The following is a 56,626-nucleotide window of genomic DNA, read 5'->3' as shown; positions in this document are numbered from 1 at the left end:
AGCTTAGCATACTGCTCATGAGCCAGTTTTTTTACTTTCGCATCATAATCCATCTGGTAAGAAGAACGGAATGCAGAAAGGGCCTCCTGCTTTTTATCTACTGCCAGGTATGCATTTCCTAACTGATAATAAGCGTTCTGTGCCAAAGCTGAACTACTGTTAAGAAGCTGGTTGTAATAAGAAACCGCTTCGTCATATTTTTTTAACTGTGCCGCTACAAATCCCATCTCATATAAATCGTTTTCAGATGGATTTTGCTGTACACTCAGATAATCTTTCAAATGTGGATAGGCAGAAGTATAGTCATTTTTCATAAAATAACTCTCTCCGATGATCTTGTGAACTTCCGCTTTATAAGAATCAGAAATATTTTCTTTCAATAAAGCTGTTCCTTCCGTAATCGCCTGATCGTAGTTCTTATCATTATAATACATCTGTACATAATAAGGACGTACAAGCTTAGAGAACTTATCCTGATCCTTTATAGAATCAAAATACTGGAAAGCTTTATCATTTTGTCTGTTGCTGTAATATAAATGCCCCAGCATATAAGCGATATCTCCCTTTTGGGACTGATCTGCTGTTTTATAGGCTTCTTCCAGGGCATCTGTTGCTCCCTTAGAATCACCCATCATGAATTTTGCATATCCAAGCTTCAGTATATACTGTGTATTTTCCTCTTTCGAAAGTTGGTATTGGTTTACTTTTTTCAAAGTCTCCAACGCTTTTTCAAAATCTTTTTTCGCTAAGTAGTAATCTGCCAACGGAAGATTAGCCTGTGCAAAATAAGCAGAATTCGGGTATTCTTTCATGAAAGCTGTTAACCCTTCTTCAGCATGATTTTTCTGAAGAATCACACCAATCACATTATCAAAAAACTGCGCAGCTTCCTTTTTCGAACGGGACAAATTCTGATTGTAGAAGTATTGTCTTGCATATTCGTATTGAGAAGCATTGTATATTTTGGTCTGATAAAGATTTTCGGCTAGATTGAACCTGTAGTTTTCTTTCTGGGTAAAATATTGGGACTGTTGAGCATCGGAGATTCCGAAATAAATTACTGCAGCCGCTAAGAGTATTTTTTTTGATTTCATTCTTCTTGATATAAGAATATTAGTCTAAATAAGTTAACGAAAATATTAAAAACTTATTGTTTAAGCAAGTTTTAGCAAACTTAATGGGTATAAATAGTGATTTTACAACAATGAAAATTTTCTCACTGTTCAATGATAAAATTTACTACTTTCGTCTGATAAAATGTAAACAATTTTAATAAATAGTTATCAAAAACATATTTAAGTTTGATACTTTCTGAACAACAGCTAAAAACATACCATAAACACACCATCACATGAAATTTAAGATACTTTTAGCATTAATTTTTGTAAACCTGATACAGGCACAAAAGTTTTACTTTCCAAAGACCGCTGTAACAGACTCTGTTACATTGGAGAAACAGATTCCGGGACTCGCTCAGCAAGTGATTCCGCTCCTTCAATCTGCAAAGTACAAACCGGAAAATAATATTGACCTTATGGACAACCTTTTCCGTTTGCAGATGGCCACGCAGGATTATAAAAAATCGATTATCTCTCTTTCCGAAAACCGAAATCTGTTTGCCGATCACAATATGGCTGGCTATAGATTGGTGGGATTTGAATTGTACAGTATGGCTAAAATGGCACAAAAAGAAAACAATATTTCCTTTTCCAATGCTCTTCAGAAAGTCTTTACTCAAAAATATGAAAGCCTTCCGGAAAAGCTGACTCCCAGACTTAAACTTGTTCTTGATGGAGACGTGGCAGAATTCAGAAAACAGTTGAGAAAAGTACTGGATAAGCAAAAAGACAAAGACAGTATTGATTACAAAACAGCCCTTGCGCTATGCAAATCTTATATCAATTATAAGACCTATACCAGCATCAAACCTCAGGTTTTACAATTACTGGAATCAAAAGACAAAGAGAGATTCATCATTGAAACCAAAGATCTTAAGATAAAAAACGGAAATACCTTAACGATTACCATTGTTAGAAAAAAGGGGAATACTTCCCCACTTCCCGTTATTCTTACCAATAATATCTATGCAGGTTCGTTTGATGAACTCTTTGGAAAAAGAGCTGCTATTTATAATTATGTAGGAGCAGTTGTGAATACCCGTGGCAAAAGGAACAGTAATAATGTGAACAATCCTTTTGAACATGAGTCGGAAGATATCTATGAAGTGATAGACTGGGTAAGCAAACAGCCATGGTCTGACGGAAAGGTGGGAATGATCGGCGGAAGTTACCTGGGCTTCAGCCAGTGGGCAGCAGTAAAAAAAGTGCATCCGGCATTAAAAACTATCGTACCACAGGTTGCAGTAGGAATCGGGATTGATTATCCTGCTCAGAACAACATCTTCATGAGCTATATGCTGCAGTGGATACAATATGTAACCAATAACAAATTTACTGATGAAAAAGATTTTGCCAACGCCGTAAAATGGGATTCTATCAATACAAAATGGTATAAGAGCGGTAGATCGTTCAGATCTTTAGATACAATAAGCGGAAAACCCAGCAAAATATTCCAACGATGGCTCGATCATCCGGGATATGATCAGTATTGGCAAAAAATGGTTCCTTACAAGGAGGATTTTTCCAAAATTAATATTCCTATCCTGACCACGACAGGATATTACGATGATGATCAGATTGGGGCACTGTATTATTTCAAACAGCATCACCAATACAACAAAAATGCAAATCATTATCTGGTCATAGGTCCTTACAATCATGGAGGGGCACAAAGTTTCGGATTTACTTATGTGAATGGCAATCCTATTGATCCGGCAGCCAGAATAAGCATCGATGATCTTGCTTTTTCATGGTTTGACTATATTCTTAAAGGAGGTAAAAAACCGGAAATTTTAAAAGACAAAATCAATTTTCAGGTGATGAATACCAATACCTGGAAGCATGTTTCCAATCTTGACAAAATGCATACTTCTTCCGTGAAATTCTATCTTCAGGACAAAAAAAATACATCATCGGTATTTAATAAGCCTGAGACTAAAAGCTTCACAACTCAAATTGTTGATTTTAAAAACAGAGACCAGAAAGACACGTACTACAAAGTCAGCAAAAAAGACAGTATAAAAACAACCAATTCTGTTGCTTTTGAAAGTGAAGTCCTTGATAAAGACATGATCATCAGTGGAAATCTGTCCGGAACCTTTCATGTTTCCATCAACAAAAAAGATTTTGATACGGATACTTATCTGTACCAAATTCAGCCGGATGGTAAATCATTTTTATTATCTACCCATATTGTAAGAGCTAGCTATGCGAAGAATAATGAAAAACGCCAGCTTCTTGAACCTAATAAAATGGAACAAATCCCAATCAATAACTCCTATTTCATGAGTAAAAAGATAGAAAAAGGAAGTAAGCTGCTATTATTGGTGGGCGTTAATAAAAGTCCTAACTGGCAGATCAATTATGGGACGGGTAAGGATGTAAGTGATGAAACCATAAAGGATTCCGGGGAACCTTTAGAGATAAAATGGTACAATGACAGCTATGTAGAACTCCCTGTTTATAATGACTAAAGACCTTTGTTTAAGCATTTTTAACTAAATGTTCTTAACGACTGTTAACATCAAAATAAAAAATCATTACATTTGCTTTTTTTCAAATCAAATATAGTTATTGAATGAGTCAACTTTTTAGAAGAAAAATCTATTCAGATACAGATACTTCAACGGGACTTTTAAGAGTCTTAGGCGTATGGGACATCGTATTTTTTGGTATTGCGGCTATTATTGGAGCTGGGAGTTTCAGCAGTCTGGGAGAAGCCGTTTTCAGAGGTGGCCCGGGTGTTATCCTTCTATATTTGATTTGTGGTTTTGCCTGTGGATTTACGGCTTTATGCTATGCTGAATTTGCCAGCAGAATTCCAACCGCAGGTTCTGCCTATACCTATGCTTATGCCAGTTTTGGAGAACTGATCGCCTGGATAATTGGCTGGGCCCTGATTATGGAGTATTCTTTCGGGAATATTTATGTAGCCTTTTCCTGGTCAGATTATTTCACCAGTTTCCTGGGACGTATCGGAATGCATATTCCTGATTACCTGACCTGCAGCTATACAGAAGCAAGAAAAGCTTTTCAATATGGCTCAGAAAATAAAGAATTATTAAATGCATGGAACACGGCTCCATTGATTGGAAGCTTGAAATTCATCGTAGATATCCCGGCTTTAGTGATTAATGGTTTGATAACATGGCTTTGTTATGTAGGGGTAAAAGAAAGTAAAAACTTCAACAACTCTCTGGTTATTTTAAAGCTGGCGGTGATCATACTGGTAATTCTTGTAGGTTGTGCTTATGTCAACACTGAAAACTGGACGCCCATCAGCCCTACCACCGGAACACCTTCCTTCATGCCGAATGGCTTTGCCGGAGTAATGAGTGCTGTATCCGGAGTATTCTTCGCCTACATTGGGTTTGATGCCTTAAGTGTGCTTTCTGAAGAGACCAAAGATCCGCAAAAAACCTTACCAAAAGGAATGATTATCTCTCTTGTACTGTGTACTGTGATCTATATTGCATTGACACTTGTATTAACAGGAATGGTAGATTACAAGAAATTTGATGGTGTGGGAGATCCGCTTTCATTTATATTTGAGAAAACAAATGCCAATGTAGCCTGGATGGAGCTTGTAGTTTCCTTTGTTGCGATTGTTGCTATCACTACCGTATTATTGGTTTTCCAGATGGGACAGCCAAGAATCTGGTACGCAATGAGCCGTGACGGATTGATGCCTGCAAGGTTTCAAAAGGTACACCCTAAATATAAAACACCGTCGTATGCAACTGTCGTTACCGGAATTGTAGTGGGTATTCCTATCCTGTTTACCGATAAAACGTTTATCCTTGACTTTACGAGTATCGGAACTATTTTCGCATTCGTATTGGTATGTGCAGGGGTACTTCTTCTTCCTGCTAAAGAAAAAATAAAGGGCAGATTTCACCTTCCTTATGTGAACGGTAAAATCATTTTCCCTATTGTTTTCATTGGTGGATTGCTTGCATTTTATAAATGGCAGCCAGAATTTTTTGACAATCTGATGAATTGGTCAGATCCTAAAGAAGGAGAATTCAGAGCTTCTATTTTCTTCTTTATCATCATCAACCTGGTCTTATGTGTTGTTGCTTTTATCAAGAACTTATCATTGATTCCATTGGTTGGATTAAGCTCATGTCTGTATCTTCTTACCGGAATGAGCCATGAAAACTGGTTCTGGTTCGGAATGTGGTTCCTCATTGGTATGGTCATTTACTTCTGTTATGGCTACAAAAACAGTAAACTTGGAAAAGAATTAAGGAATAGCTAAGGAATAATTAGCACAACTGCGAAAGGCAAAATGGCAAAAAAGTCAAACCCAATGGAGAGACTGATTTGCGATTTTGCCTTTTTCTTTTTTATCTCTTAGTACAAAATCGGCAGAATTATTGCTTTAACTACAATATAATCAATAAACTAGACTACCATGGCTGAAAGAATCAAAACCTACAGAGAGTTTTATCAGTTTTATCTTACGGAACACAGTAAAACAGGAACCCGGATTTTTCATTTTATCGGAACTTTTCTCGTATTTTTCGTTATATGGTATGTCATCAGTTCCGGAAAGGAAAGGTTTCTATGGTATATTCCGATTGTAGGCTACGGCTTTGCCTGGTTCAGCCATGCTGTGATTGAAAGAAACAATCCGGCTACTTTTAAATATCCTATATGGTCTTTAATTTCAGATTTCAGATTGTTTTTTGAATTGCTTATTGGTAAACAGAAATTCTTTGGGTCTGGTAATCGACCTCAGAAGCAGGAACAGCCTTAATTTTTTCTTCTCTCCTTTATACAAAAAGTATTGGGTGCTGGGAAACGTAAAGGCGTAGGAACTTCATACTTTGAGTATATTTTAAGCACAAGAAAATCTAAGATTTTCAGCAAATGATACGTTATTATTTTTCTCGCAGATTGTGGAGATTTCACAGATTTTTTCACAAGCATCTGCTTAATTTGCTCAATCTGCGAGAGATCAGAAAACAGGCAGTTTTCAATTTTATTGGTGATAAAATCTTTGCCCCTAAAACAGTATATTTTTAAATATCACTTTACGTCTTAGTGTTTTCTAACTTCCAGTCTTTAAATGATGTTAAGATTGCTTCACCTTCAGTTCGCAATGACAGAGGTATTGTTAAAATTTTATCAGAGATAAAATCCTTGCGCCTTAAAGATCTTTAGCTTGTAAAAAACTTAGCGCCCTTGCGTTTTCCAACCTCCACTTTTCTATTGAGATTGTCTCACCTTCGATTCGCAATGGCTACAACTCAGTGAGATTTTGCTTGCCTGGATAAAGCTTCTTCCCTATCAGATATCCCAATGAAGGCAAAATAAAGGACAACACTACCGGGAATACCAATGATAGACCAGAGCCCTCAAGAATGACTGTTAAAGGAAACAAATAACCATTATAAACAATAAGTGCCAGGGTAAAAAGAAAACTGTCACTATTCCCCGTAGACAGAATATTGAAATCACTTCCAAACTTATCAAACAAACCTGAGCAGATAAACAGGAAAACATTTACAAAAAACATCCACAGAACGGTTCTGTAGGTCATTCCTTTCTTTGCATTCAGATATCCGGCAAAGACTAAAAAAAGAGATAAAATCCCTGAAACAGCATAATCTAAGCCGGACATAGCAACCTCACTTCCTGTTCTTACAAAGAAATAAACTGCATACAGTATAAGATTCAGAAGATATATTATCGTTACATAGTTCATAGGTCTAAAAGTGTATTGTTTATAATCAGTATTTTTTTTCAAGAATATCGTAGTGAACAGTGTTTACTATTTTTTCAGCAAGAGCATCACCATCTACTTTGATCCGTGTGGGATTATAGGTTGAAAAAGTCATGGTTTTATCTTTATTCAAGGTCACTTCTACCTCTTCGAGGATATTTTGGTCATCTGCATAAAACTGAATTCTGTTTTCGACAATTCTCCAAAAAGAAAGCCTGGGTTCAGATGGGCTGCAATCACCAGTACTTCCTTCTACATAATTATAAACAGCAAAACCATCTTCTCTAATCGCATAATTCCGCATCAAACGGCAGTTATCGAATTGTTTTATCACTTTCTTTTTATTTTCATAAAATCCAGCTTCTTTCAGTTTCCAGAATCCGGTAACATTTTCTTTGGTTAATTTCTGTGCATTGATGCAAGGAGAAAATAGAGCAAAAGATGCAAGAAAAAATATCTTGTCCATAAATGATTTTGGGTCTTTGGGGAGGTAAACGAATATAATAATGAGAATAAAGTTTTTCAGCGGGCGGCTTCGCCGCCCGCTGAAAAACTGAACCTTAAGTTGAATTTTATTTAAATTTCTTCTTAAAACTGAATTTAAGCCTATTCATCAACCCTGGTTCTATAATGTCAATTCCCAGTCCGAAATTACTGTCTGCAACGGTATGATGGTCGGTTCTGAATTTTTCAAACTCACTTTTCGGAATTTCAGTATTGATCAGAGGATGGTGTTCAATAGATACGCTTGCTCCATTCTTGCTCACCTTTTTACGGCTTTTATAATCAAAGTACGGATTCGCAATGGTACTTTCCTGAATAGTATATTTTTCTTCTGTATCAATTTTCTGATCCGTATGCAGGTTAATCTCATATCTCTCACTGTCGAAATTATGCCAGAACGGTAAATCTTCATGCATAAAATCCCTTGCACTTGCCTTCACGACATTCCGGTCAAAGTACATCAGGAAACGGTTTTTCTGTGGATCGACATAGTAAGGGTTATCAACGATGGCGTTATATTGAATCTTAACCTCATTCAGCCTTTTGTCATCAATTACCACGTCAATAGCGGCATCTTTGAATACGTTTCGTACATCTGTACCGTTTCTGTCACTGGAATAATTAAGTGCATAGAAAAGGAAGCTGTTCCAGCTGTCTATAATCTCTCTTTTATTGGTACTTTTAAAATACCTTCTCATAGCATTGGCCCTGTTTCCTTTATAAGTAGTTGACAGCATAAATTTTCCTACAGTCCCCTGTACATTGAAATCTATTTTTTCATTAATACAGAAATAGGGAAATTTATAGGGTTTTCTCATCTGCAGCTCCTGGTCTTTTTTCACTTCCAGATAATGCATAAAAAACATGAACCCTCTGTTTTCTATCAATCCGAATTCATCACGAATCGTCGCATCAATGAAATATTCCTGCCCTTTGTAATTTACTTTTACCACAACATGATTGAAGTTTAAAAGGGAAGGCAGATAATATTTGATATAATAATCTGTATTGAAATTCACCAGTACTACAGACGCTTCTACTCCTATATAATCAAGGATTACTTTTAACAAAACGGATTTTGCTTTACAGTCTCCCTGCTTGTTTTCATAGGTTACTGAAGGCTCCTGTGGCTTATGCCCATTCATTTCATCAGCATTGAAAATATAGTAAACATGGTTCTGAACATATTCTATTGCAAACTGAAGTTTCTCATCCTGATCAGCAATAGCATCTAATTTTTCAATCAGGTTCGGAGCAAAATCCTTTAAAGAAGATACATTAAAAATCTCATCATAAATAGGAACAATATAATTAGACAGGTCTTTCCAGTTGCTGTCTGTAGCAAAATCTATATAAGGAAAAATCTCACGCCCGGAATCTACAGGATTAATATAATTCTGCTCTTCAATCACAAACCTCTCTCCTTTTTTCAAAAGATTAATTTCCGGTTCCAGAACATTGCCCTGCTCATCTCTGAAAAATGTTTTTTTGTATGCAATAGCCTGCTCACGTTCATTGATAAAAGTAAACTTAAAACTGCCATATGCCCAGTAATTATCGGGACTTACCCATACATATTTTGAGAATTCTTTTCTGAGAAAATCGCGGTCCGTAAATTCTTTAATCCTTGAATCTTCTAAGATCAATACATCATACAGCCTGAGATCCTTAATCGTAATATTGATCTTTTTATTACTGCTCAGAACCCCTCCGCTGCTTTGATTTTCGCTGTCAAGAACTTTAATATTTGTATCCGGAATTTTGTCTATCAGTACCCCTTCTCTTAAAACACTGATCCTATGAATCTGATAGACTTCATTTTCTTCAACAATCACATCAGAAGCAGAAGCTCTCTCCAGATTCCCCGGTTCGTTCAGGGTATATGCCATGCAGACATACTCACTGTTTTCCGTATTGCTTGTATAGTATTTTTTATCTAAAAAGTAGCAGTAATCCCGGCCTTCATCAATCTGTCTTTTGGCAAATTCGGAGTCTTTGATCAGATCTATTATTTCCTGATCTCCAATATTTCCTGCCCACATTTCAGGTTTTTGAATCCTGTAATTTTCAACTTGCATTTGATTATTCATATGTATTTTAGTATTTGTTTTCTGGCTAGCGTATTAATAAATTCAAATTAAATGATTAAAAAAGTAAAAAGCAATAGCAGAAGTACTACAAATTCGGGAAAGTCAATTTCGGCATAGTAATTGCGAGGTATGGGGAAAATCAAGTTTATGAAAAGTATAGCAACAATTCTAAAAGGGGCAGCACCCGCATTAGCATTATTTGCAATGACGCAATGTACAACAACTGCCGGTGTATCCGCTGGCGATGAAAAAACGTTCATCGTAGGACCACAAACAGCAGATTGTACAGGAGTAGCTCCTATGAAATGTATGCAGGTAAAGGAAAATGCATCTGGAAACTGGACCAATTTTTACAGCAATATTGAAGGATTTACGTATGAGCCGGGTTATGAATATGTTTTAAAAGTAAAAACAGAAAAGATTGCCAATCCTCCAGCTGACGGATCTTCTATAAAATACACCTTGGTAAAGCAGGTTTCTAAAACGAAAAAAGCAGCAATGGCGGCCAACGAAAAAACACTTATTGTAGGACCACAGACGGTAGATTGTTCCGCAGGAGCAGGACGTATGAAATGTATGCAGGTAAAGGAAAATGCTTCTGAAAGCTGGACTAATTTCTACAGCAATATCGAAGGATTTACGTATGAGCCGGGTTACGAATATGTTTTAAAAGTAAAAACAGAAAAAATCGCTAATCCTCCGGCAGATGCTTCTTCCATCAAATATACATTGATAGAACAGGTTTCTAAAACGAAGAAATAATAAAAAATCTCCCGAAAATTTCGGGAGATTTTTTTATTACAATTGGTTTCAATTTCTATTTTCTAAAATCCTGATTCTTTTTGAGGTGGATCCGGATATTTGCCTTTACTAGCCTCTCCTACCGTATTTGCAGTCGTCATTGCCACGACAAGATCATTCAGCATACTGCTTGCAGCCGTAGGTGAATTGGGAAGAAGAACCAGATTGCTTCTGTTGCTTGCTCCTATAGAATGTAATGTATCATAATGCTGTGTGACAACGATAAGCGCTGACGCTTCGTGCGAATTGATTTCTACATTATTCAGCATTCTTACAGACTCTTCAAGTCCTTTTGCAATTTCTCTTCTTTGATCAGCAATCCCCTGCCCCTGCAATTTTTTAGATTCTGCTTCTGCTTTTGCCACGGCTACAATTCGGATTCTTTGTGCTTCAGATTCATATTCTGCAGCTGTTTTTTCTCTTTCTGCCGCGTTGATTCTGTTCATCGCATGTTTTACCTGCTCATCCGGATCAATATCTGTGACCAAAGCTTTGATAATATCATACCCATAGCTATTCATAGCTTCCTGAAGTTCACTTTTCACGGCAATTGCCACATCGTCTTTTCTTACAAAAACATCATCCAGTTTCAATTTCGGAACCTCAGCACGTACCACATCGAATACAAAAGAGGTAATTTGATTTTCAGGATTTTCCAAACGATAGAATGCATCTCCCACCTGCTCTCTGATGACCTGATACTGAACGGAAATTTTCATTTTGATGAAAACGTTGTCTAATGTTTTTGTATCAATCATTACATCCAGCTGCTGAATTCTCAGATTCAGTCTTTTGGCGATCTGATCTATGATTGGCAGTTTAAGATGAAGCCCTGAATGTTTCACCCCCTGAAACTTTCCGAAACGTTCTATAATAGCAGCCGTTTCCTGCTTAACAACAAAAAACGAAGCGAATAAAATAATAAGCCCGAAGAGAATAACGGGCGCTAAATATATACTCATAGTTCTAATTTTTATTAATATGTCGCAGTAAATCCTGTTTCGTTAAAAACATTTTTTATTACCGCTTGCTTAAATATAAGAAAAATAAATGTAAGACCCGGAACACGACTCATTGAAAATCAAGCATGAACATTCTTCCTCATTTTTAAATTAAAATTATTCCGAAAAAGACTTATTTTTGAATATTCATTACACATCATGATCAATTCTAAAGAAATATTAAAAGATCATATTTCAAAATTCACATCTCTCACGGAAGAGCAGCTGGATTATGTTCTTGGACATTTTAACCTGATTACTTTAAAAAAAGGACAAAGCTTAATATCGGAGGGCGATTTCGTCAATCACGAATATTTCGTTCTGGAAGGCTGCCTGAAAGCATTTTACGTTAATGACAGCATGAAAATGTTTATCCTCCAGTTTGCCATGCCGACCTGGTGGGTAACGGATTTTGATGCACTTTACAATACAACAAGGGCTACCATTAATGTAGACTGTATCACCAATGCAAGCATTCTCTCTATTTCTAACGAAGACAGGGAAAAGATATGCAATGAAATTCATGAGGTGGAGCATTTTTTCAGATGGAGAACCAACAAAGGATATGTGGCTGCACAGAAACGTCTGCTTTCTTTCATGAATAATGATGCTAAATTCCGATATCAGGAGCTTTTATCCATGTACCCTCAACTGTACAATCTCGTTCCGAAACATCTGATTGCGTCTTATTTGGGAGTAACCAGAGAAACCCTAAGCAGACTTCATCAATAAAAAACCTTTTTATTCTTGTTCCTATTTTGTGAGGTACATCACGTAACTATTTCTTTCGATCGGCTGAACTTTGTGTCATTATTTAAACCCCATAAAAAATGGACACAAAAAATTTTAAAATCAATCATGAAATCAGCACAATCCACTGGATCGGAAGAAAGGTAACCGGAGCTCATAATGGAACAATCGGTGTAAAAGAAGGAAACTTCACGTTCGAAGACGGAAAACTTACATCAGGAAAGTTTGTCATTGATACCCGCGCCATTAAAATCCTTGATATTGAGGATTCTGAAACCAACACACAGTTTGCCCAACATCTGGCATCTGACGATTTCTTTAATTCTGATCAGTTTCCTGAAGCTTTTTTTGAAATCACTCATGCTGAACCGGGTGATCAGAATCTCTATTATGTAAAAGGAGATCTTACGATAAAAGGGATTACACATCCTATCGACACAAGCCTGCACATTGTAGCAACAGACAATACGGCTGTTCTGGATACTAAAATTGTGGTCGACAGAACGAAATTCAACATCAAATTCAGATCCTCCAATTTCTTCACCAACCTTGGTGACACCTTGATCTACAACAATTTTGATTTAAACATTCATCTTGTTGCGGCCACTCATTAATGCCATTCAAATATCAATTAATCTTAAAAATTCACCATCATGCCATTCATAAAAGTAGAAGTACTTCGCGAAGACATTACCCGCGAAATAAAACAACAATTAATCAGAAAAATAAGTGAAGCTGTGACTTCAGTTTTGAACAAGGATCCCCATTTGACCCACATTGTCATCAATGAAATTGAAGATGATAACTGGGGCTATGCCGGAGAACAGGTTTCAGTATTAAAAGAACAAGGATTTTCAACAGAAAAAAAATAAATCAGAAATGAAAAAGCAAACCGTAATCGTAACAGGAGCATCATCAGGAATAGGATTGGAAACAGCCCGTTATTTCTTAGACAGAGGTGATCATGTAATCATCAATTCACAAACAGCTTCAAAATTAGAGGAAGTTTATCATAAATTGGGAGCCGGAGACAACCTTGCCATGGTCGCCGGAAGTGTTTCAGAGCTATCAACAGGGGAAGCATTGGTAAAAACTGCGCTTGAGAGATTTGGATCAATTGATGTCCTGATCAATAATGCAGGAATTTATGAGAACAAACCATTCCTGGAAGTTACTGAAGACTATCTGGATCGATTTTTAACAACCAATTTAAAAGGAACCTTCTTCACAACACAGGCTGTTATTCCTCAAATGATCAAGCAAAAAGACGGAGTGGTTATCAATGTGGGAACGCCTTTAGTGTATCACGCTATTGCACAGTCTCCTTCCACGGCACCTATTTCGAGTAAAGGAGCTATTCATGCTCTGACCTTGCAACTGGCTGCAGAATTTGGAAAAGATAATATCAGGGTCAATACAGTGGCTCCCGGACTGATCAGAACTCCGATGCATGGTGCAGATCTGGATAATAATGCCGGACTTCACCTGATCAACCGTATCGGGGAACCGGAAGAAGTTGCTCAGATGATTCATGCTATTGCTAAAAACAAATTAATTTCCGGAGCGATCATCAACGTTGACGGAGGAATGGGTGCCGGGCATCATGTATCATGAAACTAGTATTAATAATTGCATGGCTGTTCAGTTTTCCATTGAACAGTCATGCACAAAATATAAAGGATATGAAAACCAACCCAACATCAGAAGCTGAAATAAGAAATGTGATTGAAAATTATTATTTCAAAGGAATTTATGAAGGAAATACTGAGCTTCTTACAAAAGCTTTCTATAAAGGAGCACTGCTTTTCGGAGATGTAGATGGCACTGCGTATTTCAAAACTGCAGAACAATATATTGAAGGAGTTGGAAGCCGGGTAAGCCCGGAAAAATCCGGGAAAGATTTTAAAGCTGTTATCATTTCAATGGATGTCATTAATTCGATTGCCACCGTAAAATTGCATGTAAAGATGTATGATTTTAATTATTATAATTTCATAACTTTCAATAAGATAGACAAAGAGTGGCTCATCGTTAATAAGACATTGACTAACGTACAACCTTAAATCAACAAAATCATGTGGAATAAAAATAGAGTTACGGAGTTATTAGGAATTGAATACCCTATTCTGCAAGGTCCTTTTGGTGGAGGGCTGTCCACTGTTGAACTGACAACAACGGTGAGCAATCTTGGCGGCTTGGGAGGATTTGGAGCTTATACTTTGTCGCCACAGGAAATTTATGATACTCACAGAGAAATACAATCGAAAACGGATAAGCCTTACAACCTTAATCTCTGGGTAAATGATCATGATATTATTGATGAAGAGCATACAAAAAAGCAATACCAAAAGGCTGTTGAGAGTTTCAAACCTTACTTTGATCTTTTAAATACGGATATTCCGGCACCTCCACCCTCTTTTGAATCGAAATTTCAGAATCAGCTGGAAGTCATTTTTGATATTAAGCCTAAAGTGTTCAGCTTTATGTTTGGATTGCTGAACGAAAGCATCATCGAAGACCTTCACCGCCAGGGAACTGTTGTATTCGGAAATGCTACAACGCTGGATGAAGCTGTTGCTCTGGAAAAAACCGGAGTAGATGTGATTATAGCTTCCGGTTTTGAAAGTGGCGGACACCGCCCTTCGTTTCTGGATCAGTCTGAACTTTCTACAACGGGAACTTTTGTTCTGATTCAATTGATTAAAGATAAAGTAAAAATACCTGTCGTGGCTGCCGGAGGTATTGCCAATGGGCGCGGAATTGCCGGAGCTTTTCAACTGGGAGCGGAAGCGGTACAAATTGGAACTGCTTTTCTAGCCACTGAGGAATCCGGAGCTTTACCGATTCATAAAGAGTTTTTATTTTCTGACGCTGCAAAATCTACATCCCTTACCAGAGCTTATACCGGAAGATTAGGACGTGGAATTACCTCAAAAATTACAAGAGATGTATTGGCAGCAACAGACAAAACACTGCCCTTTCCTTTGCAGACTCACTTTATGGGAGCTTTGAGAAAAGCAGCTTTGGAACAGCAAAAGAATGATTTCGTTTTCTTTTGGGCGGGTCAGATTGCCCCTGTTTTAAAGCATAAAAAAGCCTCCACTTTAATGCAGTCATTAATTGAAGAGGCTTCTGAATTATTACAATAAATAGAATTTACATGGTCATCCCGATGTCTATTCCTTTAATTTTTCTATACAAATCGGTAGCGTAGTTATCTGTCATTCCGGAAACAAAATCTATGATTCCAAGGACTTTCTGATAGTCTGTTCCGTTTTCGTAGACGAATTGTTTTGGAAGCAGCTTCAAGGCTTTCTTATCATACGATTTTCTTTCATCTTCCGGTTTCAGGATGGATGGGATGAAATGATCCAGCAATTCATACATTACATTATACCCAGCATTTTCAATTTCCACAACCGCTTTATGATTGTAAATTTTTTCCACCGAGAAACTGGCAATATCTTGTAATGCTTTATTTTCGTTTTTATAGATATCAAGCAGACCGTTGTCAAGATTTCCTTCAAGAATCGTTTCAAAGTTATGTTTATACATCTCAATAGATTTATTGATTAATGCATTGATCACTTTTGCTCTTAAATAAGAAATCTGTTCATTTTCGTTAGAGATAGAACTTAGCTTTGTTTCGATTCTTTTAACATCATCTGTTTCAGATTTTACCAGTTCGAAAAATAGATTTTTACAATCTGCTGTTGAAACAATACCCAATCGGTGGGCATCTTCCATATCGATGATATTATAACAGATGTCATCCGCAGCTTCTACTAACCACACAAACGGATGTCTCTTGAAAATATGAGGTTCTTCACTTTCAGAAATAAGCTGGGTTCCTTTGGCAATTTCCAGGAAGATATCTTTTTCATTCTGGAAAAACCCGAATTTCTTTCTGTGAATGATTCCTTTTTTCTTGGCTACTGCCTCACATGGATATTTTGCAATACTTGCCAGCGTTGAAAAAGTAAGCTGAATACCTCCCGCATCTTTTCCTTGCTGCTGCTGTGCCAGTACTCTGATCGCATTGGCATTTCCTTCAAAATTGACCAGATCTGCCCACTCCTTTTCATTGAACTTTGATTTCAAATCTTTTTCATTTCTTTCAAAATAGCTTGCAATAGCATCTTCTCCGGAATGCCCGAAAGCAGGATTTCCCACATCATGACATAAGCACCCAGCCGCAATTACATTTCCTAAATTATAGAGATAAAAATTCTTTGAATCTTCAGTAAGTTCACTTTTAAAATCTTCAGCAATAAATTCACCAATAATACTTCCTAAACTTCTTCCTACAGATGAAACTTCCAGGGAATGAGTAAGTCTGTTGTGTACAAAAACACTTCCGGGAAGAGGAAAAACCTGGGTTTTGTTCTGTAGTCTTCTGAAAGCAGAAGAGAAAATAATTCGGTCAAAATCTCTTTGAAAATCAGTTCTTGAAGCCCTAGTCTGTGGATTGTTTCCTGTACGTTGATTGGTGAAAATCTGGTTTAAATTCATCATTTTTCAAAATTACTCCAAATTTTAATTGTACGGAATAGTATTTAGATTTTTATTAGAGAGATCTGCCATTCAAAAAATCTATTATAGTAAACGTTTTTTAGGGGTCGGAAAGCTTCAGGAAATATTCTACATTTGATACAACTAATAAGCGGAAGAATATTCACAATTCTTCTTTTAAATTTTAAATTCTTTTTATCATGACAGACAACACATGGCTCAACAGATGGGATGATAGATACAGCAACGAAGAGTTTGCGTACGGAACAGATCCGAATAATTATCTGAAAGAGCAACTGGCTCCATTAAAACCCGGCAAAATACTATTCCCGGCAGAAGGTGAAGGCCGAAACGCTGTTTTTGCAGCAACACAGGGATGGCAGGTTTCAGCTTTTGATATCAGTTCCAATGGACGGAATAAAGCATTACAGCTTGCCGAACAATTGCAAACTACCATTGATTACAAAGTTGGAGAGCTTTCTACCCTCAATTATCAGCCAGAGCAATTTGATGCTATTGCTCTGATCTACGCTCATTTTCCTGCAGACATTAAGTCTTCCATCCATCAAATGCTGAATCAATACTTGCGTAAAGGAGGATTTATCATTTTTGAAGCGTTCAGTAAAAGTCATCTTGAATATATTGCAAGAAATGAAAAGGTAGGCGGCCCCAAGGATATTGAATCATTATTCTCCATTGATGAGATCAAAGCTGATTTTCCTGATTATAAAATTATTGAATTATCAGAAACAGAGATAGAACTCAATGAAGGGCTATTCCATAATGGGACGGGTTCTGTGATCCGGTTTGTGGGACAAAAGCTCATCTGACTCTATTGTAAATAGGTTTATTTTGGGATAAAACTTTAGATTTTAGCCAATTATGGAATATTATTTGAATCTTTATCTCAAAATAAACGTATGCCTGAAGGTCCATCCATCATACTAATGAAAGAAAGCCTGCAGCCATTTGCAGGTCAGCAAGTGACAGAAGTTTCAGGAAATGCCAAATTCGAAAAAGAAGTTTTCATTGGACAATCTCTCCTTGAAATCCGGACTTTTGGAAAACAGACTTATCTTATTTTTGAAAAATCAGCCATTTGTATCCATTTATTAATGTTCGGCTCTTACAGTATTAATGAGCAGACTAAACCGGATAAAAGTCTACGTTTAGCATTGTTTTTCTCTACCGGAAGCATCTATTTCTACACCTGTTCCGTAAAATCCGTACCTCTTGAATATCTTTCCACTATTGATTGGGAAGCTGATATAATGAGTGATCAGTGGAATTCTAAAAAAGCTGGAGAGAAATTAAAATCCAATCCGAAAATGATGGTCTGTGATGCATTGATGAATCAGGATATTTTTTCGGGAGTCGGAAATATTATTAAAAATGAAGTTCTTTTCAGAATCGGAGTTCAGCCAGAAAGTCTGTTGGGTAATCTTCCTGCTAAAAAAAGAAAAGAACTTATTGCCGAAGCCAGAAATTACAGTTTTGATTTTCTGAAATGGAAAAGAGAATCTGTTTTGAAAAAACAGTGGCTGGTTCATACCAAATCCGTCTGTCCGATATGTGGGCAGAAACTTATCAAAAAACAAACGGGGGTCGGAAAAAGAAGAAGTTTCTTTTGTGAAAAGGATCAGAAACTTTATTAAAATAAATGATGATATTTCAAGTTTTGGCTAAAGCCTTTGAAGGATTTGATGTATTTAAACGGGCTGAAGCCCGTTTCTATTGAATACATTTTTCCCTTATTGATTACACAGATTTTCACAGATAATGAGGTCTATTTTTTTGACCTTGGTTATTATATTACTCATATATTAGTCTGAATTCAGCAGTCCTCCCGCAAATTTTGTAAAAAAATCGGCTCTGTATACTTCACCAAGGGGAATTTCGGAATCTTCGATGTAGATATTGTGATTGTCAAATGAATCAATATAATTCATGTTCACAACGTATGATTTGCTGACTCTTATAAAGGTTTCGCCGGAAATTTTCTGATGAATAGTTTTCAGATTCATCGCAGTGATCAGTTTCTGCTGCTGGGTATGAATGACTACATAGTCTTTAAGACCTTCTATAAACTTAATGTCTGAAAAACTGATTTTATAAAATCTTCGCTCTGCTTTGATGAATAAAAAGTCTGCCGTATTAGATTCTACCGTATTCTTTACGGTATCTTTAGACAAAAGCTCAGTGTAAAGCAATGCTTTATCAATCGCTTTTTCCAATCTCTGAGGATCAATAGGTTTCAGAAGATAGTCTACAGCTTCCAGTTCATAACTCTTCAATGCATATTGAGAATAGGCAGTTGTAAAGATGATCAAGGATTTTTTGGGAAGCATTTCTACAAACTCAAGGCCTGTCACCATGGGCATTTCTATATCGAGAAAAATAAGGTCTACCTCATTATCTTTAAGAAACTCAAGAGCAGCCGGTGCATTGGAAAATTCACCAAGGATATCAATACTGGAAATTTCGGCAATCAGCGATCTCATTTCGGATCTTGCCAGAGGTTCATCATCAACTATAATACAGTTCATCACACGGGAATTTTTAAATTTACACTATATTCTTTATCATCTGATTCTATCTGCAGGTTAAAAGTGTCGCCATAAAGAAGTTCCAGTCTTCTTGTGATATTGGCGAGTCCAAGCCCACTATTTTTTTTATCCGAAACAACATAGCCGGCACTCCTTGAATTGACACATCTAAAATAAAGCTGTTTATCCTCGATATTGATGTCTATTTTCACATAAGACTCTTCTCCACTGAGGTCTACACTGTGCTTCACAGCATTTTCAACAAAAGTAGTAAATAGGTTTGGAGGAATGAAGGTACTGTGAACTGCTCTTTTATCAGCGTCTGTCTGAATATCAAAAGAGAAGTTATCACGTCTTATTTTTTCAAGGTTTAAAAAGTTGGACAGAAAATCAATTTCTGAAGTTAGTAATGTTTTTTCTTCACTGTTTTCGTACAGCTGATATCTTAGAAATTCGGACAGTTTTACAATGACCACCGATGCTTTTGCCGGATCTGTTCTGATAAGTGCTTTTACATTATTCAGCATATTAAACAGAAAATGCGGGTTGATCTGATTTCTGAGCTCATTCAGTTCCATATTCAGGGTGAGATTGCTCAGTTCATTGATCCTTTTATTATCACTGATCCATTTCTGTAAAAGCTTTACCGTAGTCGTGGTCATAATAATCGGAATACACATCAGAACACCTTCATAGATTCCCCCTTTTTCATTTTCTTTAAGGATATTTTTTATTCTGAACTCTTCAAAGAATAACCTAAAACTATACCCTATAAAATTGAGTCCCACTACTCCCATCAAAACCAGTAAAACAAGATAGGTGACATATTTTGTTTTAAAGAAAAATCGGGGAACCAATACATATATATTAATGTAAACCATTGTAATCAAAATAGTATATACAAAAAACAGAACATAATACTGGTAGATTCCCGAGTACCAATGCCAGAACCTTGCACTGTACATCAGAAAGAAAAAAAAGATCAGAAACAGCAGGTGTCTTTGAAATCTATACTTCCCTTCCACCAAAAAATCCATTACAAAGGTTTCTTCAAATTTCCACGGGCTGTATTTCATATTCTAGACTCATTTTATCATTAACAAAAATAGAGAATAACGTAATTTACAACTATTTTATTATACAAAACCTGCATTTTATTATACGAATTATCTGCGGTCAGGGTTTTGTATAAAATACCTGCCATTTTGTATAAAAACAAATTCGGGCGCCTCTTTTCTATATTCCTTTGCATTGTTAAATGAATGCATATGGAATTGACCGCTTTTCACGAATTGACCCAGGAAATATCATTAGAATGTTTCTTTATGACAGAATCCCAACAGGAAGAAAAAGTAATACAGCTCATTGATTTACATCATTTTGTAGAATGTTTTGACCCCAAAATAAAAATCCTCAGCTACCTCCACCATCCTATCAATATTGTGGAACATCAGGAGGGTAAAAAAGGAATCCTGTTTTGTGATCTGAAATACTCTGCTGTACCTGACAGTAATGCTTCTGAAGAATTTAAAAGAAGATATGATCTCACAGAACTCTGGTTTGTATTTGTAGAAGAAACCTATATTCAGGATACCTCCGGATATACTGATGCCATCATTGAAAACAGTCTGGATATTTTCTATGACAAAATTTTTTCATTCAATTTTTTCCAATCGATCATTCACCCCTTACAATAAACTGCCCATGAAAACATTGAGAAGAGCGCTTATCCCACTGGCGCTGCTCCCTTTTAAAAGTATGATGTATACTCAAAAAAAAGACAGTATTCCTTTGAAGGTCCGGGCTTTTTATGCTGATAAAATCCCACAGTCGAGGAATTTTAATATTGAGTATACATTGGTTGCCCCCTCTTCATTCTCGTCACAACTTCACGGACAGGATCTGCCGGACAACAAGGTAAAAAGCATCCAACAGATGAAAGCGGATGCTAACATTTACTTTATCAAGAAGAAGAACTGGCTTTTGAGCACTGCCCTGAACTATCGTTACACTTCGATCAGTAATGAAAATCCTGTAATCCCAGGAACTGAAACGGAGGAAAATTTCCATTATCATTCGGAAGCTATTAATCTAGTCTATTTTTCAAGGTTATTCAAAAAGACGGCAATATACTCGGCCAATATTTCTGTAGATGGAAGTGATCAGCATTTTGAACGGATAAGAGGATTGGTAACGGCTTCTTTAATTTTAAAAGCAACTCCAAAAACAAAAATGTCCCTTGGACTGGCTGGTATTATTGATCCCAGCAGCCAAATTCCCGTCCTTCCTATTTTCACTTTAGAAAACAGATTCAATAACGGATGGGTTCTTGACATTCTGCTTCCGAAAAAAGTATTGGTCAGAAAAGATGTTTTCTCCAACGGAAGAATTTCGCTGGGAACAGAAATGGATAATACCTCCTTTTATACGTACCGGAATAATAGTACTTACGAATTCCGGCAGGTTGCTCTCAATTCGGGAGCGATCTATGAGCATAATCTGGGTGGGAATTTCATAGGAACTTTTAAAACAGGACTCAGAGCCAATATCAATTCCAGAGCATTTAATAAGCAGGACTCTTTTAATGATTATATATGGAAAGGGACTTATAAACCTTCATTCTATTTCAATGTCGGAATTTCTTATAATCCTTTTGAAAGACGAAGAGTAAAATAAGATCAATCGGTAGTTCAATGTTAAAGTTTTCTAGCTCATTATCAGGATTTGAAAAAAAATATTAAAAAAAAATTAAAATTTCTATCTATTGGGATTTAACCATTCTTCCAAAATACAATCAAAGCTTCAGAAAACACAAATTAAGAGTATTCTCATTTATGAAAAATCTTATTACCACTTATGCGAATGGTTTATTAAAATGATTTCGGGATTTTCCTTTAAGAATTGAATAAAATTGAATATGGCAGTACCTAAACAGATATTTCAGACTTTTATAACTAAAAAACTTCCTCTGATTACGCGTTATCATATCTGGAATATGAGAAGAAAAAATCCGGAATACAAGTATTACTTTTATGATGATCAGGACATAGAAAAATTTCTCACAGAAGAATTTCCTCCTGAATATATTAAAAGTTATCGTAAACTGAGAATCGGTGCTTCAAAAGCTGATTTTTTCAGATATGCTGTTTTATATAAGAAAGGAGGTGTATATCTGGATATAGACAGCAGCATTATAAAACCGTTCAGAGAATTGGTTAAGGAAAATGATGAAGCTGTGATCAGTGTAGAAAGACACGAAAATCTGTATGTTCAATGGGCACTTATTTTCAATAAAAATCATCCTTTTCTAAAAAAAACATTAGAATTGATGATTGATAATATAAACAGTCACCGCTATCCCCATAATATACATGCTACTACAGGTCCTACTGTATTCAGTAAAGGAATAAAGAAATCATTAGAGGAAAACCCTGCAATTCCCTTTACATTATTTGGCGGCATTGAGTTCCGTGGCTATTTAAAGTTCAAATATAAGCTGGGAAAGTTTTTCTTATACAAAACAAGGTCTCAACATTGGAAACAGAAGCAAAAGCATCAGGAGATTATCTTTTAATGAGTCCCCATTTTTGAAAATACATTAATAATAATCACGCCAAGGACAATCAGAACAATCCCGATAATTGCAGGCAGATCAGGAATCTGTTTGAATGCTATTACCCCAATCATCGTTATAAAGACAATGCCGACTCCGGACCAGATCGCATAGGTAATTCCTACCGGGATCTGGCGAAGGGTAAGGCTCAGAAAATAAAAAGCACACGCATACCCGATTACGGTTATCACAGACGGCCACAACTTGGAAAATTCCTCGGATTTTTTCAGGAAAGAAGTAGCGATTATTTCAAATACAATTGCCAGAGCAAGAAAAATATAACTGCGTCCCATACATTCATTCTTTCTACAAAAGTAGCAAAAGCATTCCGGTAATTCCAACAATAAAGAGGGAGGATTCCCGCTTGAGTCCAAAGATCACAAATGCTGGTCTGCTCTTTCTTATTCTATAAAAATCCAGCGTTCCCAAAAACTTCACCAATCCATCAATACTTTCCACAGGCACTTAAATGATTTAAGTACCTTATTTTTAGTTATATCCATTTTTTGAAAGAGGTGTGTGATCAGAAAAAATAGGCCAATAGGTAAGTTTATTTTTCAGTTATGGCATAAAAAACAATATTTCTCCATGTCATGAAATGTGACAGCTGACAAAAAATTCAAAATAAAAACGAGGGCTAAAAATAAATTTTCTTAACATGAAAATCAATTTCAGGTGAACAATATACATTCAAGAAATGTGATTCATAACGATATTATGCTACGCATTATTTATTATTTGTTTTATCAACTCCAATATAGAAGTCGATAAACGATTATCGTTTTCACATAATTTTACAGATAGGATAATAAAAGTATTAATAAATTCTCAATAATGTATTAATTTAATGTAAACAAAATTTCATCAACAAAGGAGCAACAACCCCCGTAATACACTGATAAACATCATAATGTTTTACTTTGGCACGTGATTTGAAAGTAGTAATATTGCAATTGAAAGATTGATAAAATAAATTCAAATAATTAAAAATAATACAAAATGATAACTTATATCGGAATCGCAACAGGTCTAGTAGTAATCGCTTCATATCTTATGACAGTAAGAAGAGAAAGAAACTAATTCTAAATAAAACAAGCCTATAGAATATCTATACTAATTATATTGTTTTATGTTTTTAGTCTGAGAGATCAGATTGCTCTTTTACTCATTGGATAAAAGGGCCCAAAAACATAAGCAAAAAGATCTTAGTTTCACAACAAATTTTTATATCCAAATGAATAAAGCCGTTCGCAAGTCCGGCTTTATTTTTGTTTTACACCTGAGAACTTTACTTTTTTTAATCACAGATTTCTACCGGTGTTTGGGTCTATTTTCAAGTCATTCTATTTAATATTAAAGTATATATATTTCATTCATAATTCATTATCTTTAATTTATCATCAGCCTCCATCTGGCCTAGCGGTTTATTATTATTCAGGATTTCTTTCAGCATTTAATAAAGTTTTATCTTTGTTTATTCAATAATCATTTAATTGTCATTATGAATCTGTATAACCTTATTATTCAAGATAAAGAAGAGGTAACCCTGAACGAAGTATTTCTCGATAAAAACAACAAGGAGCATCTTGCCCAGCTTATCAAGGAACATACGTATGTTAAAGAACTGCAGGAGTACGGTCTTCCGGTTAATAATAAGATTCTGCTTCAAGGAAGTTCAGGATGCGGAAAAACAATGACGGCAAAGGCGATTGCCAATGCTTTAGGGAAAAATATCGTTATCCTGAATCTGAGTAATATCGTTTCGTCACGTATTGGCGAAACCTCCCAGAATATTAAAATGATCTTTGATAAAGCTGCCAGAGAAAGATCTGTACTTTTTCTTGACGAACTGGATCAGATCGGGAAAGCTAGAGGAAGTGATGATAAGGATGTGGGCGAAATGAGAAGACTGGTTAATACTTTGATTCAATTGATCGATTATTATCCTGAAAATTCGCTTTTAATCTGTGCTACCAATCATCCTGAAATTATTGATACTGCCCTATTAAGACGCTTCCAGCTAAAGATCAATTACGAAATGCCTTCTGCTGAGACTCTGGATACTTTCTATGATCAATTATTACGTCAATTTCCCGAAGATATGAGAGCGGTTGAAAGAAAGTATTCTATTTCTTTTGCCGAAGCAAAAGACCATGCTCTAACAGCGGTTAAAGCAGCTTTAATCAAAAAACTGGAAGCGAAAGAAACAATATCATCATGAAAGAAGATATTCTCCACAATCTCGCCGTCATTAACGACCGGATAAAAAATGCCTGTGAAAGATCCGGAAGGAATATTGACGAAGTGAAGCTATTACTGGCTACCAAAACAGTTTCTGCAGAGCGAATCAAAATCGCTTTGGAGTACTCACAGACCTTAATTGCTGAAAATAAAGTACAGGAATTGAAGGAGAAATATGATGACTTAAAGAATACCCCTCATGAAAACCACTTTATAGGACATCTTCAGACCAATAAAATTAAAGATATTCTGAAATATGATGTTATCTGCGTTCAATCTCTAGATCGGCTGGAATTGGCCGAAAAACTCCACCAAAGACTTTTGGCAGAAAACAAAACGATTGATGTCTTGATTCAGGTGAATACCTCAAATGAAGAAAGCAAGTTCGGAGTTGATCCCAGTGAAGCAATTGAACTGACCCGAAAAGTTGCCTGCTTCTCTACATTAAAAATAAAAGGCTTAATGACGATCGGTCTGTTCAGTGCGGAAACCGAGAAAGTAAGAGCATGTTTTAAAATCCTGAAAAAGATTCAGCAGGACATTATGCAGGAAAATATTCCCAATGTTGAAATGAAAGAGCTTTCCATGGGAATGAGCGGAGACCTGGAAACAGCTATTGAAGAAGGAGCTACGATTGTACGTGTGGGGACTGCTGTTTTTGGAGCGAGAATCCATCCGGACAGCTATTATTGGGATGAAGGAAAAAACTGAAGACAAAGGAATTTAATCGTAAAAAATCATCATGGCATTCCACTATACTTTTGAAAGAGAAATAAATGAAGGAAAAACATTAAAAAATGTTACTGATGCTGTACAGAATTCTTTTGCGGAAAGACAAGTAGATCATATAAACATTGACGGCAACATCATAACTGGAAAAGATAGTCTCGTGAAACTGGATTTTTCAAATAGATCTCCACTTGTGATATCTCCGGGTAAAGAATACTTCATCTATAATGAAAATACAAAAATTTTAACCTACAAGATAGAATCTTTTTATCCTATCCTGTTTAATTTGATATACACCATCATTCTTTTCTTAATTTTACATTTCCTAGTCGGTCATTTGATCATAGAGACTCTAATCCCTACCCTATTTTTTATTCTTATCACATTTGTCAGCTACTTTCAATATCAATCAGTCATTGACAAGGTCTCCAGAAAGTTGAATGAAAGGGCCTAAAATATCCTAAAATTTAGTCTACAAATTCGGTATACTTTTTGCTGTAAAACTTTCATAACCAAACAAATGCATTTATGAACAAAAAATTACTCTCGATCTGTCTACTCATGACAGTATTATTCTTTTTTTCATGTGAAAAAGAAAACACACAGATGAAAAGTGGAATTTCAATTGAAACCATTTCAATTATTACCTGCGTTACTATGGGGGTAGCCATTTTGCTTGCCTATAGCTTTAAAAGAAGATAACAAAGCAGAATTTAAATACTAAGGCACCTCTCAATTTTGGGAGGTGATTTTATTTTAAAGAAGGAACTAGCAAAAAGAACAAAAAATATTCGAACAGGTATCTTATTTTTATTAGAATATAATATAATTTTGATATCGGATGTCTTCAATATGATAAAGACATTCTGATTTATGACCCATACAAATATTCTTAAAAAATGCCTCCCCGATTTTGGAAAAGAGCTTATAGGAGAAATTGAAAAATCCGGAATCATCAAAATCTTCTCTACCCAAGAGTTCATTGTACAACAAGGGCAGCTGATCCGCTATCTGCCTATCGTTTTAGAAGGCAGTGTAAAAGCATATAGTGAAGAAGATGGCATTCAGTTTTTACTGTATTATATTCAGCCAGGATCTTCCTGCATATTCAGTTTTGTGCATCTGTTTAATCAACATCCTATTGATTTTTCAGCCATTCCGGAAGGAAAATCGACTATATTGCTTATCCCTATTGATAAAGCGAAAGAATGGCTGATCCGTTTTCCCTCATTCAACAACCTCATTATTGCTGAATTTCAGAAACATTACAATGACTTACTGCATACCACCAAGCAGATTATTTGTTACAAACTTGAAGACAGACTTTGGGACTATCTGAAAACAAAAGCAAAAATTTCCAATACGAATGAACTGGCCATATCACATCAAAGCATTGCCGATGATCTGGGTACTACAAGAGAGGTCATCTCAAGGTTGATGAAAAAGATTGAACTGGATAAAAAATTAACACAAAATAATAGAAAAATAAAATTATTGATCAGTGACTTTTGATACTTATATTGGAAATGATGACTTCTATATTTGTGTTATAGAATAAAATTATATTTAGATAAAAAAATTAAAAAAAGTAATACAATGAGTGAACCCATCCAATTAGTACCGAACAATTCTCTATTAACAAAAACTCCTGAAGAAGGACGACAATTAGCCGTAAAAATGGCAAGATTAATCATTAAAGTAACACAACCTGATGCTGCAGTTCGTGAAAAACTACGTCCTGTATATGCGGATGATGCCTCCATGCTGATTGCTATCGGGCAAACCGTTGCTACAGAATTTGCGACGATTGCTGCAGCTAATAATTATTGGAGAGAAAATAAATGATTGTTGAGCTTTGAGATTACTTCGCTTCGCTCGCAATGACAAAAACAAAAATCCCTTTCAGTAATGAAAGGGATTTGTTATATCTAAAACTAAGATTACATATAAGCTTCAATGGGCTCACAAGTACAAACTAAGTTTCTGTCTCCGTAAGCTTCATCTACTCTTGCTACAGTAGCAAAGAATTTGTGGTCTCTTACCCACTCTAGCGGATAAGCTGCCTTTTCTCTGCTGTACGGTTTATCCCAAGAATCTGAGATCACCAGTTGTTCTGTGTGAGGAGCATTTTTCAATACGTTGTTGGCTGCATCTGCTTCTCCGTTGGCAATTTCATCAATTTCTTTTTTGATAGAGATCAATGCTTCTGCAAAACGGTCGATTTCAGACTTGCTTTCAGATTCTGTAGGCTCAATCATCAATGTACCTGCAACCGGGAAAGAAACGGTAGGAGCATGGAAACCATAATCCATCAATCTTTTCGCCACATCTGCCACTTCAATTCCTAAAGATTTGAACTGACGGAAATCTACGATACATTCGTGAGCTACTCTTCCATTCTCATTTGAATATAAGATTGGGAAGTGCTCTGCTAAAATTTCTTTCAGGTAGTTCGCATTCATGATAGCATGTCCTGTAGCTTTTTTCAACCCTTCAGTTCCTAGCATCTTGATGTAAGAATAAGAAATGTTAAGGATCAATCCTGAACCGTAAGGTGCAGCAGAAATACCTTCAATCGCTTCTTTAGATCCAATTCTGATATTCGCATTAGAAGGAAGGAAAGGAACCAAGTGTTTAGCAACACAGATAGGACCTACTCCAGGACCTCCACCTCCGTGAGGAATTGCGAAAGTTTTGTGAAGGTTAAGGTGGCAAACGTCAGCTCCGATGTTTCCAGGACTTGTAAATCCTACCTGAGCGTTCATGTTGGCACCATCCATATATACCTGTCCTCCATGCTCGTGGATAAGGTTGGTAATTTCTTTAATGTTAGCATCAAAGAATCCGTAAGTAGACGGATATGTAATCATTACAGCTGATAAGTTTGCTGAATGAAGTTCTGTTTTAGCTTTAAGATCTTCGAAGTCGATTTCACCATTTTCAAGGTTTTTCACAACAACGATTTTCATTCCTGCCATAGCAGCAGAAGCCGGGTTTGTTCCGTGTGCAGACTGAGGGATCAATACTACATTTCTGTGGTGGTCTCCTCTTGAAATGTGATATTCTCTGATAACCATTAATCCTGCATATTCTCCCTGAGCTCCAGAGTTAGGTTGAAGAGAAGTTCCTGCAAAACCTGTAATTTCTGCCAAATCTTTCTCTAGTTCACGAATCATTTCCTGGTACCCTTCAGCCTGGTTAACTGGTACAAATGGGTGAACAGCTCCCCAATTCTCCCATGAAAGCGGTAACATCTGAGTTGCTGCGTTCAATTTCATCGTACAAGATCCCAAAGAAATCATAGAATGTGTCAATGATAAATCTTTTCTCTCAAGACGCTTGATGTAACGCATCAATTCTGTTTCCGTATGGTATTTGTTGAAAACTGATTCTGTAAGAATTTCGTCTTTTCTTAAGTTTTCTTCAGGAATACTGTATCCTTCTTTTATTTCTAATTTGAAAGTCTGCTTGTCTTTAAACTGAGCGAAAGAAGCCATCAGATAGTTTAATTTCTCTAATGTTGTACTTTCGTTAACCGCAATACTTACTACACCTTCTGTAAAATAGTTAAGGTTTAGTCTGTGATCCTGCATCAATCTTACCAATCTTGCTTTCTCATCTTCAGACATCGTCATTTTCACCGTATCGAAAATAGGTTCTTCTACTGTCTGATATCCTAATGCTTTAAGACCATTCTTCAAAGCGTTTGCTTTAAAGTGAATCTGATCTGCGATATAGTTTAATCCTTTTGGACCGTGGTAAACAGCATACATTCCAGCCATTACTGCCAAAAGAACCTGAGCTGTACAAATATTTGAAGTTGCTCTTTCTCTTTTGATGTGCTGCTCTCTAGTCTGTAGCGCCATTCTTAGTGCACGTTTTCCGTACATATCCTGAGAAACCCCGATAATTCTTCCCGGAATATCTCTTTTATAGTCTTCTCTACAAGCGAAAAATGCAGCGTGAGGACCTCCGTATCCTAAAGGAATACCAAATCTCTGTGTAGTTCCTACCGCACAGTCAGCTCCCATTTCTGCCGGAGACTTCAATTTCACTAAAGCCATCGGATCACAAGCAACTGCTACCTGAAGGTCTAGTTTTTTATAGTCTACGATATCTTCTGTATAATCTAAAACGATTCCGTTTTTACCAGGATATTGTAGTAAAACACCGTAATAAGAACCATCAAACTGATGTGTTTTATGATCTCCTACTACGATTTCGATTTCTAATCCTTCAGCTTTTGTTTTTAATACAGAAACTGTTTGAGGAAGAACAAGGTCAGAAATGAAGAACTTATTAGCTCCTGCTTTTTTCTGGTCTTTCGTTCTGTTGTTGAAGAACATGTGCATCGCCTCAGCAGCAGCAGTAGATTCATCCAGCAAAGATGCATTGGCCAATGCAAAACCTGTAAGATCACACACTACAGTCTGGAAATTAAGAAGAGCTTCCAGTCTTCCCTGTGCAATTTCTGCCTGATACGGAGTATAAGCCGTATACCAACTAGGGTTTTCAAAAATATTTCTTTGGATTGCTGAAGGCAAAAGGGTGTTGTGGTATCCAAAACCGATATAACTAGTATAATCTGTATTTTTTGATGCCAATTCTTTTGAGTGGTTCAACATTTCGTATTCAGAAAGCGGTTCCGAGATCTCAAGATCTTTCTCTAAACGGATAGAAGATGGAATGGTCTGAGAAATTAACTCTTCAATACTAGAAACGCCAAGTTTTTCCAACATCGCCTGTTTATCGGCTTCATTAAGGGAAATGTGACGGCTCACAAACTGTTCTGTATTCATTTTTATTTATTAGATTTTGTTTGTAAAAAGATTCGTAAAATTACATTTTTTTGAACGATTGTACAAGAGGATTTCATGAGTGATAATTCACAAAAACAATGAAGCCATTCGACCTACTCTATTTTTAATAAACTTCTGGCAAGGTTAACATTAGTTTAAATAAAGATCACCCCTATTCCATGCATAATATGCAAAAAAAAGATCAATTTAACTCCAATAAAATAGTTGTGTATTAATTTAATAACTCTGCAAACTGTTAGTGATCTTCTCTTTCTATCAAATTCGCTTTTATTTACTTAAAACCTAAGCTTAACTTCAATTTTTGGAGAAATTAAAAGACAATCTGGTAAAGAATCCGGATTTGTTTTTCCCTTGTGAAAGCGGGTTTGCGATGTTATCCATCAGGGCTTATGAATTTTATGAAATTTTATTAATTATATTTATTCTAAATTAATATATTTGCAACATGAATATGATTGTACCATTTAAAGTAGCGCCTTTGGCTCCTTACTCATTCAAAAACGAAGAGATGTTCTGTGAAAAGAAATCTTGCTGCAAAAAGTTCAAAAAAGGGAAAAGATGCAAAAAATGCCCGGGAAGAAAGAAAATGGCTTAGGCTAACCGAAACTTCTGATTAGCATATATATAGCAACTGCTATTATAATAATCCCCCAAATCAGCATCATTATTTTAGGCTGCCCATACCTGTTCATCATCGTTCTGGGTTGTGGTTTCAACATTTCTTCTACAGTGCTTTTGAACTTCTCAGAGTCATTTTCAAAAACCTCTGTAATGGTAATTCCCTGAACAACTGTTTTGTGCAAAAGAGAATTTGTTGCATGAAGCAAAAGCTGGAATTTTCCATCTTTAAATTCTGTGATCTTAAAGATCCTTTCTCCATACGGCTTTTCTAATCCGAAAGGCAATACTTTCACCACATCGGCATTGCTCGTCTGCCAGTTGATGATAATCTCCTCTCCTTTTTTCGCATGAATTTTATTCGCTGTAAAAGTTTTGATTGCAGGCGGAATATTATATCTGAAACTTCGCTGATGACTTTCTAAATTCTGGTCATAGGTACGTCTTCTGGACGGATCACTCAATGTCTCGTAAGCCTCCTGAATTTCACGGAAACGGTCAGCAAAGAAATCATCATTGTCATTCTTATCGGGATGATATTTTAAAGACAACTTTCGATAAGCTTTTTTGACGTCTTCTTCCGAAGCATCCTGGGATATACCGAGAAAATAGTAGTAATCTTTCATTGAGCAATACAAAAATAAGGATTTATTTTTTTTTGCGTTTGATATTTGCTACAAAATTTCAGCTAATAAAAACAGACCAGAAGTCATTGTGAACCGAAGGTGAACCCATCTCAATAATTCATAAGCTGGAGTTGGAAAATAGGGTTGGGAAACGCAAAGGCGGAAAGTAATTTATAAACTATGTTTTAAGGCAAGGATTTTATCTTCGATAAAATTTCACTCTACTAATGAACATTTTAATACGGCTTCTGTCATTCTGAGCAAAGCAAAGAATCTAAACTGTATGTTGAAAATAATTTTCCCACAGATTAAGCTGACATTGCAGATCTATAATGTGCCTCCACCTGTATTATCTGTATAATCCTTAAATAAAAAACTCCGGCGCGGGAAGCAAAGCTTCCCGCGCCGGAGTTCAACAATTTCAATTTAGTTTTTTACTTCTTATGCTTCGCAGGTATTATCCTTTTTGCAGCATCTTGAATGGAATTCTTTTTTGAATTTCCCTTTCAGTTCCTGATAGTCTTCCTCATTCATTTCTCTGATCTTATCTGCCAGTCCGAAAGGCGATTTTTCTTTGATTCCGTATTCATCAAAAATACCTTTGATAAATCTTTTTCTTTGTACTGCTTTTTTAGCAATTAATGCTACACCCACAACGGCTAGTGCTCCTAGAGCTCCTTTTAATGCTGAATTTTTCATTTTTTCAAAATTTTAAATTTTACTACTTCTTGTTTTTTATAAAGACGAATGAATTTTAATTTTACTTTACTACTTCTTTAAAGTTTTTAAATTATTCGTTGTTTCTGTTGAAGAATCCTCCTGAGCACTTATTTCTCCAAACTTCCTTGAATTTTTCTCTTTCCTCAGGGGACCAACTTGCCATTTTTTCTCTCATTTTTCTTTCCTTAAAATCTTTCATTCCTTTACCGAAATGGAAGCCTCCGAAAAGAATTTTACTAAGGATCAGTATCCCCATTGCCTGCCAGAATGTAATCGTTTTTACTCCTAAAATTTCCGGAAGAAGGCAATTCCAAAGCAGCATTACAATCCATGTAACAGCAGCTAAGATTACTGGTGGACATAACAATAAAAAAATCCAACCCTTCTTGTGTCTATAATTCATAATTTTTTTTTCTAACTTTTTAAATCTTCGTATAACTTTCTCAATCGGTTTCTCAAGTGCTTCACAGCATAGTTTTTTCTACTGATGATGGTCTTGATGTTTTCTCCCTGTTCATCGGCGATCTCCTGGAGGGTTTTGTCGTTCAATTCATTTTCTACGTAGACCAGCCTTTGTTTTTCGGGAAGTTCATCAAGTGCTTCGAACAGTTTTTTCCAGATCTCATCCTGAAACATCTTCACTTCAGGGCCGGCGCTCTCATCCATCAAAAGAATATCCTTGATAGAAAAACTGCCGTCTTCATCCTCATATACGAAATCTTCAAGATTTTCTGTTTTCTTTTTGCGGTAACGGTCTGTGATTTTATTTGCCGTTACCCTGTACAGCCAGCCTCCAACGTTTACGATTTCAGAAATATTCGTAAGGCTACTGAACTGATACCACACCTCTTGTAGAATATCTTCCGCATCCTCCGTGTTTTTCACTTTGGGACGAATATAAGACATCAGCTTTCCTCCGTAGTTGGAAACGGTCTGTGAGATGATGCTTTCTTTCTCCTTCTGTGGCATTGTTATTTTTTCGACAACCTCCATATTGTTATGACGGCTATCCTTTTGGTTTTACTTTAATAAATTTAAAATATTTTTCTTACAAATCAATTTTTCTTTTATCCATCGAACTTTATTTCATGAAAATATTTTCCTGTTTTTCAGAAGCTTGTTCCCGCTATCCGCTCATACTCCTCACACAACACTACCCCGCTCAAACCTTCCTGCATCCACTCTTGTTGCGGGGTAACCGCTGCTATCGGGGCTAGGGGTATGAATGATGAATTATAAAATAATATTCTTTTTTTGGTTTGAAAACTCAAAGGCGCTAAAGATTTTATCTCTGATAAAATTGAACACTCATATTTTTAAATCCTCTTGCTAATTTTACAAACGAGGCAGATGGTTATGAAAAAGATCTGCGTAATCTCCATGATCTGCGAGAAAAATAATAATAGATCGCTTGCTGAAAAACCTCATATTGAGCGAAGTCGAAATATTTTTGCGTTTTCCCATCATCAATTGTATAAACAATATTGAGATTGCTTCACCTTCGGTTCGCAATGACTTTTTCCAACACCTGCCATGACAAAAAAAGAAACGGAAGGCTTTTGCCTTCCGTTTCCACATTATAAAATTAATAGTTTATTTGTTAAAGTTTTCTGCAAAGAATCCTAACATCGACTTGTAAAGTTCTATTCTGTTTGGTTCTTTTCCAAATCCGTGTCCTTCATCATATTTTACCATATAAGGAACTTCAAAACCTTTAGCACGCATAGCTTTTACAATCTGATCAGACTCATTGATATTTACCCTTGGATCATTAGCTCCCTGTACTACAAATAATGGTTTCTTGATTTTGTCTATCTGGAACACCGGAGACACTTCTTTAGCAATTTTTGCTTCTTCAGGATTATCAAGATCATACCAGATCTGTTTTACCATTTCTTTATAGGGTTTCCAGTATTCCGGGAAGGAAGCAAAGAAGGTAAATATGTTGGATACTCCTACATAATCTACTCCGCACGCGTACAGATCCGGAGTTTTAATCAGTCCCATTAAGGTTGCATATCCACCATGACTTCCTCCATAGATGGCTACTTTATCTTTATCTACCCATCCCTGGCTGATTGCATATTTTACACCATCTTCTACATCATCCATTGCCTTTCTTCCAATTTGCTTATAACCTGATTTCTGGAATGATTTACCATAGCCTCCGGAAATTCTGAAATTGACCTGAAGGGTAGCATATCCACGACTTGCAAATAATTGCGCTTCCGGGTTGAATCCCCAGCTGTCTCTGATCCCCTGAGGACCACCGTGAGGATTCACAATCATTGGAGCTTTTTTGCCGTCCAATGCTGCTTTAGGCAGTGTGATATATCCGTGAATAGTAACTCCGTCTCTGCTTTTGAATTCAATAGGTCTCATTTCAGCCATATCTTCTTCCTTCAGCTGAGGCATCAGGTTGTAAAGAAGTTTGGTCTGTTTCGTTTTTGTATCATATTCATAATAGGTTCCATAAAGCTTGTCACTTCCCACAACAACTAAGAGCTTATCATTGTTATCATCTGAAGAAGCAATACCGAACTCTTTGCCCCCAAATTGAGATTTTAATTGGGCATCAATTTCCTTATAAAATTTACTTACCGGAACAGTCTCTCCTTTTGTTCCTTCGTAACTGATATAATCCAGTTCATAGTTTCTGTTTTTACCAGCTGTGCTTAATGAGCTTACATCGTACACAGGATTCGAATAGATTTCTTTAATCACTGCATTTTTCTTTAGATCATACAGAACGATTCTCGCTTTATCACTATCCAGATTCGTTACAACATATGCTTCATCTTTATTTTTAGAATTTTCATTAAATTCGATGATTCCAAAGGTATCAGACCAGTCCGCAGATTTAATCAGATTGAATTTCCCTGTCTGCAGATCTTTATAATAGGTTTTTGTTGTCAGTCCGTTTTCCAGAACGCTGTAGCCTCTCAGATTTCCATCTTTATCAAAAATATAATCGTCAATAGGGCTGTTTACATTCTTATTTTCATACAACTGGGTGGTCTCTCCGGTAATATAATTGATTTTAAAAGGTTCAAAAATCTGCTTATTGTTCTTATTCATAGTAACCACAACAAAGTCAGTATCTTTTACAGGAATTATAGAACCTACTTTAACTCCCTCAAAGGGTGTCAAATCCTTTTGGTTTCCTCCATCAATATCTGTAGCATACAAATGAATATTTTCGTTTCCTCCTTTATCCTGAGTATAAAAAAGACGTTTTTTATTCAGCCAGCCGTAGCCTTTGATCAGATCGTCTTTTTCTACGATAGCTTTGGTCGCTTTTCCCGTACTTAAGTCTTTTACATAGACATGATTTTTTTTGTCCTGATCTTTTTCTTTATAGGAAAGATATTTTCCATCAGGAGAGATTTTAAATGCTGAGGCTTTTGGTCTTGCAAAGTAATCTTCCACTTTGTATGTAAAACTTCCTTTATCATAAGAAATAAGTTTTTCAAGATTAGCCTTGGAAGATGGCAAAGTAGGATCTCCCGGCAGCTTGGCTGTAGAGCTTTGTGCGTTGATCATCATAGTAGATAGTACAATAATGGCTGTACCGAAAATTTTGTGATTTAGGTGCATAACTTCTGTTTTTAAGGTTAAAGTTATAGAAAGCACTTATTTTTAAAACAATAAAAAATAAATGCACTTATACAATAAGACACATTACCCCTATAAAACGTTACACTATTTTATCGATTAATTTAAAAAAAATGATTTTATTAAAAAAGACAGCCTTATTAGACTGTCTTTTACTTAGTGTAAATAAATTCCAAAATACCAGGTCCAGACTATTAAAATAATCTGCATGGGTATCCTTTGATAATAAAGATATTTCATCCCGGGACCTGTATGATCTGCTTTAAAAATATTAATCTTTTTTCTGGAAGAATTGATATTGGCAATAAAAACCAATACATAAAAAATGATCAGTAAAATTGCTGTTATTTCACGAATGGCCGGAATCATAAGACCAATTCCTGCTGCCATTTCAAGGACTCCTGTACAATATACCCAAAACATTTTTGCAGGCATAAAATCAGGAATCATCATCGCCATTCCTTTCTGAAATTTAAAATGTGAAAGACCTGTAAACAGAATAAAAACAGCCATTCCCAGGTTACCTGAAAATATAAAATCCGGTTTTCCCTGAAATAAAAAAGTTCCCAGCAAAGCCAGAATAAATGTTACGAAAAGAATTACTAATAGTTTCATATTTTTTAGGTGATAGGGATTAGGGAAGATAGTTAATCTTTTTATACTGAGGTTAAATTGACTCCTTCGGCAAGGCTTTTTACAACCATCAATCCTTTTGTAAAGCCTGTATTCATATGGTCCTCCCATTGTTTTTCAACATGAACTTCGGCATGAAGTTTTGTTTTTCCGTCAAAATCGATGAGAAAATACTTTTCAAGACTGCCATTCCACTCCATGACTTCTTTGCTTTGTGTATCCTCATTACCGTCTTTATCTACCATCCCAAGATGTTTGAATACGATCTGATTGGGTTCATCCAGACTGTCAATAGTAGAGACCATTCCTTCACCGTGAGCATTCAGAAAATAGGTTTTGCCTCCTACTTTCCAGTCGGATTTCATGATGGATCCGGCACCGAAATACAGGGTCCATTCACTATATGTTTCAGGGCTCCAGAGAATGTCCCAGACTTTCTGTAATGGAGCATCAATTATTGTTTCGTATGATAAGGTTTCCATATTTTATATTTTAATGATTTGTTAGAATATTTTATAAACCTCCTTCATGCATGACTACAGCTGGTTTTCCGATAAGTGCTTAACAATAAGCATCGCTTTCGGAAATTTCTCTTCAAAAAATTCTTTAAACTCTGCAGGAGTCTGAATTTCTACTTTCAATAATGTTCCTTCTTCGTTCTCCTCAAGAAAATAGGCTTCTGTTGCCTCACCCCAGTCCTGAGCCACTTCAATGCCTTCATAAATTTCGCCAAGATGCAGAAATTTTATTTCCTCATTAGGGATTACTTTTTCTACCCGGCTGTACATTCCGTTGTTTTTGGGATCCAAAAATTTAATGATACTTTTCTCTTCAAGAGCTCCTTCGTAAAAAGAACCCTCTGTAAAAGCTGTTGTCCATTGCCTGTAAGTGATATCTGACCAAAGCACACTCCATACTTTTTCAGGTTCGGCATTAATTTCTATTTCGTATGATAATTTTTCCATATATTTTTTTAAGGTTTTAGGTTGCAGATGATTAGGCTGGAGCGCGTTTGAGAGAAAGTTGTTATATTACTACTTCTACCTTTTCTGGCGAAATGAACGGCTACAGCCTGTCCGGTACCGCTGTCTTCTCCAGAAATAACTGCTTTTTTACCCAGCAGCTTCCGGCTTCCGTTATAATCGTTCCGGATAATTTCCGGAAACACTACTTCTTTAGGTACTTTTGACTTCGATTTTGATTTGCTCTGTGTTTTCATAAGCAAATCTCTTCTCTACATCATATCAAACAATACGCCGAAAATAATTTAAGAATGATAAGCATCTTCCAAATCCTGGATGATGATTCTCTGCATTTTCATCATGGCCTGCACTACTTTATAAGCTTTTTCCTGATTGGAATCGTTCATGAGCTGAATAAGTCTTTTAGGTACAATCTGCCAGCTCATTCCATATTTATCTTTTAACCAGCCACACATACTTTCTCTTCCTCCATCTGCCGTCAGGGTATTCCAGTAATGATCAGTCTGCTGTTGGTCATCAGTCATTACAACCAATGATATTCCTTCATTAAAATCAAACTGATGATCGTAAGAATTATCCATGCAGAATAAACTGTAGTTGTCAATCACAAAATGGGCATGCTGAACATTTTCTGCCGGTTCTGGTATATCATGCCCTTCACTTCCTGCTCCATAGGTCAATATATTTCCTATGCTTGAGTTGGGAAAAGTACGGGTATACAATTCTATTGCTTCTTTTGCTTTTCCGTTATTCTGATGGATAAACATCAAAGTAGGAATTATTTTCTGATCGCTTGCTTTTTCACCCAAAAACAGCTGCCACGTTACGCCATATTTATCCTGAACCCAACCGTACTTTTTGCTCCATGAATAAGAACCCAGTTCCATCAGAGCCATACCGCCATCCAGTAACTGATCCCAGTATTTCTGAACCTCATCTTCTGTCTCACAGATCACCATGAAAGAGATAGAAGCATTTTTTTTAAATTGCGGACCTCCGTTCAGAAGCATCAGCCTCTGTCCAAACAGATCAACATTCATCACTACAGGGGTATCTGCCGTAATTTCGCCTCCAAAAACTTTACAGTAAAATTCTGCAGACTGCTTGGCGTCTCCGTCATACCAGAGACATGGGAAAATATCTTTATTCATAATTTTAAATTTTATTTAGGGCAATATGTTTATTCTATTTTTCACAAAAACATAGAGCAGGCGAAACTTTATGCCTTTGCAGTTAAAAGAGACAAGTCGTTTTTATCAGCAAGGGCATAAAGTTTCGTTTATATAGTGTTATACTTCCTTAAAGCCTACCTGATTTTCTTTCATATAGTTCTTCAGTTTCACCATCGTGTTTTTCCCGAAACCATGAAGCTGCATAATTTCTTTTTCAGAATAATCCGACAATTTTTCTAAAGAATTTATTTTTTCTTTTTCTAAAGCTCTTCTTGCAGGTATTGCAATAACCCCATGAAGAAATTCTTCTTGAGGGTCATAATTAAAAGTATAAATGGAATTTAAACTCTTTGACATGATAACTAAATTGATCATGGCTACAAAAAAATATAGTTAGTGATTCTCAACATATTTGTGGAAGTTGTTAAGAATGGCATACCAGCCATCTCGCTGCATTTCCACGGAATTTTGCTTTTCGGGCTCGAAAATCTCAATGACTTTCGTTGTATTTTCATCTATTTTATCGAAAACGACTTCTACTTTACGTCCGTCTTCAATATGATATTTGATGATTTCATGAGGAATAATTTCATCATATACTCCTTCAAAATCAAATCCGAAGCTTTTGTCTTTAGCTTCCATTCTATTTTTAAATTTACCACCTACCTTAAGGTCATTTTCAGAACTAGGGCACTGCCAGCTTTCGTGAGCGAAATTCCATTTTGTGATATGTTTTGGCTCATTGAAATAATTCCAAACCTTTTCAACCGGTGCTAAAATTGTAATGTCTATTTTAATTGGATCCATAGTTCTATTTTTTTAAAGTTTAAATAAAGAGCTGCAGCTGTCTCAAAAGTCAAACAATTGGGTTTCCGTCGTTCTAATAAAGGAAGAATCTTATTGATTTCCAATTATATGTGATTCTTCACTCCATTCGCAGACCTTCTCTGCGTTCAGAATGACACTTTTGAGACAGCCTCATCTCTTTTATCATTAGTTAAATATAGGATTATTTTGCATATTCTTCATTATAGTTCACCATCCAATGAACACCATATTTATCCTGAAAGCAACCAAAATAGTCTCCCCAAAACTGATCTTCAATCGGCATTTCTACATTTCCACCGTCAGAAAGTTCTTTGAAAAGTCTGTCTGCTTCATTTCTGGAATCGGGGAAAATAGAAACATAATTGTTGTTCCCTACGGTAAGGGTCTGTCCAAATCCGGGTACAATATCAGATGCCATTAAAAGGTCGCCCCCAATAGGCAGTGCGATGTGCATTACTCTGTTTTTTTCTTCTTCAGAGAGGTTTTCGGTGCCTGGAGCATTTCCCATTTTATGAATTCCTCCGACGAATTCACCTCCAAAAATAGTTTTGTAAAAATTGAACGCTTCTTCAGCTGTTCCGTCAAAATTTAGATACGGATTTAATTTAGCCATGATTTTAAATTTTAAAGTTATTATTATAAAGTAAAGGTTCTCCTATTGATCCATTAAGGATTGATTAATTTACTATGAATAGTAAGCAGAGTTTTAATTTAAAAGGGAATCAATCAGCATGATTTACCTTCACTCAGCATACTATTTGAAAGGTTTTAATGGGTTAAAAATTTTTCTACTTCTTTGACTGTAAAGTCTATTAAATTTTCATCAATACTTCCGTCAAAGTCCGGCATCATATATACGCCATGAGTTCCGGGAAGGATCATTAATCTTGAGTTTTTCACCAGACGCCACATCGCTGCTGCGTGCTCCGGTTTCATAACGTCTCTATCTCCACTGATGAATAATGCGGGGGATTGTATGGAAGCCAGCACTTCATCATTCCAATCTTCAAAAGTCTGCATCCTTCTGCAGTCTTTCTCAAAAAGGTTCTCCAGCTTTGAAAAGTCCGGATTGAGGTTTAAAAAATTAATTTTGAAAGGCTCCGGCATAGATTCAAATGTTGCTTCCTGCATTCCTTCAAAAAACCCATCTATCATTCCGTTTCTTTTATAAAATGCTGAGGCCACAACCAATTTTTCTACGATTCCCGGATGGCGATGAGCAATCTGCATCACCGTATTTCCACCGTTGCTGAATCCCCAGAACGAGGCTTTTTTAATGTTGAGTTCTGCCAAAAGTCCGGCAACATCATCAGCATCCTGTTCAAATGTTTCAGGAATATCGCGATGCTCACTTCGTCCATGATTCTGCAGATCGATTCCTATTAGCTGAAAGCTGTTCTTCAGTCTTACAATAACCTCTTCAAAATCGTACAGGATAGAAGAACCTCCTCCATGTACCAGAACCAAAGGTTTTCCAGATCCATAGATCTCATAATACAATTGGATTCCGTTGACTTTCTTATAGCCTTTTTCTACTGGATTCATCGGTTAGTACTTAAGGTTTTCATCCACACCATACTTCATTCCCGGATAGTTTAAAATCCTGCGCATCAAACCTATCTGTCCGCATAGGTAGTCTTCACGGCCGATGCACATTCCTGCAAAATTGAGTTTTGTTTCTTTAACGAAAGGGATATTCATTCCTATTTCAAATATTTCGTCCAGTTCTTCATCAGTTACTTCAAAGAGTTTCTGATATACTTTTGCGGAGATGGCATGAAAATTCTCTTTCAGTTCTGCTAAAGTTGGATATTGAAAGCTTTCATCCAAAGCTTTTCCCTGGAAAAACAAGTCACTGTAAGGGTCTTCTTCCCGAAGTCCGAGTACCCAGCCTAAACCATAGCGCATGTTGACAAAGTTTCCGGCCATCCAGACAATATGATTGGTTTTATTTTCAATTCTTTTCAAAGCGTCTTCTTCCGAGATGCCTTCCAAAACATTCATAAAGCTTTGGGAATGCATTCTGTAAGCCGGAATAATGACTTCCATTTTTTTTGATTTTGGTGTGTCCATTTTTTAATTAGAGATTAGAAGTTAGAAATTAGAGGTTAGAGGGTTTGAGAAACGCAAAGACGCAAGGTTTCTATAAACTGTATTTTTTTAAGGCGCGAGGATTTTATCTTTGATGAAATTGTACTCTTCTAAAAGATAATGCCAATATTTCAACAATATACTTGTCATTCCGGGTAAAGCAAGAAATCTTGCTTATAATTTTCTCGCAGATCTTGGAGATTTTGCAAATGATTGCGGGTTATCATTTTGCTTAATCTGTTTTTCTCATTTCTGACAAGGCTAAGAATTTCAAAATAACAGGTTATTTTATTGCGCCTGGTTTTCCTAAAATTCTACGGAGATATCCCAGCTGTCCGCTGTGGTAAATTTCATGAAGACTTAGGGTTGAGATATCTTTAATCATTTCAGGTTTAAAGCTTTCAAGAGTATTGAGTTTTGCTTCCAGTGTGTCCTGAGATTGTTTCAAATACGATTTTAAATCTTCAAAGTTGATTAATTTATCTTTGTGATCTAAAGCAATTTCACCTCTGTTGTAAAATGAAAATTTTTCGCTGTCCCAAACAGATTCTTTTCCAAGAATATTCAGTAAAGGATTTCTTATATAGATCAAATGTCCAAGAATCCAGTTCATACAATTGGCTTCACCATTGGGAAAAATCATAGATTCTTCATGGGAAATGCCGTCGATATTTGAAGTAATCACATAATAAGTACTGGCTACCTGATTTTTTATGATTTCTATATCGTTTGATTGTGTTTCCATAGGGTGTGTATTTATGTGATGATAACAGATTACTCTGCAGGCATTTGAGACATATCCGCAAAAGTGATATTCCAACCGTGCCCATCCAGATCCCAAAAAGAATTCTGGTACATCCATCCGTAATCCTGAGGTTCTTCGTGCTGCCATGCCCCATTTTCTACCGCAGTATTCACTACCTGATCAACTTCTTCACGGCTATTAAGACCTACTGCTACAAGAACCTGGCTGGTATTCTCTTTGGTAACAGGTTTATTGGTAAAGGTCATAAAATATTCTTCCTGCAGAAACATCACATAGATGGTATCATTCAACACAACACAGGTTGCTTTATCATCAGAGAATTGCTCATTGATTGCAAACCCGACATTGGTCCAGAATTCTTTTGTTTTCTGCACATCTTTTACCGGAAGGTTCACATAGATTTGATTGACTTTCATTTTTTGTAATTTTTAGTGTTAAACTTTTAACCAAAATTACCAAGGTGTGATGAAAATCAACTTGTCATAAGGCAAGATTTAATTTTTCTTAGGATGGGAAACGATTTCTTTACGAATACGGCTCAGAGAAGTGTCTGTCACTCCCAGGTAGGAGGCAATCTGCTTTAAAGGAGCAAATTGTATGACTTTAGGTTTCTGTTCCAGGAGATTAAGGTATCTTTTGGTAGCTGAAAGGGTAAACATTTCTACAGAACGCTGTTTATAGGCAAAAAGTTCCTGAGACATCCAGGACCTCCCCCATTCTCTAAGGTTGGGGATTTTATGGAATAATTCCTGAAAGGTGTCATAATCTAGCTTCCAACATTCACAGTCTGTAATACAAACGATATTTTCCTGGGACCGAACCCGTTGAAACATTGATAAAACCTCGATAATGACTTCATTTTCGGTAAAAAAATGGGTGGTTACTTCATTTCCATTAAAATCATTAACATAGGAACGTGCCAGTCCGCTCTCAAGAATATAATATTCATTGGCTGTTTTTCCTTCTTCAAGAATGAAATCACCTTTTTGGAATGATGTTTTTTCATGAGCCTGAAATATTTCAGCAAGTTCTTCAGGGAAAAAGAAAGGAAAATCGTAACATATTTCCAGGGCTTGATTCGTCATTTGGTCAATTTTTTTTAAGTTTTTAAAAATAAAATTTTTAATTGAATTAAAGATAAAAAACATTAAACAAAGTCATTTAAGTATTCATAGAAGATTATCTATGATGCTGAAATAATAGATACTTGAAATTGGATAAAATTTAAACAGTTATCTAAAGTGCCGGACAACAGAACGACTTTAACCACCCCGTCAAAAATTCTTTGAATTTTCGCCACCCCTCCAAAGGATGGGAATAACTATTTGCCGATAATAGTAATCGCAAATTTTTAAAAGAAATAGGAAACTTAGAAGAGAGAAAGCTGTATGGATTTCGGAGGATTGGGTTTCTGAGCATCCCCAAACACTGTTTTTCCACCAAAACGCCAGGAGTTTTGTCTTTCTTCTTCAATGACTTCCTGAATATCAAAATCCGGAGTAAAATCTTTTTCTGCCGTGGCTACGATCTGGTGAAGTTTATTTAAAGAATTCAATTTATCAGAATTTCCCAGTTTGGATTTTTCTATTCCTTTTCTGAGAATACTGATACTTTCATCATACGTTTTGGTAGGAACCGGGAAAGGATGACCATCTTTACCCCCATGTGCAAAGGAAAATCTAGCAGGATCTGCAAATCTGGATGGTGCTCCGTGAATGACTTCACTTACCAAAGCCAATGACTGCATGGTCCTTGGCCCTACCCCTTCCAGCATCAGCAAATCTTCAAAATTCTGAGGCTGCTGCTCACGGGTGACATATAAAAGGGCACCTAATCTTTTCAGATCTACGTCGGAAGCCTGAACGTCATGATGAGCAGGCAGAATCAGTCTTGCAAAATCCTTCATTACATCTACTGAATCGGTATGAGAAATATCCAGAATTCCTTTTCTGTTGTCTGAAGCATCGGTATCGGTAAGATTGAGAATTCTTCCTCTTGAAATTCCATTAATTCCTGTATGAGGCTTTTCTATAAATGATGTAATGTTTTCAGAATGCCAGTGATACCGTCTTGCTGTTCCGTCTGATTCATGCATGCCCTGCTGAATGACACTCCAGTTTCCATTATCTGAAAGAATGAAATTGTGCAGATACAGCTGGTATCCATCCTGAATCGCTGTATTATCAACCTTTGCAGAAAGTTTGCTGGCTCTTACCAGATCTGTTCCGTTCAGTCCGGTTTTATCTGCAATTCTAATCAGTTCTGATGGAGTTTCCCTGGAAAGTTTGCCTTTTCCGCCACAGATATAAATTCCCAAAGATTGTGAATTGGGATTAATAGAACGTTTCAAAGCTCCCATAACGGAAGTGGTAATTCCCGAAGAATGCCAATCCATCCCCATCACTGCTCCAAAACTCTGAAACCAGAACGGATCTGCCAGCCGGCGCAATACCTCATCTTTACCGTAATCCATGAGGATGACTTCAATAATGGAAAGTCCGAGTACAGACATACGCTCGTACAGCCATGGCGGTACTTTGCCATAGTGAAGAGGTAGATCTGCTGTTCCGGAACGTTTCATTCTATTATTAAAATGTAAAGGTAAGTTTTATTCATCTTACTATTTGATGATCCGGATCATTAATTGCCCCCTTTAGAATCATCACCTATTGGATAAGACTTGTAAAAGAAAAGTTGACATCACGCATCTGCAGTTCATTTTTACCAGATTCGAGCTGTGCTTCTTTGGCATAAACAAACATTTGTTGTTCGTAAGCATTAATGGCTTCCGATATTGTTTGGTATTTTCCGTCCGTTAAATTTTCTGATAAAATTAAAGCATCTAACAATCCGGTATTCACGCCCTGTCCTGCAAAAGGCGGCATAAGATGTGCGGCATCACCAATCAATGTTACGGGCAGAGAACGGTTACTTTTCCACGGTTTATCTAATGGTATTTTCCGTGTTGGCAGCCCTACAAAAAAGGAAGTTGAACGGAATAATTGCTGATAAAGCTTACTCCATGATGAAAATCTTTCGGAAAGAAACTGACAGACCTCTTCTGTATTTTTAAAATCCAATGTACAGCCATCCTTCCATTCTTCAGGTTTTTTAAAGATAACGCCATAAGTCAAAGCTCCATTATTATACGGATTGGCTACTAATAAACTGCCTTCAAAAGCCGCCATTGGTCTTTTTCCATCACACCATTCAAAAAATTCGGGACATGCTTTCTCCGGCTCCGGAATATCTCCCTGAATAATAAATGTTCCGGTTTCTTCGACCTCAGCATCTGTCACGTATTTTTTTACTCTGGACATTCCTCCATTAGCACCAATGACCAGATCGGCAGTCACATCAGGTTTATCTTCAAAATGAAGCAGCCATGTTCCGTCATTTTCTTCCATCCCGGTAAAATTCATATCCCAGATTACTGTATGATCTGCCAGACTGCCAAGCAGCATTTCTCTCAGATGATTTCTGTTGATTTCCGGATTGTCGTATTGATTTTCGGGTGTAATTTTCTTTGTAAACAGTATATCACCCTGTTTGTCAGCAATATTGATTCCCATAGGCAATGCGGCAGCGTAATATTGATCAAGAAGTCCTGCTTTTTTCATGGCTTTCTGTCCCGATTGCTGATGAAGATCCAATGTTCCGCCCCAAACCCTTGTCTGCGCATTCAGATCTCTTTCATAAACAGTTACCTCAACGCCTTTATGCTGTAATAAGACTGCCATGGTTAAACCCACCGGACCTGCTCCGATAATGGCTATTTTTTTATGCTTAAGTGTCATAATTTTTGATGTATTGATTATGTCACAAAATTCAGGAATGCCATTGTATCAGGCTTGTACAAATGCGACAAAATCATTGTTTACAATCTGCTTCCTTTTTCTGGCCTCCCGGGCAAAAACGGCGGGTGTTGTACCGCTATACCGCCTAAATTCTCTGCTTAAATGCGATTGATCCGTATACCCAAATTCTTGTGCCAGAGCAGCAATATGAGCCTCAGGAGCATGCCACAATCGGTTTCTTATCTGTTCAAAACGCATAATTCCGGATACATCTTTTACAGTGTGCCCGGAAGATTGTTTAAACTTTCTTTCTAATGTCCGAACTGTTGTATGAGCCGAGTCGGCTATTTGATTCACAGGAGTAGCACCATAGTTTTTCCTCATGGCTGCTCCCGCTTTGAAGAGCAGACTGTCCATTGTAATGAGTTCGTGTAATTTCAGAAAATATTGTTCTATGTGAGAGATTGCTTCTTCTATCTTTCCTTGAGTAAGGAGGTCTTTTAATACAAATTGAAGCGCTGCCACAGGATGCTCGAATGTATGGACTCCGTTTTCGGTTTTTTCTGAGGAAAGGCTCAATAAGTCAAAAACGGCCCACGGAAAACACCTTACGCCAATAATTTCCAATTGGTTTTGAGCATAAAAAACAGCAGGCTGATTGAGCAGCCCCATGATAAACGGAGAAGGCAAAGCTTGAATATTCCCATCATGTAAAATACTGCATCCACTACCAAAATGAAAGATAATTTCAGCATAACCATCCGGCAGTACTGTAAATTCGGATGGTTTTTCTCCATAATCCCTTTTGTTGTACCAAAAGCATTTGATGGTATCTTTTAATTCTTCCGGGACTTCAAATTCCTGATGTATATTGGAAAACATAGTGTATGAATAACTATTTATGATGCTGTTCGAGCAGAGTCAATCGTGAGAATACAACTCCAGATCTTTATGTTTTTCTTCTTCAAATTCTTCTTCAAACGTAATTTTATTTCCAAAAGGATCAATTACCGTAAAAGATACGGCTCCATAGAACGTTTTTTCAAGTCCGGGACGGTTGTATTTGTATTTTTTTTCGATGAGTTCTTTATGATATTGCGGAACGCCTTCACCCCAAATTGAAACCCTCGTTCCCGGTGTTCCGTCTCCATGATGTTCACTTAAATGGAAAATGATATTTTCTCTTTTCACTTCCATATAAACGGGGGTATTTTCATCAAAATAATGCTCCCAAACGATCTCAAATCCCAGCCAGTCTACATAAAACTCTTTTGTTTTCTGATAATCGAAGATTCTTAGTACAGGGATAATTCTATCTGCTTTCATTGTACGATGTATTTATTGATGAGAGAGTATATTGATCAGTTTTTGAAACGGGTCTTTAACAAAAAAACGGCGAACTCCCCACTCTTCATCAGTGAGTTCGTAGGTGATTTCAAAACCTGCATTTTTCATTTTGCTATATATTTCATCTACATTATCCACTTCAATGGAAAGATCTGGAACTTCGGTATCATTTCCCCCCTGCTCGGCAAAGCTGATCTGAACTTTTGCTTCTTCATCGTTACCCAAAGTCATGATCCAGCCATGATCCATCAAAACATTCAAACCCAGAATATCCTGATAGAAAATGTTTGCTTTAGGGAGGTTTTCTGTTTTGATATTGGCTACAATTCTCTTAACCATTTTGTAATCGTTTTTCATTAAAAAAAGCCTTGTGAAATTACATAAAATTTCACAAGGCTTAATCAATTATTCTGTTGTATATTATATTAGATGGAAGCTGCTGCTTCTAAAATCAATTGAGTAACTTCTTCAGGATGCGATGCCAATGAAGCATGTCCTGCATCTAAAGAGATTATTTTCTTAGGTTCGAGACGTTCTGCCATTTCTTTTTCGGTCTCAGCAGGAATCATGCGATCCTGCAATGAGATCTGATACCAACTTGGCTTTGTTTTCCATGCCGGATCACCTGCTACATCTCCAAAACACTGACCGTGAATAGGTTTTTGTGACAACGACATCACCAATGCTTTTTCATCGTCTAAATCCTGACAGAAAGCGGATTTAAATTCATCGTATTTAATCCATAAAAAACCTTTGTTATCAGGATAAATACTTGCTCCACCCGGCGATTCTCTTCTTCCCAACAGAGATCCCAGACTGTCTCCTGCATCAGGGGCAAAGGCCGCAATATAAACCAGTCCTGCTACTTTGTCATGATGTCCTGCTCCTGAAATAACAGCACCTCCATAAGAATGCCCTACTAAAAGCACTTTCCCGTCCTGGGCATCAATAAGATCTTTAGTCTTATTAATATCGTCCTGCAATGAAGTTAATGGATTCTGTACACTTCTTACTTTATATCCTGCTTTTGTCAGTGAAGGAATAACGTATTGCCAGTGTGATCCGTCTCCCCATGCTCCGTGTACCAAAATAATGGTTAAATCTTTTTGTTCCATAATGATTGTGTTAAAATTTGATGATGATAAAGCTACGGTTTAAAATATCAGTGGACGTTAACTTAAGTTAATTAACAATCCTGCTTCTTATCCGGCTGAGTGACTGCTCTGTTACTCCAAGATAGCTGGCAATGTGTTTCTGGGCTATTTTCTGAAAAAGTGCAGGCTGCTTTTTGACAAGATTGAGATATCTGTTTTCAGGGGAAAAGCACAACAGATCATCAATCCGTTTTTTGGCATCCAGATAAATTTTTTCACTCATCATTCTCCCAAATTGCTGCCAATAAGCTTCCTTTTTATATAAATTCTGCAGATGATCTTTACTCAGCAGTAAAATTTCACAGTTTTCGAGCGCCTGGATGTTCATATTGGATACGGTATCACATAGAATGCTTTCATAATCGGTAAAAAATTCATTTTCAAAATAGAATCCAAAATTGATTTCGCGCCCTTGGTCATTGATATAGAAGGATCTGATTGTTCCTTTTTTAACAAAGCCCAGATATTTGCATTTTTCTCCTTGTTTCAGAAAAAAATCAGATTTTAAGAGCTTTGTATCATGAAGAAGTGCATAAAATTCTTCAAAATGTTCTGAGTCTACCTGAAAAAGTTCTCCATATTTCTTGTAATTATCTTGCATCATTTGGTGTTATTGATTGGTTTTATATTCAAAAAAAGCCTTGCAAAATGATTCACAAGGCTTTTTACAAAAATTATTTCTACTATTTCAATGCAGCAAGTGCCGCATCGTAATTAGGTTCGTTAGCAATTTCTGAAACCTGCTCAGTGTAAACCACTTTGTTGTTTTCGTCTGTAACAATTACTGCACGGCTTAATAAACCTTTCAAAGGAGAATCTGTGATAGTCACTTCATAGTCATCTCCAAAGCTGCTTCTGAAGTCTGAAAGGGTTTCTACATTGTTCAATCCTTCTGCTGCACAGAATCTTCCTAATGCAAAAGGAAGGTCTTTTGAAACATTGATCACTACTGTATTGTCAAGGTTTGAAGCCTCTTCATTGAATTTTCTGGAAGAAGCAGCACAAGTAGGAGTATCAATGCTTGGGAAAATATTGAATACTTTTTTCTTTCCTGCAAAAGTTTCAAGAGTTTTTACCGCTAATCCTGAATCTACCAATGCAAAGTCTTTTACAGAGGTTCCTACAGCGGGTAATGTTCCTATTGTGTGTACTTCGTTTCCTTTTAAAGTGATTGTCGTGGACATAATATTTATTTTTTTAGTTCTTCAAATTTAATCAAAAAAGAAAATTTTTCCTGCCTCATAAAGGTTAAATTAATCTTAAAGTAAAAATAAAAGTCTTCCATCTGATAATCAGCCTTCCAGACAAAATTTTTTCCATATCAACAGTCTGAAAAAACGAAGATTTCTATGAAAAAAAGGTCAGCTTATGAAAATTATAAAATTGTTTTCAAATAAATACAAACAGAACCGGAGGATAAATTATACAGATCTACCATTAAAGATTCAAAAGCCTCTATTTTTTATGGAAATATCCTAAATAAAACAATGATATTTACTAAATTTGTGGGACTTAAAATTTCAAATAAAAAATAACAGTATAATGTCAGAAAAATCAAAAATCTATTACACACTTACTGATGAAGCTCCAATGCTGGCTACTCATTCGTTTTTACCTATTGTAAAAGCTTTCACAAAATCAGCAAATATCGAAATCGCAGTACCGGATATTTCTTTGGCAGGAAGAATTCTAGCAAACTTCCCTGAGTTTTTAAAAGATGACCAAAAAATTGGTGATGCTTTATCAGAACTAGGCCAACTGGCTACTCAACCTGACGCTAATATCATTAAGTTACCTAACATTTCTGCTTCTGTGCCTCAATTGGATGCCGCTATTGCTGAACTACAAGGTAAAGGTTTCGCGGTTCCCAACTATCCTGCAGAGCCTAAAAATGACGATGAAAAAGCAATCAAAGCTAAATATGCTAAAGTATTAGGAAGTGCTGTAAACCCTGTATTAAGAGAAGGAAACTCTGACAGACGTGCTCCAAAAGCTGTTAAAAACTATGCAAAAGCTAACCCTCACAGAATGGGTAACTGGGCATCTGACAGCAAAACTGACGTAGCTCACATGAACAATGGTGATTTCTACGGTACAGAAAATTCTACTACATTAGAAAACGCTGCAAAATATAGAATCGTATTCAAAGGAAACGACGGTTCTGAATCTGTATTAAAAGACTTCGCAGGCCTTCAGGCTGGTGAGGTAATTGATTCTTCTGTAATGAACTTAAATGCATTAAGAGTATTTGTTCAGGAAGCAATCGAGGAAGCTAAGAAAAAAAATGTACTTCTTTCGGCTCACCTTAAAGCGACCATGATGAAAATCTCTGATCCAATCATTTTCGGGGCTATCGTTGAGACTTTCTTCAAAGAAGTATTTACTAAATATGCTGAGACTTTCAAGTCTTTAGACGTTAATCCAAACAATGGTCTTGCTGATCTTTTCGATAAAATCAAAGGAAATGCTCAGGAAGCTGACATCAAAGCTGATATTGAAGCTGCTTTGGCAAACGGACCTAGAGTGGCAATGGTAAATTCTGACAAAGGAATTACCAACTTCCACGTACCTTCTGACATCATCGTTGATGCATCTATGGCTGCTCTTGTAAGAGGTGGAGGTAAAATGTGGAACAAAGAAGGAAACGAAGAAGATACAGTTTGTATCATTCCAGACCGTTCTTATGCAGGTTTCTATCAGTCTGTAATCGACGATATGAAGGCGCATGGAAAGCTAGATCCTACAACAATGGGATCTGTTCCAAACGTAGGTTTAATGGCTCAGAAAGCTGAAGAATATGGTTCTCACGATAAAACTTTCCAATTGTCTGCTGACGGAACTGTAGAAGTTCAGGACGAGGCTGGAAACGTTCTTCTTTCTCAGAAAGTAGAAAAAGATGATATCTTCAGAATGTGTCAGACTAAAGATGCTCCTATTCAGGACTGGGTAAAACTAGCGGTAAACAGATCAAGATTATCTGATACACCAGCTATCTTCTGGCTAGACAAAGGAAGAGCTCACGACAGAGAAATCATCAAAAAAGTAGAGAAATATCTTGCTGACCACGATACAACAGGTCTAGACATCAGAATTCTTGATGTAAAAGATGCGATGACTGAAACTCTTAAGAGAGCAAGAGAAGGTAAAGACACTATCTCTGTTTCAGGAAACGTATTGAGAGATTACCTAACGGATCTTTTCCCAATCCTTGAGCTTGGTACTTCTGCAAAAATGCTTTCTATCGTTCCATTGATGAACGGTGGTGGTTTATTTGAAACAGGTGCCGGAGGTTCTGCTCCAAAACACGTTGAGCAGTTCCTTGAAGAAGGATACTTAAGATGGGATTCTCTAGGTGAATTCTTAGCACTTCAGGCTTCTTTAGAACACTTAGCACAGACTCAGGGGAATACAAAATCTCAGGTTTTAGCTGATGCACTGGATGAAGCAAATGCTAAATTCTTGGCTACAGATAAATCTCCTGCAAGAAAAGTAGGTCAGATTGACAACAGAGGTTCTCACTTCTATTTAGCAATGTACTGGGCTGAAGCGTTAGCTAACCAGACTGCAGATGCTGAATTGGCTTCTAAGTTTGCTCCTATTGCTCAGGCAATGCAGGAAAACGAAGAAGTAATCAATGCAGAATTAATTGGTGCTCAAGGTAGACCTCAAAACATTGAAGGATACTATAAAACTGACACGTATAAAACGTATTCAGCAATGAGACCAAGCACTGTTTTAAACGAAATCATTGACGGAATTTAATTGTTCGTTTTGATATAAATTAAAAGCTCCTTTTTTAAGGGGCTTTTTTTGTGGCTAATAAAACCACCCCGTCAAAAATTCTTTGAATTTTTGCCACCCCTCCAGAGGAGAGGAATATTGAGCACATACTTATTAATCAAGGTCTACGCATTACTATAACCTGCAAACTAATATCTGCAACCTCTCACTACCTATCCTCCACAATCACTCTCCTATGCTCTCTTCCCCAATTGATCATTTCCTGAATGATGTTTCCGAAAGTTCTGCAATAATCTGTGGCTTCATATTCAATTAAGACAGGAGTCTCAGGATAAACATTTCGTTTAACAAGTTTATTCAGTTCCATATCTTTTAATTCCTTTGAAAGCATTCTGGTGGTAATCCCGGGAATACTGCGTTCAATTTCTCTGAAACGTCTGTTCCCGTTACAAAGTGAATTGATCACAGGAATTCTCCATTTCCCTCCAATGAAATAAAGGGTATCCTGTAAGGCTCTAAGCTCTTCTGTATGATCTCTTTCCATAGCTGCAAAGTTAAGTGATATCATTCGTTATACTGGTATACTCTGTGATACTGGTTACAAAAGTATACCATTTTGAAATAACTTTGTCAAAAATTTTACAATGAAAAAATTAACCCATAAACTAGCTATTGTAACAGGCGGAAACAGCGGAATCGGATTCGCTGCAGCAAAAGAACTTATTTCAGAAGGAGCAACCGTGATCATCACCGGAAGACGAAAAGAAGCTGTAGAAAAGGCGGCAAAAGAATTGGGAGCAATTCCCTTTGTAGCAGATCAGGCGAATCTTGATGATCTTGATTTACTAAAGAAAGAAGTTGAAAATCAGCATGTAAAGGTTGATATTTTATTTATCAACGCAGGAATTACAGGAAGCTTGACTTCTATTGAAAATATGGACGTCGAAAATTTTGATCAGGTGATGAACATTAATTTCAGAGGGGCTTATTTTACTTTAAACAAATTCATCCCCTTACTGAATGATGGAGCTTCTGTCATATTCTTATCTTCTATTGTAGCATCTACTTATAAACCGAACAGTTCTGTTTATCAGGCAAGCAAAGCGGCGTTGAACTCTATTGCAAAAACGGCAGCGGCAGAATTAGCTCCAAGAAAAATCAGAGTGAATATGATAAGTCCCGGTCCTATAAAAACTGAAATTATGAATAAGGCCGGCTTAGATGAAAAAACGTTGGAAGGAATTAATGAATGGATGATTAATACAATCCCTCTAAAAAAAATAGGAACAGCAGAAGACGTTGCAAAATTGGTTGTTCATTTTTCTGATGATACTGTTTCAAGCTATATGACCGGCACTGAGATTATCATAGATGGTGGTATGACTTTGTAAACTATAATTTCAATACATCCCGGTAACACAATTACCGGGATTTTTCTTGTGTATTTTCGGAGCCAAAAAATCCGGATTCACCTTTTAATTTGTCTGTCTTATCCTGTTTCTCATTTCATAACATAGGCTGCCCGCCTACTTTTGGTCCAGAAAATAAAAACAATACTCATTATGGATACCGTAAAGAAAAAAAGAAATCCCATTGCGATAGTCTTTCTGGCGATATTAGGAATCTTCGGAGGGCTGCAGCTATTCAGTACACCTTTAGAAGGAAAACCGGTTACAGGAAAAATTGAAGCACCAAGGGAAGTCATCAGTATTCTTGAAAACTCATGTTTCAGCTGTCATTCTAACAAGCAAAACCTAAATTGGTATGATAAAATTGCTCCTGTTTCCTGGGCGGTGAATAAAGACATCAAAAGAGCCAGAGAGGTTCTTAATTTTTCGGAATGGGAAAAGTACTCCCCAGCCGAACATCAGGGAAAAATGTATGCGATTCTCAATATGATGCAGAGTGGGAAAATGCCTCTCCATGAATATACACTTCTGCATCCTTCTGCTAAGATTACAACACAAGATATTGAAGTCATTAGAAAATACACGCTTTCATTATCTTCTGTAAGCCCATCAGCTCAAAATAAGATGGAACCTCATTCATCCTCCACTACACCCGCTACGACTCCAGCAAAATTTCCGGTTTCACCCAACGGAGTTCAATACACTCCTGATTTCAAAAACTGGAAAGTGATCAGCATGAGTACGCTGTTTGATAACTCTATCCGTGTAATCTATGGAAATGATATCGCTGTAAAAGCTGTAGAAACAGAAAACTTTCACCCATGGCCAGACGGAAGTATTGTAGTAAAGTCTGTATGGAAACAACAGAAACTGCCTGATGGAGAGATCAGACCGGGAAAATTCGTCAATGCACAGTTTATGGTAAAAGATGCCCAACACTATAAAGATACTGAGGGCTGGGGATTTGCAAAATTCTCAGGAGATGAACTGCATCCAACTGGAAAAACAGCCTCTTTCGCCAAAGAATCCTGTATTGCCTGCCACAGACAATTAGCAGAAAAAACAGGCTATCTGTTTGATGTCCCTATGAAAGTAAATACCCAAAGATTAATCCAAAATTTACAGAAAAAATGAAAAATACCATCTTGATTTTATTAGTAAGCCTTGTTTCCCTTACCGCATGCAGCAAAGAGAATAATGATAAAGATAATGGACTTGTGAGAGCTGTTTTTGACCCGGGGAATCTTAAATTCATTTCAACATCTTTACATCCTAAGAAAGAGACTATGTCCGCTTTATATGGAAATGAAAAAGCGCTGGAATCTTTATCCAAAGAAAGTCAGGCACCGGAAGCTGGTGCTGTGATGAAACTGGTTACCTGGCGTTATCATGATAACCCTCAATATATTGGCGGAACCATCACTGGAGAATTAGTCAGTATTGAAACTGTTCAGGTGGATAATACCGGAAGCGTTTCTTATGATATTAAAAATGATCAGCCTAATTCCGCTTCACCTGACAAAGAAGAAAGAATCCGGTATTTCATGAGTTACACCCCTGTCAGCAGACCGTAAAAGGCAACTTCAGAGATACTTTTTATAAATGTTTAATTTGATAAAGCCGATGAATAGTGAATGCGAACAACAGTTTCCCTTCACTATTTATCATAATATTTTCAATAAAAAACATTAATTTAACCTTTTCAAATCAGCAGATTTCATGCAACAGCAAAAAATAAAAATCTCACAGGTCATTATCTGGATAAGCTCTATTTTTCTGGGTCTTTTATCTTCCGTCCCTCAGCTTGCTTCTCATGAGTTCAACTGGAAAGAAGCGGTTGTCAACTCAGGGATTACGGCAGCATTTTCTGTCATCATGTGGTATATCAATATTTATATGCTGAACCGTACAGAAAAACGAAGACAGCATATATCGTATTCAAGATTGATGGTGGTGCTCGCTTTTGGTATGGTAATCATGTTTGGGCTGGCATGGATCCAGCAACTCATTCTTTCTCATATCAATTTCGGGCCGGTTATGCTGATGATTGAAGTAAGGGGAATTTTAATCAATCTGGTGTGTTATATGTTCCTGCATCTGCTTCAGAATAATTATACGGGCCAGCAGATACAGCTGGAACTGGAAAAGGTAAAAAGTGATAATCTGGGCGCCCAATATGAATTATTAAAACAGCAGATCAATCCACACTTTCTTTTCAACAGCCTGAATACGTTAAAACTGATGGCAGAAACCCGTGATGAAGAAACGGTTGATTTTATTGTAAAACTTTCTGATTTCTACAGATTTACCCTCGAAAGCAGAAAACTAGACCTCATCAGTGTTCAGGAAGAAATGAAAATAGTAGACGCCTATCTTTTTCTTCAGAAAGCCCGTTTTGGCGAAGGCATTAAATTTACCAATGAGCTTGGGAAAGAAATTGGTCAAACCCTCATCCCTCCTTTTACCCTTCAGCTTCTGGTAGAAAACTGCATCAAACATAATATCGTTTCGCAGAGCAAGCCTTTGCATATTAAAATCTACAACGCTGACGCTAAAATTATCATTGAAAATCCTATACAGCGAAAAGTAAACATTGAAGATTCTCTGGGCGTAGGACTTGACAACATCAAAATGCGTTACAGGCATTTACTGGAAAAGGATGTGACTATT

63 protein-coding genes (2 of these 63 only partly in view) are annotated in these 56,626 nt (G+C 36.6%); 26 read left to right on the top strand and 37 right to left on the bottom strand.

Translation table 11 applies throughout. The features are described 5' to 3' along the window. Positions 1-1,094, bottom strand: partial view of a tetratricopeptide repeat protein gene (locus C1634_RS12425; RefSeq protein WP_109738500.1) — the 5' end (the start) only. It extends 1,870 nt beyond the left edge of the window; only the first 1,094 of its 2,964 coding nucleotides appear in the window; the start codon lies at positions 1,092-1,094; its stop codon lies beyond the left edge, outside the window. Positions 1,095-1,351: 257 nt separating this feature from the next. Between C1634_RS12425 and C1634_RS12420 the strand changes: the two genes are divergently transcribed. The 3 genes from C1634_RS12420 (at position 1,352) to C1634_RS12410 (ending at position 5,880) form a co-directional block, all read left to right on the top strand. Then, positions 1,352-3,592, top strand: coding sequence for a CocE/NonD family hydrolase (locus tag C1634_RS12420; protein ID WP_103232265.1), 2,241 nt, complete (start codon positions 1,352-1,354; stop codon positions 3,590-3,592). Positions 3,593-3,696: 104 nt separating this feature from the next. Further along, positions 3,697-5,379: an APC family permease gene (locus tag C1634_RS12415; protein WP_103232264.1), complete on the top strand. Its 1,683-nt coding sequence runs from the start codon at positions 3,697-3,699 to the stop codon at positions 5,377-5,379. Between the two features lie 156 nt (positions 5,380-5,535). After that, on the top strand, positions 5,536-5,880 hold the full coding sequence (locus tag C1634_RS12410) for a DUF962 domain-containing protein (RefSeq protein WP_103232263.1): 345 nt from the start codon (positions 5,536-5,538) through the stop codon (positions 5,878-5,880). Positions 5,881-6,366: 486 nt separating this feature from the next. Here the strand turns inward: C1634_RS12410 and C1634_RS12405 are convergent, their stop codons facing one another. The 3 genes from C1634_RS12405 to C1634_RS12395 all read right to left on the bottom strand — a co-directional run bounded on the left by C1634_RS12405 (position 6,367) and on the right by C1634_RS12395 (position 9,443). Beyond that, entirely contained in the window at positions 6,367-6,831 is a 465-nt protein-coding gene (locus C1634_RS12405) for a hypothetical protein (RefSeq protein WP_109738499.1), read from the bottom strand. 25 nt (positions 6,832-6,856) lie between these two features. Further along, positions 6,857-7,315, bottom strand: a complete 459-nt coding sequence (locus tag C1634_RS12400) for a lipocalin-like domain-containing protein (protein WP_103232261.1) — start codon at positions 7,313-7,315, stop codon at positions 6,857-6,859. 106 nt (positions 7,316-7,421) lie between these two features. After that, positions 7,422-9,443 carry a hypothetical protein gene (locus tag C1634_RS12395; protein ID WP_109738498.1) on the bottom strand — a complete coding sequence of 674 codons (2,022 nt, stop codon included), beginning with the start codon at positions 9,441-9,443 and terminating at the stop codon, positions 7,422-7,424. Positions 9,444-9,590: 147 nt separating this feature from the next. Between C1634_RS12395 and C1634_RS26305 the strand changes: the two genes are divergently transcribed. Further along, complete coding sequence (locus C1634_RS26305; protein ID WP_228410066.1) at positions 9,591-10,205, top strand: DUF4377 domain-containing protein; 615 nt, start codon at positions 9,591-9,593, stop codon at positions 10,203-10,205. A gap of 62 nt (positions 10,206-10,267) precedes the next feature. Here the strand turns inward: C1634_RS26305 and C1634_RS12380 are convergent, their stop codons facing one another. Continuing rightward, positions 10,268-11,206, bottom strand: a complete 939-nt coding sequence (locus tag C1634_RS12380; RefSeq protein WP_103232259.1) for an SPFH domain-containing protein — start codon at positions 11,204-11,206, stop codon at positions 10,268-10,270. Positions 11,207-11,404: 198 nt separating this feature from the next. Between C1634_RS12380 and C1634_RS12375 the strand changes: the two genes are divergently transcribed. The 6 genes from C1634_RS12375 (at position 11,405) to C1634_RS12350 (ending at position 15,144) form a co-directional block, all read left to right on the top strand. After that, the gene (locus C1634_RS12375) at positions 11,405-11,977 is read left to right on the top strand and encodes a Crp/Fnr family transcriptional regulator (RefSeq protein WP_103232258.1); all 573 of its coding nucleotides are present in this window, start codon (positions 11,405-11,407) and stop codon (positions 11,975-11,977) included. 98 nt (positions 11,978-12,075) lie between these two features. Beyond that, entirely contained in the window at positions 12,076-12,609 is a 534-nt protein-coding gene (locus C1634_RS12370) for a YceI family protein (protein ID WP_103232257.1), read from the top strand. A 39-nt stretch (positions 12,610-12,648) separates the two neighbouring features. Then, positions 12,649-12,867, top strand: a complete 219-nt coding sequence (locus C1634_RS12365) for a tautomerase family protein (protein WP_103232256.1) — start codon at positions 12,649-12,651, stop codon at positions 12,865-12,867. Positions 12,868-12,874: 7 nt separating this feature from the next. Next, on the top strand, positions 12,875-13,609 hold the full coding sequence (locus C1634_RS12360; protein WP_103232255.1) for an SDR family NAD(P)-dependent oxidoreductase: 735 nt from the start codon (positions 12,875-12,877) through the stop codon (positions 13,607-13,609). Then, positions 13,606-14,058: a nuclear transport factor 2 family protein gene (locus C1634_RS12355; RefSeq protein ID WP_109738497.1), complete on the top strand. Its 453-nt coding sequence runs from the start codon at positions 13,606-13,608 to the stop codon at positions 14,056-14,058. The genes C1634_RS12360 and C1634_RS12355 overlap by 4 nt, the downstream gene beginning before the upstream one ends. A 12-nt stretch (positions 14,059-14,070) precedes the next feature. Further along, a complete protein-coding gene (locus C1634_RS12350) occupies positions 14,071-15,144 on the top strand; it encodes an NAD(P)H-dependent flavin oxidoreductase (protein ID WP_109738496.1) in 1,074 nt (357 codons plus the stop codon). A gap of 7 nt (positions 15,145-15,151) precedes the next feature. Here the strand turns inward: C1634_RS12350 and C1634_RS12345 are convergent, their stop codons facing one another. Beyond that, entirely contained in the window at positions 15,152-16,507 is a 1,356-nt protein-coding gene (locus C1634_RS12345; protein ID WP_109738663.1) for a deoxyguanosinetriphosphate triphosphohydrolase, read from the bottom strand. 200 nt (positions 16,508-16,707) lie between these two features. Here C1634_RS12345 and C1634_RS12340 point away from each other — a divergent pair, with 200 nt between their 5' ends. Both C1634_RS12340 and C1634_RS12335 read left to right on the top strand, forming a co-directional pair. Beyond that, a complete protein-coding gene (locus tag C1634_RS12340; protein WP_103235370.1) occupies positions 16,708-17,337 on the top strand; it encodes a class I SAM-dependent methyltransferase in 630 nt (209 codons plus the stop codon). Between the two features lie 90 nt (positions 17,338-17,427). Next, positions 17,428-18,162: a DNA-formamidopyrimidine glycosylase family protein gene (locus tag C1634_RS12335; protein WP_109738495.1), complete on the top strand. Its 735-nt coding sequence runs from the start codon at positions 17,428-17,430 to the stop codon at positions 18,160-18,162. 168 nt (positions 18,163-18,330) lie between these two features. On the opposite strand, the gene C1634_RS12330 is transcribed toward C1634_RS12335, so the two are convergent. Together C1634_RS12330 and C1634_RS12325 are read right to left on the bottom strand one after the other, a co-directional pair. Next, positions 18,331-19,053: a LytR/AlgR family response regulator transcription factor gene (locus tag C1634_RS12330; RefSeq protein ID WP_109738494.1), complete on the bottom strand. Its 723-nt coding sequence runs from the start codon at positions 19,051-19,053 to the stop codon at positions 18,331-18,333. Next, a complete protein-coding gene (locus C1634_RS12325) occupies positions 19,053-20,129 on the bottom strand; it encodes a sensor histidine kinase (protein ID WP_109738493.1) in 1,077 nt (358 codons plus the stop codon). Before C1634_RS12325 ends, C1634_RS12330 begins: the two co-directional genes overlap by 1 nt. A gap of 192 nt (positions 20,130-20,321) precedes the next feature. Here C1634_RS12325 and C1634_RS12320 point away from each other — a divergent pair, with 192 nt between their 5' ends. The 3 genes from C1634_RS12320 (at position 20,322) to C1634_RS12310 (ending at position 22,627) form a co-directional block, all read left to right on the top strand. Further along, on the top strand, positions 20,322-20,750 hold the full coding sequence (locus tag C1634_RS12320; protein ID WP_103235262.1) for a hypothetical protein: 429 nt from the start codon (positions 20,322-20,324) through the stop codon (positions 20,748-20,750). Positions 20,751-20,757: 7 nt separating this feature from the next. Next, entirely contained in the window at positions 20,758-21,729 is a 972-nt protein-coding gene (locus tag C1634_RS12315; RefSeq protein ID WP_109738492.1) for a hypothetical protein, read from the top strand. A 241-nt stretch (positions 21,730-21,970) separates the two neighbouring features. Then, positions 21,971-22,627: a glycosyltransferase family 32 protein gene (locus C1634_RS12310; protein ID WP_109738491.1), complete on the top strand. Its 657-nt coding sequence runs from the start codon at positions 21,971-21,973 to the stop codon at positions 22,625-22,627. Here C1634_RS12310 and C1634_RS12305 read toward each other — a convergent pair. After that, on the bottom strand, positions 22,624-22,959 hold the full coding sequence (locus tag C1634_RS12305) for a DMT family transporter (RefSeq protein ID WP_103235629.1): 336 nt from the start codon (positions 22,957-22,959) through the stop codon (positions 22,624-22,626). The genes C1634_RS12310 and C1634_RS12305 overlap by 4 nt on opposite strands. Before the next feature lie 1,208 nt (positions 22,960-24,167). Here C1634_RS12305 and C1634_RS12300 point away from each other — a divergent pair. The 5 genes from C1634_RS12300 to C1634_RS12280 all read left to right on the top strand — a co-directional run bounded on the left by C1634_RS12300 (position 24,168) and on the right by C1634_RS12280 (position 27,481). Then, positions 24,168-24,887, top strand: a complete 720-nt coding sequence (locus C1634_RS12300; protein WP_109738490.1) for an AAA family ATPase — start codon at positions 24,168-24,170, stop codon at positions 24,885-24,887. Next, positions 24,884-25,618 carry a YggS family pyridoxal phosphate-dependent enzyme gene (locus C1634_RS12295; RefSeq protein ID WP_109738489.1) on the top strand — a complete coding sequence of 245 codons (735 nt, stop codon included), beginning with the start codon at positions 24,884-24,886 and terminating at the stop codon, positions 25,616-25,618. The genes C1634_RS12300 and C1634_RS12295 overlap by 4 nt, the downstream gene beginning before the upstream one ends. Positions 25,619-25,649: 31 nt before the next feature. Next, the gene (locus C1634_RS12290) at positions 25,650-26,090 is read left to right on the top strand and encodes a hypothetical protein (protein ID WP_103233811.1); all 441 of its coding nucleotides are present in this window, start codon (positions 25,650-25,652) and stop codon (positions 26,088-26,090) included. A gap of 419 nt (positions 26,091-26,509) precedes the next feature. Then, positions 26,510-27,148 carry a Crp/Fnr family transcriptional regulator gene (locus tag C1634_RS12285; RefSeq protein ID WP_103233810.1) on the top strand — a complete coding sequence of 213 codons (639 nt, stop codon included), beginning with the start codon at positions 26,510-26,512 and terminating at the stop codon, positions 27,146-27,148. Between the two features lie 84 nt (positions 27,149-27,232). Then, positions 27,233-27,481: a hexameric tyrosine-coordinated heme protein gene (locus C1634_RS12280; protein ID WP_103233813.1), complete on the top strand. Its 249-nt coding sequence runs from the start codon at positions 27,233-27,235 to the stop codon at positions 27,479-27,481. A 95-nt stretch (positions 27,482-27,576) separates the two neighbouring features. Here C1634_RS12280 and gcvP read toward each other — a convergent pair whose 3' ends face one another. Further along, positions 27,577-30,435, bottom strand: a complete 2,859-nt coding sequence (gene gcvP, locus C1634_RS12275) for an aminomethyl-transferring glycine dehydrogenase (protein ID WP_103233809.1) — start codon at positions 30,433-30,435, stop codon at positions 27,577-27,579. A gap of 466 nt (positions 30,436-30,901) precedes the next feature. Between gcvP and C1634_RS26010 the strand changes: the two genes are divergently transcribed. Beyond that, complete coding sequence (locus C1634_RS26010; protein ID WP_165835321.1) at positions 30,902-31,051, top strand: hypothetical protein; 150 nt, start codon at positions 30,902-30,904, stop codon at positions 31,049-31,051. Between the two features lies 1 nt (position 31,052). Here C1634_RS26010 and C1634_RS12270 read toward each other — a convergent pair whose 3' ends face one another. From C1634_RS12270 to tpx, 26 genes are all read right to left on the bottom strand, one after another. After that, positions 31,053-31,700, bottom strand: coding sequence for a J domain-containing protein (locus C1634_RS12270; protein WP_103233808.1), 648 nt, complete (start codon positions 31,698-31,700; stop codon positions 31,053-31,055). 441 nt (positions 31,701-32,141) lie between these two features. Next, positions 32,142-32,399: a hypothetical protein gene (locus tag C1634_RS12265; RefSeq protein ID WP_103233807.1), complete on the bottom strand. Its 258-nt coding sequence runs from the start codon at positions 32,397-32,399 to the stop codon at positions 32,142-32,144. A gap of 91 nt (positions 32,400-32,490) precedes the next feature. Next, the gene (locus C1634_RS12260) at positions 32,491-32,823 is read right to left on the bottom strand and encodes a hypothetical protein (protein WP_109738488.1); all 333 of its coding nucleotides are present in this window, start codon (positions 32,821-32,823) and stop codon (positions 32,491-32,493) included. Positions 32,824-32,834: 11 nt separating this feature from the next. Continuing rightward, positions 32,835-33,413 (bottom strand): RNA polymerase sigma factor, encoded by a 579-nt coding sequence (locus tag C1634_RS12255; RefSeq protein ID WP_047377580.1) that lies wholly within the window; start codon positions 33,411-33,413, stop codon positions 32,835-32,837. A gap of 600 nt (positions 33,414-34,013) precedes the next feature. Next, positions 34,014-36,017: a S9 family peptidase gene (locus tag C1634_RS12245; RefSeq protein WP_103233812.1), complete on the bottom strand. Its 2,004-nt coding sequence runs from the start codon at positions 36,015-36,017 to the stop codon at positions 34,014-34,016. 174 nt (positions 36,018-36,191) lie between these two features. Continuing rightward, entirely contained in the window at positions 36,192-36,650 is a 459-nt protein-coding gene (locus C1634_RS12240; protein ID WP_109738487.1) for a DoxX family protein, read from the bottom strand. A 41-nt stretch (positions 36,651-36,691) separates the two neighbouring features. Further along, on the bottom strand, positions 36,692-37,150 hold the full coding sequence (locus C1634_RS12235) for an SRPBCC family protein (protein WP_103233803.1): 459 nt from the start codon (positions 37,148-37,150) through the stop codon (positions 36,692-36,694). A 54-nt stretch (positions 37,151-37,204) separates the two neighbouring features. Beyond that, on the bottom strand, positions 37,205-37,633 hold the full coding sequence (locus C1634_RS12230; RefSeq protein ID WP_109738486.1) for an SRPBCC family protein: 429 nt from the start codon (positions 37,631-37,633) through the stop codon (positions 37,205-37,207). A gap of 8 nt (positions 37,634-37,641) precedes the next feature. Beyond that, positions 37,642-37,887, bottom strand: a complete 246-nt coding sequence (locus C1634_RS12225) for a hypothetical protein (RefSeq protein ID WP_394337099.1) — start codon at positions 37,885-37,887, stop codon at positions 37,642-37,644. A gap of 48 nt (positions 37,888-37,935) precedes the next feature. Continuing rightward, on the bottom strand, positions 37,936-38,802 hold the full coding sequence (locus C1634_RS12220) for a VOC family protein (protein ID WP_103233229.1): 867 nt from the start codon (positions 38,800-38,802) through the stop codon (positions 37,936-37,938). Between the two features lie 138 nt (positions 38,803-38,940). After that, positions 38,941-39,180, bottom strand: coding sequence for a helix-hairpin-helix domain-containing protein (locus tag C1634_RS12215; protein WP_228410065.1), 240 nt, complete (start codon positions 39,178-39,180; stop codon positions 38,941-38,943). Positions 39,181-39,216: 36 nt separating this feature from the next. Further along, positions 39,217-39,630: an SRPBCC family protein gene (locus C1634_RS12210; protein ID WP_109738485.1), complete on the bottom strand. Its 414-nt coding sequence runs from the start codon at positions 39,628-39,630 to the stop codon at positions 39,217-39,219. A gap of 202 nt (positions 39,631-39,832) precedes the next feature. After that, entirely contained in the window at positions 39,833-40,264 is a 432-nt protein-coding gene (locus C1634_RS12205) for a VOC family protein (RefSeq protein WP_103233231.1), read from the bottom strand. A 155-nt stretch (positions 40,265-40,419) separates the two neighbouring features. Beyond that, a complete protein-coding gene (locus C1634_RS12200) occupies positions 40,420-41,196 on the bottom strand; it encodes an alpha/beta fold hydrolase (RefSeq protein WP_103233232.1) in 777 nt (258 codons plus the stop codon). Positions 41,197-41,199: 3 nt separating this feature from the next. Next, on the bottom strand, positions 41,200-41,724 hold the full coding sequence (locus tag C1634_RS12195; protein ID WP_103233233.1) for a hypothetical protein: 525 nt from the start codon (positions 41,722-41,724) through the stop codon (positions 41,200-41,202). A 301-nt stretch (positions 41,725-42,025) separates the two neighbouring features. Continuing rightward, complete coding sequence (locus C1634_RS12190; protein ID WP_103233234.1) at positions 42,026-42,487, bottom strand: hypothetical protein; 462 nt, start codon at positions 42,485-42,487, stop codon at positions 42,026-42,028. Between the two features lie 29 nt (positions 42,488-42,516). Then, entirely contained in the window at positions 42,517-42,924 is a 408-nt protein-coding gene (locus C1634_RS12185) for a VOC family protein (RefSeq protein WP_103233235.1), read from the bottom strand. 78 nt (positions 42,925-43,002) lie between these two features. Beyond that, positions 43,003-43,593 carry a Crp/Fnr family transcriptional regulator gene (locus C1634_RS12180; RefSeq protein WP_109738662.1) on the bottom strand — a complete coding sequence of 197 codons (591 nt, stop codon included), beginning with the start codon at positions 43,591-43,593 and terminating at the stop codon, positions 43,003-43,005. A 284-nt stretch (positions 43,594-43,877) separates the two neighbouring features. Next, the gene (locus tag C1634_RS12175; protein ID WP_103233236.1) at positions 43,878-45,089 is read right to left on the bottom strand and encodes a DUF763 domain-containing protein; all 1,212 of its coding nucleotides are present in this window, start codon (positions 45,087-45,089) and stop codon (positions 43,878-43,880) included. A gap of 85 nt (positions 45,090-45,174) precedes the next feature. Then, positions 45,175-46,305, bottom strand: coding sequence for an FAD-dependent oxidoreductase (locus C1634_RS12170; RefSeq protein ID WP_109738484.1), 1,131 nt, complete (start codon positions 46,303-46,305; stop codon positions 45,175-45,177). Positions 46,306-46,353: 48 nt separating this feature from the next. Further along, positions 46,354-47,187 carry a helix-turn-helix domain-containing protein gene (locus tag C1634_RS12165; RefSeq protein WP_103233238.1) on the bottom strand — a complete coding sequence of 278 codons (834 nt, stop codon included), beginning with the start codon at positions 47,185-47,187 and terminating at the stop codon, positions 46,354-46,356. 39 nt (positions 47,188-47,226) lie between these two features. Continuing rightward, on the bottom strand, positions 47,227-47,631 hold the full coding sequence (locus tag C1634_RS12160) for a glyoxalase superfamily protein (RefSeq protein ID WP_109738483.1): 405 nt from the start codon (positions 47,629-47,631) through the stop codon (positions 47,227-47,229). Between the two features lie 12 nt (positions 47,632-47,643). Beyond that, entirely contained in the window at positions 47,644-47,991 is a 348-nt protein-coding gene (locus C1634_RS12155) for a VOC family protein (RefSeq protein ID WP_103233245.1), read from the bottom strand. 86 nt (positions 47,992-48,077) lie between these two features. Continuing rightward, positions 48,078-48,767, bottom strand: coding sequence for an alpha/beta hydrolase (locus C1634_RS12150; RefSeq protein WP_103233239.1), 690 nt, complete (start codon positions 48,765-48,767; stop codon positions 48,078-48,080). A gap of 67 nt (positions 48,768-48,834) precedes the next feature. Beyond that, positions 48,835-49,410, bottom strand: coding sequence for a Crp/Fnr family transcriptional regulator (locus tag C1634_RS12145; protein ID WP_109738482.1), 576 nt, complete (start codon positions 49,408-49,410; stop codon positions 48,835-48,837). Positions 49,411-49,489: 79 nt separating this feature from the next. Then, entirely contained in the window at positions 49,490-49,990 is a 501-nt protein-coding gene (gene tpx / locus C1634_RS12140) for a thiol peroxidase (RefSeq protein WP_103233241.1), read from the bottom strand. Between the two features lie 358 nt (positions 49,991-50,348). On the opposite strand from tpx, the gene C1634_RS12135 reads away from it, so the two are divergent. After that, positions 50,349-52,568, top strand: a complete 2,220-nt coding sequence (locus tag C1634_RS12135; protein WP_109738481.1) for an NADP-dependent isocitrate dehydrogenase — start codon at positions 50,349-50,351, stop codon at positions 52,566-52,568. 187 nt (positions 52,569-52,755) lie between these two features. Here C1634_RS12135 and C1634_RS12130 read toward each other — a convergent pair whose 3' ends face one another. Further along, entirely contained in the window at positions 52,756-53,091 is a 336-nt protein-coding gene (locus C1634_RS12130; RefSeq protein WP_103233246.1) for a winged helix-turn-helix transcriptional regulator, read from the bottom strand. Between the two features lie 100 nt (positions 53,092-53,191). Between C1634_RS12130 and C1634_RS12125 the strand changes: the two genes are divergently transcribed. The 4 genes from C1634_RS12125 to C1634_RS12110 form a co-directional block, all read left to right on the top strand. Further along, positions 53,192-53,938 (top strand): SDR family oxidoreductase, encoded by a 747-nt coding sequence (locus C1634_RS12125; RefSeq protein ID WP_165835320.1) that lies wholly within the window; start codon positions 53,192-53,194, stop codon positions 53,936-53,938. Between the two features lie 171 nt (positions 53,939-54,109). After that, positions 54,110-55,090, top strand: a complete 981-nt coding sequence (locus C1634_RS12120; RefSeq protein ID WP_109738480.1) for a heme-binding domain-containing protein — start codon at positions 54,110-54,112, stop codon at positions 55,088-55,090. Next, positions 55,087-55,530 carry a hypothetical protein gene (locus tag C1634_RS12115; RefSeq protein ID WP_109738479.1) on the top strand — a complete coding sequence of 148 codons (444 nt, stop codon included), beginning with the start codon at positions 55,087-55,089 and terminating at the stop codon, positions 55,528-55,530. The genes C1634_RS12120 and C1634_RS12115 overlap by 4 nt, the downstream gene beginning before the upstream one ends. A 145-nt stretch (positions 55,531-55,675) precedes the next feature. Next, a protein-coding gene (locus C1634_RS12110) for a sensor histidine kinase (RefSeq protein WP_109738478.1) crosses the window boundary here: on the top strand, positions 55,676-56,626 show its 5' portion. 63 nt of this gene lie beyond the right edge of the window; only the first 951 of its 1,014 coding nucleotides appear in the window; it begins with the start codon at positions 55,676-55,678; its stop codon lies off the right edge, out of view.

This window comes from Chryseobacterium viscerum (assembly GCF_002899945.2).
Taxonomy (GTDB): domain Bacteria; phylum Bacteroidota; class Bacteroidia; order Flavobacteriales; family Weeksellaceae; genus Chryseobacterium; species Chryseobacterium viscerum.
This window is presented reverse-complemented; position numbering and strand designations above follow the sequence as displayed.

Excerpts from the sequence above, each read along its gene's own strand:
- C1634_RS12420 (WP_103232265.1), top strand. The coding sequence starts at position 1,352 with ATGAAATTTAAGATACTTTTAGCATTAATTTTTGTAAACCTGATACAG.
- C1634_RS12415 (WP_103232264.1), top strand. The coding sequence starts at position 3,697 with ATGAGTCAACTTTTTAGAAGAAAAATCTATTCAGATACAGATACTTCA.
- C1634_RS12410 (WP_103232263.1), top strand. The coding sequence starts at position 5,536 with ATGGCTGAAAGAATCAAAACCTACAGAGAGTTTTATCAGTTTTATCTT.
- C1634_RS12405 (WP_109738499.1), bottom strand. The coding sequence starts at position 6,831 with ATGAACTATGTAACGATAATATATCTTCTGAATCTTATACTGTATGCA.
- C1634_RS12400 (WP_103232261.1), bottom strand. The coding sequence starts at position 7,315 with ATGGACAAGATATTTTTTCTTGCATCTTTTGCTCTATTTTCTCCTTGC.
- C1634_RS12395 (WP_109738498.1), bottom strand. The coding sequence starts at position 9,443 with ATGAATAATCAAATGCAAGTTGAAAATTACAGGATTCAAAAACCTGAA.
- C1634_RS26305 (WP_228410066.1), top strand. The coding sequence starts at position 9,591 with ATGAAAAGTATAGCAACAATTCTAAAAGGGGCAGCACCCGCATTAGCA.
- C1634_RS12380 (WP_103232259.1), bottom strand. The coding sequence starts at position 11,206 with ATGAGTATATATTTAGCGCCCGTTATTCTCTTCGGGCTTATTATTTTA.
- C1634_RS12375 (WP_103232258.1), top strand. The coding sequence starts at position 11,405 with ATGATCAATTCTAAAGAAATATTAAAAGATCATATTTCAAAATTCACA.
- C1634_RS12370 (WP_103232257.1), top strand. The coding sequence starts at position 12,076 with ATGGACACAAAAAATTTTAAAATCAATCATGAAATCAGCACAATCCAC.
- C1634_RS12365 (WP_103232256.1), top strand. The coding sequence starts at position 12,649 with ATGCCATTCATAAAAGTAGAAGTACTTCGCGAAGACATTACCCGCGAA.
- C1634_RS12360 (WP_103232255.1), top strand. The coding sequence starts at position 12,875 with ATGAAAAAGCAAACCGTAATCGTAACAGGAGCATCATCAGGAATAGGA.
- C1634_RS12355 (WP_109738497.1), top strand. The coding sequence starts at position 13,606 with ATGAAACTAGTATTAATAATTGCATGGCTGTTCAGTTTTCCATTGAAC.
- C1634_RS12350 (WP_109738496.1), top strand. The coding sequence starts at position 14,071 with ATGTGGAATAAAAATAGAGTTACGGAGTTATTAGGAATTGAATACCCT.
- C1634_RS12345 (WP_109738663.1), bottom strand. The coding sequence starts at position 16,507 with ATGAATTTAAACCAGATTTTCACCAATCAACGTACAGGAAACAATCCA.
- C1634_RS12340 (WP_103235370.1), top strand. The coding sequence starts at position 16,708 with ATGACAGACAACACATGGCTCAACAGATGGGATGATAGATACAGCAAC.
- C1634_RS12335 (WP_109738495.1), top strand. The coding sequence starts at position 17,428 with ATGCCTGAAGGTCCATCCATCATACTAATGAAAGAAAGCCTGCAGCCA.
- C1634_RS12330 (WP_109738494.1), bottom strand. The coding sequence starts at position 19,053 with ATGAACTGTATTATAGTTGATGATGAACCTCTGGCAAGATCCGAAATG.
- C1634_RS12325 (WP_109738493.1), bottom strand. The coding sequence starts at position 20,129 with ATGAAATACAGCCCGTGGAAATTTGAAGAAACCTTTGTAATGGATTTT.
- C1634_RS12320 (WP_103235262.1), top strand. The coding sequence starts at position 20,322 with ATGGAATTGACCGCTTTTCACGAATTGACCCAGGAAATATCATTAGAA.
- C1634_RS12315 (WP_109738492.1), top strand. The coding sequence starts at position 20,758 with ATGAAAACATTGAGAAGAGCGCTTATCCCACTGGCGCTGCTCCCTTTT.
- C1634_RS12310 (WP_109738491.1), top strand. The coding sequence starts at position 21,971 with ATGGCAGTACCTAAACAGATATTTCAGACTTTTATAACTAAAAAACTT.
- C1634_RS12305 (WP_103235629.1), bottom strand. The coding sequence starts at position 22,959 with ATGGGACGCAGTTATATTTTTCTTGCTCTGGCAATTGTATTTGAAATA.
- C1634_RS12300 (WP_109738490.1), top strand. The coding sequence starts at position 24,168 with ATGAATCTGTATAACCTTATTATTCAAGATAAAGAAGAGGTAACCCTG.
- C1634_RS12295 (WP_109738489.1), top strand. The coding sequence starts at position 24,884 with ATGAAAGAAGATATTCTCCACAATCTCGCCGTCATTAACGACCGGATA.
- C1634_RS12290 (WP_103233811.1), top strand. The coding sequence starts at position 25,650 with ATGGCATTCCACTATACTTTTGAAAGAGAAATAAATGAAGGAAAAACA.
- C1634_RS12285 (WP_103233810.1), top strand. The coding sequence starts at position 26,510 with ATGACCCATACAAATATTCTTAAAAAATGCCTCCCCGATTTTGGAAAA.
- C1634_RS12280 (WP_103233813.1), top strand. The coding sequence starts at position 27,233 with ATGAGTGAACCCATCCAATTAGTACCGAACAATTCTCTATTAACAAAA.
- gcvP (WP_103233809.1), bottom strand. The coding sequence starts at position 30,435 with ATGAATACAGAACAGTTTGTGAGCCGTCACATTTCCCTTAATGAAGCC.
- C1634_RS26010 (WP_165835321.1), top strand. The coding sequence starts at position 30,902 with ATGAATATGATTGTACCATTTAAAGTAGCGCCTTTGGCTCCTTACTCA.
- C1634_RS12270 (WP_103233808.1), bottom strand. The coding sequence starts at position 31,700 with ATGAAAGATTACTACTATTTTCTCGGTATATCCCAGGATGCTTCGGAA.
- C1634_RS12265 (WP_103233807.1), bottom strand. The coding sequence starts at position 32,399 with ATGAAAAATTCAGCATTAAAAGGAGCTCTAGGAGCACTAGCCGTTGTG.
- C1634_RS12260 (WP_109738488.1), bottom strand. The coding sequence starts at position 32,823 with ATGAATTATAGACACAAGAAGGGTTGGATTTTTTTATTGTTATGTCCA.
- C1634_RS12255 (WP_047377580.1), bottom strand. The coding sequence starts at position 33,413 with ATGGAGGTTGTCGAAAAAATAACAATGCCACAGAAGGAGAAAGAAAGC.
- C1634_RS12245 (WP_103233812.1), bottom strand. The coding sequence starts at position 36,017 with ATGCACCTAAATCACAAAATTTTCGGTACAGCCATTATTGTACTATCT.
- C1634_RS12240 (WP_109738487.1), bottom strand. The coding sequence starts at position 36,650 with ATGAAACTATTAGTAATTCTTTTCGTAACATTTATTCTGGCTTTGCTG.
- C1634_RS12235 (WP_103233803.1), bottom strand. The coding sequence starts at position 37,150 with ATGGAAACCTTATCATACGAAACAATAATTGATGCTCCATTACAGAAA.
- C1634_RS12230 (WP_109738486.1), bottom strand. The coding sequence starts at position 37,633 with ATGGAAAAATTATCATACGAAATAGAAATTAATGCCGAACCTGAAAAA.
- C1634_RS12225 (WP_394337099.1), bottom strand. The coding sequence starts at position 37,887 with ATGAAAACACAGAGCAAATCAAAATCGAAGTCAAAAGTACCTAAAGAA.
- C1634_RS12220 (WP_103233229.1), bottom strand. The coding sequence starts at position 38,802 with ATGAATAAAGATATTTTCCCATGTCTCTGGTATGACGGAGACGCCAAG.
- C1634_RS12215 (WP_228410065.1), bottom strand. The coding sequence starts at position 39,180 with ATGTCAAAGAGTTTAAATTCCATTTATACTTTTAATTATGACCCTCAA.
- C1634_RS12210 (WP_109738485.1), bottom strand. The coding sequence starts at position 39,630 with ATGGATCCAATTAAAATAGACATTACAATTTTAGCACCGGTTGAAAAG.
- C1634_RS12205 (WP_103233231.1), bottom strand. The coding sequence starts at position 40,264 with ATGGCTAAATTAAATCCGTATCTAAATTTTGACGGAACAGCTGAAGAA.
- C1634_RS12200 (WP_103233232.1), bottom strand. The coding sequence starts at position 41,196 with ATGAATCCAGTAGAAAAAGGCTATAAGAAAGTCAACGGAATCCAATTG.
- C1634_RS12195 (WP_103233233.1), bottom strand. The coding sequence starts at position 41,724 with ATGGACACACCAAAATCAAAAAAAATGGAAGTCATTATTCCGGCTTAC.
- C1634_RS12190 (WP_103233234.1), bottom strand. The coding sequence starts at position 42,487 with ATGGAAACACAATCAAACGATATAGAAATCATAAAAAATCAGGTAGCC.
- C1634_RS12185 (WP_103233235.1), bottom strand. The coding sequence starts at position 42,924 with ATGAAAGTCAATCAAATCTATGTGAACCTTCCGGTAAAAGATGTGCAG.
- C1634_RS12180 (WP_109738662.1), bottom strand. The coding sequence starts at position 43,593 with ATGACGAATCAAGCCCTGGAAATATGTTACGATTTTCCTTTCTTTTTC.
- C1634_RS12175 (WP_103233236.1), bottom strand. The coding sequence starts at position 45,089 with ATGAAACGTTCCGGAACAGCAGATCTACCTCTTCACTATGGCAAAGTA.
- C1634_RS12170 (WP_109738484.1), bottom strand. The coding sequence starts at position 46,305 with ATGACACTTAAGCATAAAAAAATAGCCATTATCGGAGCAGGTCCGGTG.
- C1634_RS12165 (WP_103233238.1), bottom strand. The coding sequence starts at position 47,187 with ATGTTTTCCAATATACATCAGGAATTTGAAGTCCCGGAAGAATTAAAA.
- C1634_RS12160 (WP_109738483.1), bottom strand. The coding sequence starts at position 47,631 with ATGAAAGCAGATAGAATTATCCCTGTACTAAGAATCTTCGATTATCAG.
- C1634_RS12155 (WP_103233245.1), bottom strand. The coding sequence starts at position 47,991 with ATGGTTAAGAGAATTGTAGCCAATATCAAAACAGAAAACCTCCCTAAA.
- C1634_RS12150 (WP_103233239.1), bottom strand. The coding sequence starts at position 48,767 with ATGGAACAAAAAGATTTAACCATTATTTTGGTACACGGAGCATGGGGA.
- C1634_RS12145 (WP_109738482.1), bottom strand. The coding sequence starts at position 49,410 with ATGATGCAAGATAATTACAAGAAATATGGAGAACTTTTTCAGGTAGAC.
- tpx (WP_103233241.1), bottom strand. The coding sequence starts at position 49,990 with ATGTCCACGACAATCACTTTAAAAGGAAACGAAGTACACACAATAGGA.
- C1634_RS12135 (WP_109738481.1), top strand. The coding sequence starts at position 50,349 with ATGTCAGAAAAATCAAAAATCTATTACACACTTACTGATGAAGCTCCA.
- C1634_RS12130 (WP_103233246.1), bottom strand. The coding sequence starts at position 53,091 with ATGGAAAGAGATCATACAGAAGAGCTTAGAGCCTTACAGGATACCCTT.
- C1634_RS12125 (WP_165835320.1), top strand. The coding sequence starts at position 53,192 with ATGAAAAAATTAACCCATAAACTAGCTATTGTAACAGGCGGAAACAGC.
- C1634_RS12120 (WP_109738480.1), top strand. The coding sequence starts at position 54,110 with ATGGATACCGTAAAGAAAAAAAGAAATCCCATTGCGATAGTCTTTCTG.
- C1634_RS12115 (WP_109738479.1), top strand. The coding sequence starts at position 55,087 with ATGAAAAATACCATCTTGATTTTATTAGTAAGCCTTGTTTCCCTTACC.